Genomic DNA, 55118 nt, shown 5'->3' on the forward strand with positions numbered 1-55118 from the left:
GGGGTGGGGGGTGGTGGGGAGGGGAGTGGGGTGGGGGGTGGTGGGGAGGGGAGTGGGGTGGGGGGTGGTGGGGAGGGGAGTGGGGTGGGGGGTGGTGGGGAGGGGAGTGAGGTGGGAAGTGGGGTGGAGGGTGGTGGGGAGGGGGGTGGGGCTGGTTTGGCTGGTGGGGGTGCTCAGGTGGGTGTGGTGGTCGGCCACGGCCAGGAGGGCGGGGCGGTGGGCGATCAGGAGGACGGTGCGGGTGGGGTCCTCGGCGAGGGTGCGGACGGCGGCGACCACGGCGGCCTCGCTCTCGCCGTCCAGGTTGGCGGTGGGCTCGTCGAGCAGGACGAGGGGGCGGTCGGTGGCGAGCAGGGCGCGGGCCAGGGCGAGGCGCTGGCGCTGGCCCGCGGAGAGGCCGGTGCCGCCTTCGCCGAGGGGGGTGTGGATGCCCCGGGGGAGGCGGGTGGTGAAGTCCAGGGCGTGGGCGGCGGCCAGGGCGGTGCGGACGTCCTCGTCGGTGGCGGCCGGGGTGGTGAGGCGGACGTTGTCGGCGATGCTGCCGGCGAAGAGGTGGGGGCGCTGGGGGACCCAGGCGATCTGGCGGCGCCAGGTGGTGGGGTCCAGGTCGGCGAGCCGGTGGGCGGTCCCGTCCGGGGTGGTCACGGTGACGGTCCCGGCGTCCGGGGTGGTGAGGCCGAGCAGGACGGAGAGCAGGGTGCTCTTGCCGGCGCCGCTGGGGCCGGTCAGGGCGGTGGTGCTGCCCGGGGTGAGGGTGAGCGCGGCGTCCCGGAGGGCCGGTGCGGTGCGGCCCGGGTGGGTGACGGTGAGGCCGGTGACGGTGAGGGTGGCGCCCGCCAGTGCCGGGGCCGGGGTGGTGCCGGTGGCCGGCAGCGGGGTCTCCAGGACCTGGAAGATCTCGTCAGCGGCGGTCAGGCCCTCGATGCTGGAGTGGTAGAGGGCGCCGACCTGCCGGATCGGGAAGTAGACCTCCGGGGCGAGGATCAGGATCAGCAGGCCGGTCTCCAGGTCGAGCGTCCCGTCGACCAGCCGGAAGCCGATCGAGACGGCGACCAGCGCGACCGAGAGGGTGGAGAGCAGCTCCAGTGCGAAGGAGGAGATGAAGGCGATCCGCAGGGTGCGCAGGGTGGCCCGGCGGTACTCGGCGGTGATCCGCCCGATCGTCTCGGCCTGGGCCTTGGCCCGGTTGAAGACCTTGAGCGTCGGCAGGCCGGCCACCACGTCCAGGAAGTGGTGCGAGAGCCGGGACAGCCCGGCCCACTGACGGTCCATCCGAGCCTGGGTGGCCATCCCGATCAGGGCCATGAAGAGCGGGATCAGCGGGAGGGTCCCGGCGATGATCGCGGCGGAGGTCCAGTCGGCGCCGACGATCCGCAGCAGCACCACGACCGGGACGACCACGGCCAGCGCCAGCTGCGGCAGGTAGCGGGCGAAGTAGTCGTCCAGGGCGTCGACGCCCCGGGTCGCGAGGGTGGTGAGTTCGCCGGTGCGCCGGCCGGCGAGGTACGCCGGCCCGAGCGCGGTGGCGTGGTCGACCAGCCGGCGGCGCAGGGTGGACTTCACCCTGGCCACCGAGCGGTGCGCGGTCAGTTCGGTCAGCCAGGCGACCAGCGCCCGGCCGACGGCGGTGAGGGCGAGCAGCAGCAGCGGGCCGGTCAGCTCGTCGAGCCCGGCCCGCTGCTGGAAGCCGCGGACGACGATCTCGGCGATCAGCCCCGCCTGGGCCACCACCAGGGCCGCGCCCGCCCCGCCGAGGATCACCGATCCGGCGAGGAAGGCGCGGGTCGTGCGGGCGTGGCCCAGCAGCCGGGGGTCGACGGGCTTCACGACGGTTCTCCTTGGCGGTGCAACGGGAGAGGGGATGCGGGAGAGGGGACGCGGGAGAGGGGACGCGGACGGTGCTACGACCGGCCGGGGAGCGTTGGTGTCACGACTGGTCGAGCGCGGCGGCCGGGTCGTGCCCCGGGATGTGCTGGACGCCGATCCGCTTGCGGAACACCCAGTACGTCCAGGCCTGGTAGAGCAGCACGATCGGGGTGAAGATCGCGGCGACGATCGTCATCAGCTTGAGCGTGTACAGCGAGGACGAGGCGTTGCTGACGGTCAGGCTCCACTCCGGGTTCAGGGTGGAGGGCATCACGTCCGGGAACAGCGCCAGGAAGAGCATCGCGACCGCCGCCACGATGGTCAGCCCCGAGAGGCCGAACGCCCAGCCCTCGCGGGCCAGCTGGTTGGCCACCAGTGCCCCGACCAGCGCCAGCACCGCGACCACCAGGGCGGCCAGGCTCCAGCCGTCGCCGCTGTCGGCCTGCGTCCAGATCAGGAAGACCAGCGCGAGGACGGCCGTGGCCAGCCCCAGCTGGAGGGCCGTCGCCCGGGCCCGGCCCCGGATGTCGCCGACCGTCTTGAGGGCGGCGAACACCGCGCCGTGGAAGGTGAAGAGGAACAGCGTCACCAGCCCGCCCAGGAGGGCGTACGGGTTGAGCAGGTCCCACAGCGTGCCGGTGTAGTTCTTCTGCTGGTCGATGTCGACGCCCGCCACGATGTTGGCGAACGCGACGCCCCACAGGAAGGCCGGGATCAGCGACGTCCAGAAGATCGCGTGCTCCCAGTTGCGCTGCCAGCGCTCGCCGTCCCGCTTGTGCCGGTACTCGAAGGCCACGCCTCTGACGATCAGGCAGACCAGGATCACCAGCAGCGGGATGTAGAAGCCGCTGAACAGCGTCGCGTACCAGTCGGGGAAGGCCGCGAAGGTGGCACCGCCGGCCGTCAGCAGCCAGACCTCGTTGCCGTCCCAGACCGGCCCGATGGTGTTGATCAGGACCCGCCGCTCGGTGGTGCCGCGGGCCAGCAGCTTGGTGAGGATGCCGATGCCGAAGTCGAAGCCTTCGAGGAAGAAGTAGCCGATCCACAGGACGGCGATGAGGATGAACCAGACGTCGTGGAGTTCCATGGTCTCTCTGTCCTCAGTAGGCGAAGGCGAGTGGCTTGTCGGCGTCCTCGTCGGAGGACGGCCCGCCCAGCGTCGGGTCCTTGGCCGGGGGCCGCTCGGCGGTGTCCGGGCCGGCCTTGGCGTACTTGACCAGGAGCTTCACCTCGACCACGGCGAGGATCGCGTACAGCAGGGTGAAGGTGCTGAGCGCGATCACCTGCGTCGTCACGCTGACGTTCGGCGACACCGCGTCGGCCGTCTTCATCAGCCCGAACACGGCCCACGGCTGACGGCCCATCTCGGTGAAGATCCAGCCGAAGCTGTTGGCGATCAGCGGGAACCCGAGGGTGACGATGCCGATCCGCCAGCTCCACCGGGTGAGGAAAGGCCCGAGTTCGCGGTGCGGGGTGAGCATCAGCTTCGGCACCTCGTCGTCCGCGGTGCGGTGCTCGGGCGCCAGGAATCTTCTCTTCCGGGTCGTCCAGAGTCCGAGCAGGCCGACCACGAAGGAGGTCATCCCGAAGCCGATCATGAGGCGGAAGCCCCAGTACGTGACGAAGATGTTGGGGATGTAGTCCTTGGGGTCGCCGCCGTACTTCGCGGCCTCGGCGGCGGCGGTGTCGTTGATGCCCGGCACCGGCGAGCTGAAGTTGCTGTTGGCGAGGAAGGACAGTATCCCCGGGATCTCCAGCTCGACCGAGTTGTGCCCCTCGTTCACGTTGCCGACCGCGAAGATCGAGAACGGCGCGGGGTCCTGGGTCTCCCAGAGCGCTTCGGCCGCCGCCATCTTCATCGGCTGCTGCCTGAACATCACCTTGGCCAGCTCGTCGCCGCTGAGCGCGCTGCCGAGACCGAAGATCACCGCCAGGACGAGCCCGAGCCGTAGCGAGGTCCGCATCACGGCGGTCCTCTTCGGGTCGGCCGTCTCCGGCTTGCGCTTGGCCCGCCAGAGGTGGAAGGAGGAGATGCCGATCACGAACGCCGCGCCGGTGAGGAAGGCGGCGGTGAGGGTGTGCAGGACGACGACCACGGCGGTGTCCTGGAACAGCACCCGCGCGATGTCGTTGAGCTGGGCCTTCCCGGTGGCCGGGTTCACCTCGTAGCCGACCGGGTGCTGCATCCAGGAGTTCGCCGCCAGGATGAAGTACGCCGAGAGGGCGGTGCCGATGGCGACCATCCACATGCAGGCGGCGTGCAGCTTCTTCGGCAGCTTGTCCCAGCCGAAGATCCACAGCCCGATGAAGGTCGACTCGAAGAAGAAGGCGATCAGCGCCTCCATCGCCAGCGGGGCCCCGAACACGTCGCCGACGAAGCGCGAGTAGTCGGACCAGTTCATCCCGAACTGGAACTCCTGCACGATGCCGGTGACCACGCCCATGGCGATGTTGATCAGGAAGAGCTTGCCCCAGAACTTGGTGGCGTGGAAGTACTTGTCCTTGCCCGTCCGCACCCAGGCGGTCTCCAGCCCGGCCACGATCGAGGCCAGGCTGATCGTCAGCGGGACGAAGAGGTAGTGGTAGACGGTGGTGATGCCGAACTGCCACCGCGCAATGGTCTCGTGAGCGACTGCTAGGTCCACTTCGCCCTCTCTCCGGCAGGGATCCTTTTGATCACATAGCGGACAAACTTCATCTATAGCGACAGAGCATCACGTTGCCACGCAAGCTTGTCCGCTTGTGAACGTGAATACATTCACAAGGGCAGTATCCATCATACTTATGGAGCTGCCGCAAGGGGGGTGGGGGTAGCCGGTGAAGCACCCGACGGAGCACCCGACGGAGCACCCGGCGAAGCACCCGTGGGGCGGCCGGGACCCGGACGGTCGGGCGCGCGCGGGCCGGGACCGGGGCAGGCGCGCCCGGGTTCGCCGTCGCTGCTTCCCTGCCCCTGCCCTGCCGCTGTCCCGGCCAGTGTGCGCAGCGGCCTCCGCGCCCCACAATCAGCAGCCGGTCGGCCCCGGCGGACGTTTTGGACGATCAGGCGCTTGACACCGCCCGCCCGTCGCCAGGGCGGCACTCCCCCAGCAACCCCAGAACCGGCCGGACGGGAAGTGCGCGCCCCAGCGCCGGGCCGTACCCAGTGCCGCCCAGGCGGCCACCTGACGGTGGGGATCCGGCGGCAGCCGGCCGCAGAGATGGTGAGCCCGGCAGGACCACACCTCGGCCCCCAGCTCCAGGAGGAGGCCGGCCGCGGCGCTCGGCACGCAGAGCCCGACGCCCCCGGGACCCGCGGGACCGCCGAGGCCGCCCCGGTCAGACGTGCGGGCCATCGATCCATCGGGGCTCGACGTCCCATTCCACCCCGCCGGACACCGGCCGGAGGAAGACCGCGTTGCCGAGGCGCCCCATGAAGACCCCCGGCCGCCCGCTGAGCACGTCGCGGACGGTCTCGCCCACCCGGCGCGGAACGTACGGCACCGCCGGCGGCCGCACCCGGGCGGCGTCCACGGACCCGATCACCGGGTACGGGCTCACGAGTCTCAGCCCCGCCTCGGGCCGGCCGCCGCAGTCCATCGGGCAGCGGCACTCGGCCAGGTGCCGGTCGTTCAGCGGGTCCGGGGTCGAGTCGTCGGCCCCGGACTGAATGCTCGTCATGGTCGTTGCTCCTGGAAGTACTTGACGGTCATCACCGTCCGTACTCCAAGCGTCGCCCTGCGCAGCTACGCTGGGGAAGTCCGACCGTGTTCCACGACCGGACGGGGAACACGAAGGAGCCACCGGATGGTCTTCAAGGGACGTGACCTCCACCCGGAACGATCCGCCCGGGACCTCTACGGCGCCGAGATCCGCCGGCACCGCCTGAGAGCGGACGGGATGTCGCTGGCGAGACTGGCGGCGATTCTGAACTTCTCCAAGGCCCATCTGAGCCGGATCGAGACGGCCGAGTCCGCCCCGCCCCGGGGACTGTCCGAGAAGCTGGACGCCGTCTTCGGCACCGAGGGCCTGTTCATCGGGCTCTATCCGCTGGCACGGGCGCAGGAGTTCCCGGACAAGTACCGCCGGTTCATGGAGCTGGCTGCTCAGGCGCTGATCCACGAGAGCTGCACCATCACCGTGCCGGGCTTGCTGCAGACGCCCGACTTCGCCCGGGCGTCCTTGCGTTCCGGTGATCCGCATGCCACCGAACAGGAAATCGAGGACAAGCTCACCGCTCGCCTCAACCACCAGCGGCGAGTGCACGGCGACGCCCCCGCACGCTACTGGTTCATCCTGGACGAGGCCGCCCTGCGCCGCCCGGTCGGCGGACCCAGTACGACGGTCATGCAGCTCGCCGCCCTGCTCGACGCCGGACGTCCGTCTCATGTCACCATCCAGGTGCTGCCCTTCTCCGCCGGAGAACACGGCGAGATGGGCGGCTCGCTCACCTTGCTCACGCTGCCGACCCGGGCCACCGTGGCCTATCTGGAAGGCAGCCGCTCAGGGGTACTTGAGGACGACCCGGAGAAGGTGGCGAAGCTCCGGGAGTCATACGATCTGCTCAGGGCCCAGGCCCTGTCGCCCCGGGACTCGGCGGTGATGATCAGAGCGGCGATGGAGGAGCACGAACGCCATGCGACCTGACACCGAGCCCGCCCGCTGGCGCAAGAGCAGCCACAGCAACAACGACGGCGGCGACTGCATCGAGGTCGACGACGCCAACCCCGGCCGTGTCCGCGACTCCAAGGACCCGCACGGTCCGGTCCTGGCCTTCAGTCCCGTGGCGCTGAACGCCTTCGTACGGGCCGTGGCGGCCGGGGAGTTCGACGGGGTGTGACCCGCGGAAGCGTTTCCTGACCGAGTCTCACCTCACTCGCCGGGGCGGACGGGCGTCCCGCCCTTCCACCACCGGCCGACCCGATCGGCGGCCATGACCGTCTTCCGCTGCGCGCGCTGCGGTGCCCGGCTCTCCGAGGACCTGACGGCGTTGGCCGCCGTGCCGGCGAAGCCCGCTCACCGGCACGTCGGCGGCGAGGCGCGGCGGGCGCCGTCCACCGTGCCGCGCGGGCACTACGCGGTCGACCCGGATCCGTGGGGAGCGCCCTACCTCCCGCTCGGCGGGCGGGAGGGTGCGCGGCCGGCCGGGAGGCAGGGGCTCCTGGTGGGCGGCGGGTCGCTGACCTCGGCGGGTCCCCGGAACACCGTCCTCGTCCACCCCGAGGACGTGATGGGGCTGGAGCCGCTGCCCGGCGGCGAGAACGGCGGCGGGTGCTGCGGACCGACCGGGACGGAGGGCCCCAACCGGGCCTGTTCCTGCGGCGTCCGCCTCGCCACCCTCTCGGCGGACTGTCTCGGCCCGTACGAGCTGCACCTGGATCCGGTCCGGGTGTACGCCGTCGGAGGGGCGGGGCCGCCCCCGGCCGACGTGGCGTGACATCACCCGGCGCGGATTGGCGCAGGACTGGTGCCACGTGGTGCCACATGGCACCACAGAAGGCCCGCGGGGCACCACCGACACGCATGGTGCCACATTCAGCCGACTAGGCGCCAGCCTGTTTCCGCAGGCCAGAGGCGTAACCGTCGAATCCGTGGCGATGATGCCACCTCGGGGCTTGCGTGTGGCACCACTGTGGTGCCACTATGGCGTCATGGACCTCACCCCGTATGTCGACACCCTTCGCCGTGAACTCGCGGTGGCCGCCGAGGCCGGCGGCGACGAAGCCCGTGAGCTGGCCGAGAGGCTCACCGCTCCGCTGGAGTCGGCAACCCGGTTGACCATGCTCAACGTGCTCTCCGCCGCCATGGACGAGATCACCCGGGAGCTGGCCCCCGGCTCGGTGGACGTCCGGCTGCGAGGGCTCGACCCGGACTTCGTGGTGACGCTGCCGCCCACCGAGGGCGGTGTCCCGGCGGGGCCGGCCGCACCCGTCGAGCCGCTCCGGGCGCAGGCGCCCGCCGAGGGCGACGAGAGCGGCACCGCCCGGGTCAACCTGCGCCTGCCGGCCCATCTCAAGGCGCGCGCGGAGGAGGCCGCCGGCCACGAGGGCCTGTCGGTCAACGCCTGGCTGGTGCGGGCCGTGGCGACCGCGGTCGAGGGCGGCGCCCGGCCGCGCACGACGGAGAAGAGCCAGCAGCTCGGACAGAGCTTCACGGGCTGGGTGCGCTGACCGCAGCCCCGCCCGCCCCCTTCACCCTTCACCACGTCCCACCAGCGGGGACGCCCCACGGACTCATGAGGACGGTACTGCCATGCCTTCTTTCGACACTCCAGACCCGATCTCGGCCATCGCGCACGTGGAGGCCGGCTCCATCCAGTTCACCGCGGGCGACCGCGCCGACACCGTCGTCGAGGTGCGGGCGCGCGACCCGAAGCGGGACCAGGACGTCCGGGCGGCCGACCAGACCGAGGTCACGTACTCGGGCGGCACCCTGACCGTCCGGACGCCCAAGCAGCGCTACCTGTTCGGCCGGACCGGCACCGTCGACGTGACGGTCGAGCTGCCCACCGGCTCACGCGTCGACGTGTCGGGCTCCTGGGCCCAGGTGCTCGGCGAGGGGCGGCTCGGCGAGGTCCGGGTGAAGACCTCGTCCGGTGACGTTCGCCTCGACACGACCGGTCCGCTGAAGCTGACCGCCTCGCACGGCTCCATCACGGTGGACCGGATCGAGGGCGCGGCCGAGATCACCACCAGCTCCGGCAGCCTGCGGGTCGGGCTCGTCGAGGGTTCCGCCGTCCTGAAGAACTCGCACGGCTCCACCACCGTGGGTGCCGCGGTCGGGGAGCTGCGGGTGAGCGGCGCCAACGGCGACATCAGCATCACCCGCGCCGAGGGCTCGGTCGTCGCCACCACCGCGCACGGCACCCTGCGGGTGGGCGAGGTGGCCCGCGGCACCGTCCAGCTGGAGACCTCCTACGGCGCCATCGAGGTCGGCATCCGCAAGGGCACGGCCGCCTGGCTCGACGTCAGCTCCGGCTCCGGCCAGGTGCGCAACACGCTCAGCGCGTCCGAGAGCCCGGAGGAGAGCGAGGACACCGTCCGGGTCCGCGCCCGCACCCGGCACGGCAACATCGACATCCTGCGCACCAAGGCCTGACCCCGGCAGCTCCGGCTCCGGATCGCCCGCTCCCCCCAGCCGCCCCAGCCTTCGAAAAGGGAGGGCCACATGCCTTCTTCTGTCATGCCCACGCCCAGGACGACGGACGCACAGCTGCCGCCCGCCGCCGTGTCCGCCGTCGGCCTGCGCAAGTCCTACGGCGACAAGACCGTGCTCGACGGGATCGACCTGCGCATCCCGGCCGGATCCGTGTTCGCCCTGCTCGGCCCGAACGGCGCCGGCAAGACCACCGCCGTCAAGATCCTCTCCACCCTGATCACCGCCGACGGCGGCCAGGCCCAGGTCGCGGGCCACGACCTCGCCGCCGCTCCCCAGGCGGTGCGCGCCGCGATCGGCGTCACCGGCCAGTTCTCCGCCGTCGACGGCCTGATCACCGGCGAGGAGAACATGCTCCTGATGGCCGACCTGCACCACCTGCCCAAGGCCGAGGGGCGGCGGGTCGCCGCCGGCCTGCTGGAGCGCTTCGGCCTCACCGACGCGGCGAAGAAGCCCGCCTCCACCTACTCCGGCGGCATGAAGCGCCGCCTGGACATCGCCATGACCCTGGTCGGCGACCCGCGGATCATCTTCCTGGACGAGCCGACCACCGGCCTGGACCCCCGCAGCCGCCACACCATGTGGCAGATCATCCGCGACCTGGTCGCGGGCGGCGTCACCGTCTTCCTCACCACCCAGTACCTGGAGGAGGCCGACGAACTCGCCGACCGCATCGCGGTGCTGAACGACGGCAGGATCGCCGCCGAGGGCACCGCCGACGAACTGAAGCGGCTGATCCCCGGCGGCCACGTCCGCCTGCGCTTCACCGACCCCGCCGGCTACCGCACCGCGGCCCTCGCCCTGGGCGGAGCGACCCGCGACGACGAGTCGCTGACGCTGCAGATCCCGAGCGACGGCAGCCAGCGCGACCTGCGCACCGTGCTCGACCGGCTGGACTCCGCCGGCGTCGAGGCCGACGAACTCACCGTCCACACCCCCGACCTCGACGACGTGTTCTTCGCCCTGACCGGAGGCGCCGCCGCGCCGGGCCCGACCGACCAGCCCAAGGAGAACGTCCGATGAGCTCCCTCCCCCTCGCCGTCCGCGACTCGTCCACGATGCTGCGCCGGAACCTCCTGCACGCGCGCCGCTACCCGTCGCTTACCCTGAACCTGCTGCTCACCCCGATCGTCCTGCTGCTGCTGTTCGTCTACGTCTTCGGCGACGTGATGAGCGCGGGCATCGGCGGCGGCGGCGCCGACCGCTCGGAGTACATCGCCTACCTCGTCCCGGGCATCCTGCTGATGACCATCGGCGGCACCCTGGTCGGCACCGCGGTGTCGGTCTCCAACGACATGACCGAGGGCATCATCGCCCGCTTCCGCACGATGGCGATCCACCGCGGCTCGGTGCTCGTCGGGCACGTGGTCGGCAGCGTGCTGCAGGCGCTCGTCAGCGTGGTGCTGGTCGGCGCCGTCGGCGTGGCCATCGGGTTCCGGTCCACCGACGCCGGCGTCCTGGAGTGGGTCGCCGCGTTCGGGCTGCTCGCCCTGTTCGCCCTGGCGTTCACCTGGATCGCGGTCGGGATGGGCATGGTCAGCCCGAGCGCCGAGGCCGCCAGCAACAACGCGCTGCCGCTGATCTTCCTGCCGCTGATCTCCAGCGCCTTCGTGCCGGTCGACGCGATGCCGGGCTGGTTCCAGCCCGTCGCCCGGTACCAGCCGTTCACCCCCGCCATCGAGACCCTCCGCGGCCTGCTGCTCGGCACCCCGATCGGCAACAACTGGTGGATCACCGTCCTCTGGTGCCTCGGCCTGGCGGCGCTCGGCTACCGCTGGTCGAAGTCGGTCTTCGACCGCGACCCGAAGTGACCGCGGGCGCTGCCTCCCGCGACTCGCCCCGCCCCCGGGCGGCGTACCCCGGCACCCGCCGGCGGACGCCGCCCGTCGGCGTGCTCCGCCGCCCGTCAGCCGGCCCGGTGGTAGCTGCTGCCGTCCCTGGTGCGCACGAGCAGGTGGGCCTCCACCAGGTAGCGGCGCAGGGCGGAGTGGTCGTCGTGGACGGTGAGCAGGGCCTCGTTCACCTCGCGCTCGGTGTAGTCCCGGCCGGGCTCGAAGAGGGTCCGGGCGAGGTGCGTGAGGAGTTGGTCGCGGCGGGCCGCCTTGCGGGGGATCGTGGTCAGCCGGCCCTGGCTGAAGAGGCTCTCCACCCCGCGTGAGCTGCTGTTCTCATGGTCGGACATGGTGGCAGCCTCCCCTGCCGGCCGGTCGGGGGCAAGGAGATTTCGGGCGGCGCCGGTCTCAGCGGGGGCCGCCGGTGACGTCGGGGCCGATCACGAATCCCTTGGCGGGCCCCTCCGGGACGATCGCCTCCTCGCCGTACGGGGTGCGCACCGAACTCGCTTGACCTCCTCACCGCCCTAGAGTGCGGTGATTCCCTCCACGCTGCGCACGGATGGCGCGGCGCTCAGGCGGGTTCCTGCTTCACTGCGCGGTGCCGGGACGAGTCCCGGTCCTACCTGCGCTCCACAGGCTGAGACCGCAAGTCCTGCGGCCTTGGCGACGTTGACCGCCGCGTTGATGTCCCGGTCGAGCCGGACGCCGCATGCCTGGCACTGCCAGACGCGGACGTCCAGGGGCTTGGGTCCGCCCTTGACGCCGCAGTTCGAGCAGACCTGCGAGGTCGGCTCGAAGCGGCCGATGCGCAGGAAGGTGCGCCCGTACCGGGCAGCCTTGTACTCCAGCATGGTGACGAACGCGGACCATCCGGCATCGTGGACGGACTTGGCCAGGCTGGTGCGGGCGAGTGCCTTGACCGCCAGGTCCTCAACGGCGACCGCTTGGTTCTCGCGGATCACCTTCGTCGAGAGCTGGTGGTGGAAATCGCGCCGCGCGTCGGTGACCTTGGCGTGTGCCTTGGCGACCTTGAGCCGGGCCTTGCCCCGGTTGTTGCTGCCCTTGGCCTTGCGGCTCAGGGACTGCTGCGCGCGCTTCAACTTCTTCTCGGCCCGGCGCAGGAACTTCGGGCTGTCGATCTTCGTGCCGTCGGACAGGATCGCGAAGTGCGTCAGGCCCAGGTCGATCCCGACCACCGCGTCCGTGTCGGGCATGCGGGTCAGGTCGGTGGCCGGGTCGCTCTCCACCACGAACGAGCAGAAGTACCGCCCGGCGGCGTCCTTGACCACGGTCACCGTGGACGGCTGCGACGGCAGCACGCGGGACCACTTCACCCGCACGTCGCCGACCTTCGGCAACGACAGGTCACCGCCCGACGTGATCTTCCATCGGGCATTGGCGGTGAACCTGACGGCCTGCCGATTGTCCTTGCGGCTCTTGAAGCGGGGCGCGCCCATACGCGGGCGCTTGCCCTTCAACCCGTCGAAGAAGTTCCGGTACGCGGTGTCCAGGTCCCGCAGCGACTGCTGCAGGACCACGGCGGACACCTCCCCGAGCCATTCGCGATCGGGGGTCTTCTTCGCCTCGGTGATCAGCGCCTTCGACAGGTCACCGGTCCTCGGGAACGGCAACCCGTCCTCACGGGCGCTCTCACGAGCCCGCAAGGCGTCGTTGTACACCACCCGCGCACACCCGAACGCACGGGTCAGCGCAGAACGCTGAGACCCGTTCGGGTAGAGGCGGAAGGAGTACCGAAGCTGCATGGCGATCACCGTACCCGTGTTGGTTTATGGCTGATTATCAGAAAAGGCAGGCACTGCACGTTCGTTCTCCACGCGCACTTGGTCTTCGTGACGAAGTACCGGCACAAGGTGTCGGCCTGCCTAGCTGAGGTCCACGCCGCGAGAGGGTGCTCCGACCCCGCTCAGAGCACCACCCAGAATCGCTTCACCACCGGGCTGAAGCCCGGCGCACTGCGATTGGATCCGGTAGCCGCCCCTGGCGGGGTCGGGGCCGGAGAGCACGGTGACCGAGCCGCCGTCGAAATCGTCGATGATCACGTACACCGGGGTGCCCGCCGTGGCGTACGCGCGGTGCTTGCGGACCAGGTCGCGCTTGCGGCTCTCGCTGCCGGGCGACACTGTTTCCACGACCACGCCACGCCCGAGGCCAGGACGCCGAAACCGTCGGGTTGCTCGACCTCCTCCAGGTCCTCGGGGGAGACGAAGACATATTGACGGTGAAGTGCCGCATCCCGCCGGCAGGTGACATCTCGATGGCCCTCTCGATGATCTCCGCCCGGAAGCCCTGCGGAACGTCCATGGCCTTCCACACCTGCCACAGCGCCTGGTCCAGGTCTCCTCAACTGCGAGCGCGATCATTGAGACACCCCTCTTCCGGTCCAGTGTGAGCAGGCGGCCCGATGTGACACAAGCCGTGGCCGTACCGTCGCACACGATCACCGGCCGACGGGTGCCGTCCGGGCCCGTTCACCCTCCCGGGTGGTCACCGCTGGCGCGGGATCTCCATCCGGAAGACCGCGCCGTCGCCCGGGGCGCTGTGCAGGGTGAGGGTGCCGCCGTGGGCGTGGGTGAGGGCGGTGGCGATGGCGAGGCCGAGGCCCGCGCCGCCGCCGTCGTTGCGACTGCGGGAGGCGTCGACCCGGTAGAACCGGTCGAAGACGCGTTCGGCCTGGTCGCGGGTGAGGCCCGGGCCGGAGTCGGCGACCTCCAGCAGGCAGTCGCCGTGGGCGGTGCCGACGCCGATCCGGACGGGGGTGCCGGGCGGGGTGTGCTTCACGGCGTTGCCGACCAGGTTGGTGACCACCTGCCGCAGCCGGGCCTCGTCGCCGAGGACGGGCGCGGCCCCGGGGGCGCCGTGGCCGGCCGGGCCGGTGAGCGCCACCGGGCGGGAGGGGTCGAGGGCGGTCAGGTCGTGCAGGGCGTCGGCGGCGAGCGTGCGCAGGTCCATCGGGGCCAGGTCGAGCGGGCGCTCCTCGTCGAGGCGGGCGAGCACCAGGAGGTCCTCGACCAGGGTGCCCATCCGGACGGCCTCGCTCTCGATCCGGCTCATGGTGCGGGTGACGTCGGCGGGGGTGGGCAGGGCGCCCATCCGGTACAGCTCGGCGAAGCCCCGGATGCCGGCCAGCGGCGTGCGCAGCTCGTGCGAGGCGTCGGCGACGAAGCGCCGCATCCGGGCCTCCGACTCGGCGCGGGCCGCGAAGGCCGCCTCGATCTGGGTGAGCATCCCGTTCAGGGCGGCCGAGAGCCGGCCGACCTCGGTCCGGGTGGAGAGTTCGGGCATCCGGTGCGACAGCTCGCCGGAGGCGATCCGGGCGGCGCCCTTCTCGATCCCGCGCAGCTGGCGCAGGCCGGCCCGGACGGCGAAGAAGCCGAGGGCGGCGATCAGCAGCAGGACGACCCCGCCGATCGCGAGGAAGGAGCCGCGCAGCTTGCCGACGGTGGCGTCGACCTCCTCGCGGGAGACCGCGACCAGCAGGTACGAGGCGTTCGGCGCGGCGAACTCGCTGCCGGCGGCCGACCGCTGCAACGGCAGGACGACGGCCCGCCAGGAACCGCGCCCCCGGGTGTCGGGCAGGTCGAAGGCGGCCTGCGGGGTGGTGGTCGCGGGATCGAGGCGGCCCAGCTCAGGGGCCGGGTCGGACTCGCTGACCGGCTGGCGGACGACCTGCTGCACCTTGCCCTCGGCGGACAGGTACAACACGGTGTACTGGCTGGGCAGCGCGGCCAGCAGCGGTTGCGCGCGCTTCCCGGCCATGGCCGGCGGCTGGCCCTTGTCCGCCCAGGTCTGGCGTCCGGCGGCGCGGTGCGAGAGCGGCTCGGCGACCCGCTGGAGCTGCTCGTCCAGGCGCTGCTCCAGCTGGTGCCGGACGGTGCCGAGGACCACGGTGTCGCTGACCGCGAGACCGGTGGTGACCAGCAGCAGCGCGAGCACCAGCAGCCGGGCCCGGAGCGAGAGCCGGGCCGTCAGGGAGCCGGGCCGCGGCAGCCGGAGCCGGCCCGGCAGGCGGGGGCGGAGCAGGGCGGGCCGGGGCATCCGGGCGGTCAGTTCTGCGGCGGCCGGCGCAGGGCGTAGCCGATGCCCCGGACGGTGTGGATCAGCTTGGGCCCGTGCACCGGCCCGGAGTCGAGCTTGCGGCGCAGGTAGGAGATGTACGACTCGACGATGGAGAGGTCGCCGCCGAAGTCGTACGCCCAGACGTGGTCCAGGATCTGCGCCTTGGAGACCACCCGGCCGACGTTGGCCATCAGGTAGTGCAGCAGCTTGAACTCGGTCGGCGAGAGCGACACCGGGGTGCCGGCCCGGGTGACCTCGTGGGCCACCGGGTCGAGGGTGAGGTCGGCGACGACCAGGCGGCCGTCCTCGGCGGGGCCGCCGGCCCGGCGCAGGATGGCGCGGATCCGGGCGATCAGCTCCTCCAGGCTGAAGGGCTTGGTGACGTAGTCGTCCGCGCCGACGGCGAGGCCCTGGACCTTGTCGCCGACGCCGTCCTTGGCGGTGAGGAAGAGCACCGGCAGGTGGTCGCCGGCGTGCGCGGGCCCGGCTATCCGGTCGCGTCCGGTCTGCTCGCGCAGCCGCTCGACGACGGTGAAGCCGTCGAGGTCGGGCAGCATCACGTCCAGGACGACCAGGTCGGGGCGCTCGGCGGCGACGGCCGCGAGCGCCTCCTCGCCGGTCGCGGCGGAGGAGACCCGGAAGCCGGAGAACCGCAGCGAGGCCGAGAGCAGCTCGCGGATGTTCGGTTCGTCGTCGACGACCAGGAGGAAGGCTTCACCCGAGGTACCGGCGGCGGCCGCGATCCCTGATGTCGACACGGTCCCTTGCACGACTGTTCCGCCTCCCGGTCGGACGATGACACTCATCGGACGATAGCCCTGGGAGGCTATGCGTGGTTGATGAATGTTGGATTAACCAGCTTAACCGGGGGGGGATTTCCCGGGACAAGGGCCCTTCGCCCTCGAACACCCTTCCGGCGCCCCCGGGCGCCCCGCCCCCCGAACGGAAGCGGCCCGGCCGGCGGGGCGCCGGCCGGGCCGTGGTCCGGAGGCCGCGGGGTCAGCCGCCGGACGGTGTGCGGGCGCCGCCGAAGCCGCCGAAGCCGCCGGCCGCCGCGCCCTCGACCAGTTGGGTGGCCGCGTAGCCGCCGGAGGCGTCCGGGGTGCCGACCACGGTGACGCTCTGGCCGGGCTGCAGGTCGCCGACCTTGCCCTCCTTGTTGAGCTGCACCTTGGTCGAGTCGCCGGTCGTCACCTTGACGGTGTTGCCGTTCGCGTCGGTCAGGTAGACGGTGGTGCCGTCCACGACCTTCACGGTGCCGCGGGTGAAGCCGCCCGCGCCGCCCTGCGCCCCGGTGCCGCCGGGCGCGCCCGCACCGCCGGCCGCGCCGGTGCCGCCCGTCTGGCCGTTGCGGCGGCCGGTGCCCTGACCGGCCGCCCCCTGGCCCGCCGCGCCCTGGCCGCCGAAGCCGCCCGGGGCCGCGGCCCGCTGCTGGCCGCCACCGCCCGCCGCGGTCTTCGTGGTGCCGTGGTTCTGCTGGTACCAGACGCCACCGCTGAACGCGGCCGCGGCGAGCACCCCGCCCGCCAGGGCGAGCGTCACCCAGGGCAGCCGACGGCGCGGCGGAGCGGCCAGCTCGGCGGTGATGTCACGGGCGTCCGGCGCACTGGAGAGCAGCTCGACCTGGGCGATCGGGCTGTTGTCGTCCTCGCGCGGCACCAGCGAGTGGTTGTCGTTGCTCATGATGGTCAGGGCTCCTTGTCACTCGTGCCGGAGGGCGTCGATGGGCCGCAGCGAAGCGGCCCGGTTGGCCGGGTAGCTGCCGAAGAACAGGCCGATGGCGACCGCGATGCCGAACGCGGCCAGCACCGACTCCGGGATCACCACCGGTTTGATGCCGACGATGCTGAAGTGCGAACCGATCAGGCCCGCCAGCACCCCGAGGCCGGCGCCGAGCACCGACAGCAGGGTCGACTCGGTCAGGAACTGCCCGAGGATGACGCCCTTCGGCGCACCGAGCGCCTTGCGGATGCCGATCTCCCTGGTCCGCTCGGTGACGGTGACCAGCATGATGTTGGTGATCCCGATCCCGCCGACCAGCAGCGAGATCGCCGCCACCGCGCCCAGCAGCACCGTGAAGGTCTTGCCGGTGCTCTCGCGCGCCGTCAGCAGCGACGCCTGGTTGCTGATCCGGAAGTCCAGCTTGGTGGCGTCCGCCAGGGCGTGGGTGCCCATCAGGATCTGGGTGATCTCGGCCTGCGCGGCGGTGGTGGTCTCCGCCGAGGTCGCCTGCACCAGGATCTGGTTGACCGAACCGAAGCCGGTGAAGGCGTTCTGGACGGTCGGCAGCGGGGCGATCACCAGGTCGTCCGGGTCGTTGAACCCGGTGCTGCCCTTGGTCTTCAGCACGCCGGACACCGTGAACGGCGTGCCGCCGATGGTGATCTGCTTGCCCACCGGGTCCTCGGTGTCGAACAGCTGCTTGGCCGTGGTCGAGCCGAGCACCGCGACCTTGCGGGCGTTCAGCACGTCGTCGTTGCTGAAGTAGTCGCCCTTCTCGACCTTCTGGTTCGAGGTCTCGAAGTACGCCGGGTAGGTGCCGACGATCGAGCCCGGCGTGTACGAGATGTCCCCGTACAGCGCGGCGCCCGTGGTGGTGACCACCGGCGCCACGGACTTGATGTCCGGCGCCTGCGCCGAGGAGGCCAGCGCCTTGGCGTCGTCCACCGTGAGCTTCTTCGCGGTGGACGCGCCACGGGCCCCGCCGAAGGAGGACCCGGCCGACACCGTCAGCGAGTTGGTCCCGAGCGCGGTGATCGAGTCCTTCACCGCGACCGAGGAGCCGTTGCCGACCGCGAGCAGCAGGATCACCGAGGCGACCCCGATCAGCACGCCCAGCATGGTCAGGGCGGAACGCACCTTGTTGGCGGCCAGGCCGCCGAAGGCGAAGCGGAGCATCTGCCAGAGGATCATGACCGGCCTCCCACCAGCTCGGGGCGGATCGCCGGCGGCGGTCCGGCCACCGGGCCCTGCCGGACGTCCGACACGATCGCGCCGTCCACCAGCCGGATCACCCGCTTGGCGTGCCGGGCGACCTCGTCCTCGTGGGTGATCAGCACGACGGTGCGGCCGATCGCGTTCAGCCCGTCGATGATCCCCAGGACCTCCTCCGTGGAGCGGCTGTCCAGGTTGCCGGTCGGCTCGTCGGCGAGCAGCATCGCGGGGGCGGTGACCAGTGCCCGGGCCACCGCCACCCGCTGCTGCTGGCCGCCGGACAGCTCGTTGGGCTTGTGCCCGGAGCGGTCGGCCAGGCCGACCAGCGAGAGCGCCGCCAGCGCCCGGCGCCGCCGCTCGGCCGACCGCGCGCCGGCGTAGGCCAGCGGGAGTTCGACCTGGGCGAGGGCCGTGGTGCGGGGCACCAGGTTGAAGGACTGGAAGATGAAGCCGATCTTGCGGTTGCGGACCAGCGAGAGCTGCCCCTCGTCCAGGTGACCGACGTCGGTGCCGTCCAGCAGGTAGCGGCCCCCGGTGGGGACGTCCAGGCAGCCGAGGATGTTCATCAGGGTCGACTTGCCCGAGCCCGAACTGCCCATCACCGCGACGAAGTCGCCCTGCTCGATGTCCAGGGTGACGCCGAGCGGCTCCCCGGTCACCGGGTCCGAGGGGCCGCGCAGCGCGTGCACGGTGGCGTCGCCGAGGCCGTAGGACTTGGTGACCCGGCGGATCTGGATCACCGGCGGGGGGCCGGCGTCGCCCCGGGTGGCGTCGCCCGCGCGGACGGCCGGGCCGGTGTGCCGCCCGCCGCCCCGCGAACCGGAGTTGGTGCGGCCCATCAGCGGTTGCCGCCCCGCGCGCCGGTCCCGGCGCCGCCGGGGATCGCCGCGCCCTGGCCGCCGGCCGCGCCGCCGAGCCCCGGGAAGTTCCCGCTCGGGAACCCGTTGCTCGATCCGGAGGTGGTGGAGGCCAGTTCGACCTTGTCCCCCTCCTTCAGGCCCTCGGTCACCTCGACCGTGGAGTCGCCGACCACGCCGACCGTCACCGTCACCCGGGAGGTGCTGCCGTCCTCCGCGACCAGGGTCGCGGTCCGGCTGGCGCCGGTGCCGGCCAGTGCGGCGGCGGGCAGCGAGAGGGCGTTGTCCGCCTCGCCGGTGACCACCGAGACGGTGGCGCTCAGGCCGGTCCGCAGCTTGCTGGTGTCACCGGTGATCTGCAGCGTCGCGCCGTACTGCACCGCGCCGCCGCTCCCGCTGCTGGTCGGCAGCGAACTCACCGACAGGACGGTGGCGTTGAGCTTGGTGTCGGACTGCGCGTTGAGCGTGACGGTGGCCGCCTCGCCCTTCTTCAGCTTGAGCGAGTCCAGCTCCGAGAAGGCCGCGGTGACCTGCATCCCGGTCGGGTTGGTCAGCACGATGAAGCCGCTCGGCGTGGTGGAGCCCGAAGTGCCCGTCGTCCCGGTCGACTTGCTGCTGGTGGAGCCGGTCGAGCCGGTGGTACCGCCCGAGACGGTGTCGCCGGCCTTGCCGCCGACCGAGGCGACGGTGCCGTCCACGGAGGCGGTCAGCGTCGTACCGGCCAGCGTGGCCTGGGCGTTGGTGAGATTGGTCTGTGCCGTGTCGACCTGCTGCTGGGCCTGGGCGACCGCCGCGTCGTCCACCTTGGTGGTGGTGATCGTGGTGGTCTGCGGCGTCGGAGCGGCGCTCGCGGTGGCGGTCGCGCCGGCGCTCCGGCCGCCACCGGCGGACGAGCCGGCGCCGCCGCCCGAGGAGCCCGAGCCGGAGGAGGCGGGCAGCTGGGAGGTGGTCGTGGTGGTGACGCCGGCCTCGGCCTTGGTCAGGTTGGCCTTGGCCGCGGTGAGCGCCGACTGGGCGGCGGCCACCTGCTGCTGGGCGGCCGTGGTGTCCACGGTCGCGAGCACCTGGCCCTTGGTCACCGTGTCGCCGACCGCGACCTTGACCGCGGTCAGCTTTCCACCGGTGACGAAGTCCTGCCCGGCGTCGGTCGGCGAGGCAAGGGTGCCGGTTCCGGACACGGTGGCCAGGACCGTGCCCTTGGCCACCGTCGCCGTTCGTACCTGGGCCTTGCCGGCCGCCACGCTGGTACCGCTGTCCAAGGTGGTGTACACCAGGGCGGCGCCCCCCAGGAGGGCCACGCCGAGTGCGGAGTTGACGAGGACGGCACCACGCCGTCGCGGGAACACCTTCATGGGGGCAAGCCTCACCCCGGGCTCTTGCGGAGTCCTGGGGCGCAACTGGGAGGTCCCTGAGCCCGGAAAACCGGACATTGCTGAACTTTCCGGTGCACCTTTGGCCCATCCGCACCGGCACCCTCATCAGCGGTTGACCGAACTCCCAGGGAGTTCCCAGCCATCCACAGTGATCCCGCAGTCCGGGCCGGCCGCGACCGCCGGGGCAGCGGCCGCGGCGCCGGCCAGCAGCCGCAGGGCCGCCTCGTCGGCCGACCCCGGCGCGGCGCTGTACAGCAGCATCCGGTGCCCGCCGCCCTCCGGCAGCGGCATCGCCTCGAAGGCCAGGTCCAGCCGGCCGACCACCGGGTGGTGCAGCGCCTTGCTGCCGAAGAGGCAGTCGTTGACCGGATGCCTGGCCCAGAGCGCCGCGAACTCCGGGCTGTTCATCGACAGTTCGCCGACCAGCGCGGCCAGCTCGCGGTCGTCCGGGTGCCGGCCCGCCGACAGCCGCAGGTAGGCGACGTTCGCCCGCGCCTCCTCCTCCCAGCCGCGGTAGAGCTCCCGGGTGTGCGGGTCGAGGAAGAGCATCCGGGACAGGTTCGGCCGCTCCCCCCGGTGGTCCGGGGCGGCCGGGTCGAGATGCCCGGCCAGCAGCGCGTGCCCCAGCGGGTTCCAGGCCAGCACCTCGTTGCGGTGCCCCACCACCACGGCGGGCACCTCCCGCATCGCCGCGATCAGCTGCCGGGTACCGGCCCTGGCCCGCTCGAAGCGGTCCGCCGGACGCGGCCGGGCCCGGCCCGGGCGGGCGATGTTGCGCAGGTGGGCGTGCTCGTCCGGGCTCAGCCGCAGCGCGCGGGCCAGCGCGTCCAGCACCTCGTCCGAGGCGTTGAGGCTCTGCCCCTGCTCCAGCCGGGTGTAGTAGGTGACGCTCACCCCCGCCAGCTGGGCCAGCTCCTCCCGGCGCAGCCCCGGTACCCGGCGGCGCGCGCCGTACGCGACGAGGCCGACCTCCTCGGGCTGCAGCCGGGCCCTGCGGGTCCGCAGGAAGTCGCTCAACTCCACCGGTTTCTCCATGAGTCCAGTGAACACCCGGCCGGCCGGCCGAGCCTGCCCCTGCCGGTGCTACCCACGGCAGGGGACTGGGTCCGCGCCCCGGACGGGCGGAGGCTGCTGCCGTACACACTCAGCAGCCCGATCCGGAGGAAGCCCGCCATGACCGTGCTCGACCAGACCCCTCTGCCGCCGGCGGCGCCGAAGGCGGCCGCCGGCATGACCGGACGCCAACGCGTCGTCCTGGTCGTCCTGCTGGCCGCCCAGTTCATGCTGGCCGTGGACTTCTCGATCCTGAACGTCGCGCTGCCGGTGATCGGCCGCGGCCTCGGCTTCCCGCTCGGCGGGCTGCAGTGGATCGTCACCGCCTTCGCGCTCGGCGCCGCCGGGTTCAGCCTGCTGTTCGGCCGGGTCGCCGACCTGTTCGGCCGCCGCCGGGTGTTCCTGCTCGGACTCGCCGTCCTCGCCGTCTCCTCGCTGGTCGGCGGCCTGGCGACGACCCCCTGGGTACTGCTCGCCGCCCGGGTCGCGCAGGGCCTGGCCACCGCCGCCGTCACCCCCGCCGGCCTCGCCCTGCTCACCACCGCGTTCCCCGAAGGGCCGCTGCGGGAGCGGGCGCTGGGGTTGAACGGCGCGCTGATTTCGGCGGGCTTCACCTCCGGGGCGATCCTCGGCGGGCTGCTGACCGACCTGCTCAGCTGGCGCTGGGCGTTCTTCGTCAACGTCCCGGTGGCGCTGGCCGTCCTGCTGGTGGCGCCGCGCCTCGTCCCCGAGTCCGCCGAGGGCCGGGCCGGCACCGCGCGGCCCCGGATCGACCTGCCCGGCGCGGCCACCGTCACCGGCGGCCTGCTCGCCCTGGTGTACGGCCTGACCCTGGCCGGCGAGCACGGCTGGGGCGACCCGGCGGCGCTCGGCGCGCTGGCCGTCGGCGGGCTGCTGCTGGTGGCGTTCTGGTTCGTCGAGCGGGCCGCCGTCCACCCGCTGGTGCCCGTCCGGGTGCTGCGGCGCCGCACGGTGGTCTGGGGCAACCTCGCCGGGCTGATCGCCTTCGCCACCGAGACCTCGCTGGTGTTCCTGATGACGCTCTACCTCCAGCGGGTGCTGGGCTACTCCGCCCTCGCCACCGGCCTGGCCTTCGGCGTGCTCGGGGCCGGTACGGTCCTCGGCGGGATCCACGCACCCCGGGTGATCCGCCGGCTCGGGACGAGGGGTTCGCTGGTCACCGGCCTGCTGGTGCAGGCCGCCGCCACCGCCGCGCTGCTGCTGCTCGGCACCGGCCACGGCTGGCTCGCCCTGCTGCTGGCCGCCACCTTCGTCGGCGGCGTGGGCAACATGCTGGCGATCGTCGGCTTCATGGTGACCGCCACCTCGGGCCTGCCCGACCACGAACAGGGCCTGGCCACCGGCGTCGCCACGATGACCCAGCAGGTCGGCATCGCGCTCGGCACCCCGGTGATGAGCGCCGTGGTCACCGCCCGGATGACCGCCCTCGGGGGCGGCACGGCCGCCGGCACGGTGCTGGGCGGCGTCGGGCTCGCGCTCCTGGTCAACACCGCGCTGGTGGTGGCCGGCGGGCTGGCCTCGGCGGTGTTCCTGCGCCGGCGGAGCGGGTGAGGGCGCCGGGACGGGAGCGCCGGCGGACGTGAGGCGGCCGGACGTGAGGCGGCGGGCCGGGCGGGAAACCGCCCGGCCCGCCGGCGTCCTGGCCGGCTTCCGGAGGGGCCGGCTGCCGGAGGGCTCAGCCGCCGTGCGGTGCACCGAACCGGGCCAGGCGGTGCCAGACCTTCTTCAGCGCCTGCGGGTCGTACCGGCCCGTGCCGGCGGCCGCCCCGAGGTTCAGCGGGTCGAGCCGGCCGTCCACCGCGATCTCGGCCCCGGAATCGGTCGGTTCGGCTCGCCGAGGCTGTTGCCGCTCGCAGGCTCCGCGGCGCCGCCTCACAGGCTCCGCAGCGCCGCCTCGCAGTCGCGGCAGCGCCGGGTCCGGTGCAGCGGCGGGTACCAGGGCTGCCCCGGCCCGGACGGCCGGTACGGCTCGTACTCCAGCGGCGCGGTGTCGAGGCCGCAGAACGTCCGCGGCGCCGGGTCGTCCGGCACGTCCGGGTCGCCCGGCGCGGCGTGCACCCAGCGCACCCGGGCGCCGACGTCCACCTCACCGGCGTCGAGCACCTCGGTGGACGGCTCCAGCTCCAGCAGCACGATGATCGAGGCCATACCCCGACCCTGCACCGCCCGGCCGCCCGCCGCATCCGGGCCGCGGCCGGGTGGCGGCGGGCCGGGGCCACGGCGGCGCCGGGCCGGGGCCCGGCCGCTTTGGTGGGCCCCGGCCTCAGTGCGGGATGGTGTCGATCAGCTCCCGCGCGCCCTGGCGCAGCAGCGCGACCGCGACCGAGGTGCCCAGGGTGGCGGGGTCGAGCGGCCCGGCCCACTCGTGGGCGTCCAGCACGGTCTTGCCGTCGGGGGAGAAGACCCGGGCCCGCAGCGAGAGGCGGCCGTCCCGCTCGGCCTTGGCGTAGCCCGCGATCGGGCTGTTGCAGTGGCCCTGGAGCACGTGCAGGAACATCCGCTCGGCGGTGGTCTCGCGCCAGGCGTCGGCGTCGCCGAGCCCGGAGACGAGGTCGATGGTGCGGGTGTCGTCCTCGCGGCACTGCAGGCCGAGCACGCCGGCGCCGATCGGCGGGCACATCGTCTCGACCGGCAGGATCTCGGTGATCAGGCCGGGCCGTCCGATCCGCTCCAGGCCCGAGACGGCCAGCAGCAGGGCGTCGGCCTCGCCGGCCGCGAGCTTCTCCAGCCGGCGGTTGGCGTTGCCGCGCATCGGCACGCACTCCAGGTGCGGGTGCGAGACGGCCAGCTGGGCCCGCCGGCGCACCGAGGAGGTGCCGATCCGGGCCCCGGCGGGGAGTTCGTCGAGGGTGCGGCCGGCCGGGTGGACCAGGGCGTCCCTGATGTCGTCCCGCTTGAGGAACCCGGCGAAGACCGTCCCGGCGGGGAGCGGCCGGTCGGCGGGCACGTCCTTCACGCAGTGCACCGCGAGGTCGGCCTCGCCGGCGAGCAGCGCGGCGTCGACCTCCTTGGTGAAGGCGCCCTTCCCGCCGAGCTGCGCGAGATCCCCCATCCAGCGGTCACCCGAGGTGGTGACCGGGACGACCTCCGTCCTGATCCCGGGGTGCAGCGCGGCCAGTTCGGCGCGGACCCGTTCCACCTGGGCGAGGGCCATGGGGGAGGAGCGGGAGACGATGCGGATCAGTTCGGCGGAGGACATACCGAAAACGATAGACCGTCAGATTCCCCCGGCCGCAACATCCCTGGTGGCGTCCGCGCCGAGGTCGGCACGGACACCCGAATGCGCGTCCGGCGGCAGGAGGGGGGCAGCGCGAAGGGGCGCACCGCCGGAGCGGTGCGCCCCTTCGTCGGGCCACGACGGGCCCGGCGCCGACCCGGGCAGGGCCTCGGGCCCGGGACGGCCGGGGCCCGGGACTTCCGGGGCCCGGGCGGCTACAGCGCCTTGCGGAAGCTCTCGGCGGTCGCGAGGAAGATGTCGTTGCCGGCCGGCTCGCCGATGGTGACCCGGACGCCCTCGCCCGGGAACGGGCGGACGATCACACCGGCCGCGGCGCAGGCGGCGGCGAAGTCCAGGGTGCGCTCGCCGAGCCGGAGCCAGACGAAGTTGGCCTGCGAGTCGGTGACCGTCCAGCCCTGCCCGGTGAGGGCGGCGAGCACCCGGGCCCGCTCCTCGACCAGGGCCTCGACCCGGACCAGCAGGGCGTCCTCGGCGCGCAGCGAGGCGACCGCCGCGTCCTGGGCGAGCCGGCTGACCCCGAACGGGACGGCGGTCTTGCGCAGCGCGGTGGCGACCGGCTCGTGGGCGACCGCGAAGCCGACCCGCAGGCCGGCCAGGCCGTACGCCTTGGAGAAGGTGCGCAGGACGCAGACGTTGGGGCGGTCGCGGTAGAGCTCGATGCCGTTGGGCACCTCCGCGTCGCGGATGAACTCGATGTAGGCCTCGTCGACGACCACCAGGACGTCGGCCGGGACGGCGTCCAGGAACCGCTCCAGCTCGGCGCGGTGGATCGCGTTGCCGGTGGGGTTGTTCGGGTTGCAGACGAAGATCAGCCTGGTCCGCTCGGTGATCGCGGCGAGCATCGCGTCGAGGTCGTGGTCCTCGGTGGCGGTGAGCGGCACCGGGACGGGGGTCGCGCCGGCGACCTGGGTGATGATCGGGTAGGCCTCGAAGGAGCGCCAGGCGAAGATCACCTCGTCGCCGGGGCCCGCCGTGGCGAGGATCAGCGACTGGGCGACGCCGACCGAGCCGGTGCCGGTCGCGATGTGCTCGGCCGGGACGCCGAAGCGCGCCGCGAGCTCCTCCGTCAGCTCCGAGACCGCCATGTCGGGGTACCGGTTGAACGAGCCGGCCGCCGCCACCGCCGCTTCGAGCACGCCGGGCAGCGGCTCGTACGGGTTCTCGTTGGAGGACAGCTTGTAGGCGTCGGCTCCGGCGGGCTTGCCGGGCTTGTAGGTGGGGATGCCGTCCAGGGTCGGCCTCAGCCGGGGGCCCTGCGCTGCCGTACCGCTCACGCTCGTCTCCTTCTGTGCTCTGCTGCCGCGCGGCCTGTTTGCAGGTGCGCAGTGCTGATCATGTCCGCCGCGTGACGGGATCGCCGTACGCGGGGTACCGGGGTGCGCACCCGCCCCGGCCGGGTCCGTTGAACGATACCGACCGCGCTCACCCGTAGGAGTGACATGCCCGGCGGGCCGAGGGGTGCAGATCAGCCATTCTGCCGGGTTCCAATGGCACATGTCAGAGGTAAGACGGCTGATTTCCGCCGGGTATCGAAGGGACCGCAACCGCCTCGTTCATGGAGAAACGTATCTTCTCCGCTTCCGGGCGCCCCGGTCACAGGGAGCCGTCATGAGCCATACGATCGGTCCGCCATGACAGCAGCAGCCAACCAGAGCGGTCGGCGACCCACCACCTCACGACGTCTGGAGCGGGCCGGCATCCGGGATGTGGCAGCAGCCGCCGGAGTGTCGATCACCACGGTCTCCGACGCGCTGAACGGTAAGGGGCGCCTGCCCGACGAGACCAGAAGCCGGGTCCGCGAGGTCGCCGAGCGCCTCGGCTACCGCCCCTCGGCCGCCGCCCGTACCCTGCGCACCGGCAGGTCGGGCCTGATCGGCCTGACCGTCACCACCTACGGCGAGGAGCCGTTCACCTTCACCGAGTTCGCCTACTTCGCCGAGATGGCCAGGGCCGCCACCAGCGCCGCGCTCGGCCGCGGCTACGCCCTGGTGGTCCTGCCCGCCTCCTCCCGGCACGACGTCTGGGGCAACATCGCCCTGGACGGCACCGTGGTGATCGACCCGCCCGACCAGGACCCGCTGGTCAGCGAGCTCTACCGGTCCGGCGTCCCGGTGGTCAGCGACGGCAAGCCCGGCAACTGCCCGGTCACCGCCTGGGTCGACAACGACCACGAGGCCGCCGTCCTGGGCATCCTCGACCACCTCACCGAGTCCGGCGCCCGCCGGATCGGCCTGCTCACCGGCACCAGCACCGACACCTACACCCGGCTCTCCACCGACGCCTACCTCGGCTGGTGCGACCGGGTCGGCCAGGAGCCCGTGTACGAGACCTACCCCGCCCACGACCCGGCGGCCGGCGCGGTCGCGGCCGACCGGCTGCTCGCGCGCCCGGACCGCCCGGACGCCGTCTACGGCCTCTTCGACCCGAACGGCACCGACCTGCTGGCCGCCGCCCGCCGGTACGGCCTGCGGGTGCCCGACGACCTGCTGCTGGTCTGCTGCAGCGAGAGCGACGTCTACGCCGGCACCGAGCCGCCGATCACCACCCTCTCGCTCAAGCCGCGCCGGATCGGCACCACGGTGGTCAACCTGCTGATCGACGCGATCGAGGGCGTCGACTCGGGCACCGGGGTGGACGTCGGACGGCTCTTCCCGCCCCGCTTCAGGAGTGCCGGGACGGGACCGCCACCCGGCACCCTGATGCCCACCGAGCTGATCGTCCGGGCCTCCTCCCAGCGCCGCAGCACCCGAACCACCGTCAGCCCGCCCCGCTCCCCCGGCGAGGTCTAGTCCACTCAGTCCGGGACAAAACGGACCTCACGGACCGCCCGGCTGACGCTCCGGAGAATTGGATACCCACCAGGTGAGGACGGCGGGAGAGTGCTCTTCCTATGATGGGCGGATGACACCCGAGGACCGCTTCCCCGGGCCTGAACAGCCGGACTCAGGCCCCCGCCATCACCCGGACCTCGACGTGCTGCCCTACGGCTCCTACTTCGAGCCCGCGGAACCCACCGGCTACACCGACGGCTACTCCGAGACGTACAGCGCCTACGGCGGCGCCCGGTACCTCGAACAGCACTGGCCCTCCGCCCCGCAGCAGAGCGCGCCGCACCACGAGGAGCAGCACCAGCCGCTCTTCCAGGAGCAGGCCTTCCAGGAGCCCGGCTTCCAGGACGCGGGCTTCCACGAGCCCGGCTTCCAGGACCCCTCCTACCAGGCGCAGGTCCCGCACGAGCCCACCCTGCACGACCGTGCCGCGCAGCCGGCGCCCCCGCGCGAGGACCCGCCGACCATCGAGCTGGGCCCGCCGCTCACCGAGGACGGCCTGCCCTACTCCACCCCGTACCCCGCGCCCGACCCCAGCGAGCCCCCCGGCCCGCTGTACGTCGTCGGCGACGTCCACGGCTACCTCGACGAGCTGGTCGCCGAGCTGCGCCACCAGGGCCTGATCGACGCCGACGGCCACTGGTCGGCCGGCCGCTCCCGGATCTGGTTCCTCGGCGACTTCACCGACCGCGGGCCCGACGGCATCGGCGTGATCGACCTGGTCATGCAGCTCGCCGCCGAGGCCGCCGCGGCCGGCGGCTACTGCCGCGCCCTGATGGGCAATCACGAACTGCTCTTCCTCGGCGCCCACCGCTACGGCGACGAGCCCGTGCAGTCCACCGCCGGCACCGCCTCCTTCCTCGCCGCGTGGCGGCTCAACGGCGGCCAGCAGCACGACCTCGACCGGCTGGAGTCGCACCACATCAGCTGGCTGTCCCGGCTGCCCGCGATGGCGCTGGAGGACGACCACCTGCTGCTGCACTCCGACACCACCGCCTACCTGGAGTACGGCGAGTCGATCGCCGAGGTCAACGACGCCGTCCACGACCTGCTCGCCGACGAGGGCGCCGACGAGTGGTGGGACGCCTTCCGCCGCTTCACCAAGCGGTTCGCCTTCCGCGGCAACGCCGGCCCCACCGCCGTCCACGAGCTGCTCGACGCCTACGGCGGCCGGCGCGTCGTGCACGGCCACAGCCCCATCCCGTACCTCACCGGCGCGGCCCACGCCGACGACGGCGCGCCCCCGCACATCCCCGGCCCGTACGTCTACGCGGACGACCTGGCGATCGCCATGGACGGCGGCGTCACCATGGAGGGCCGCCTGCTGATCGCCCGACTGCCCGTCAACTGACCCGGACCGGAACGGATGCCCGGGGCAATTCGCACGCCCCCGGCGCTGAAATTCCGGAAACCGACTGTCAGCGTGCCCCCACCCGCCCCTACCATCGAGGCACACCGCACCAGGCCGCCCCGGCCCCACCCTCCGAAGGCGTGTCCCCGGTGCGGAAATCCACCTCCGTGACGGAGCGAACGGGGTCCGCATGAACAACGCCCCGCACCTGCTGGCCGAGGACCGCCCGGACTTCGAGCGCCTCCTCGACGAAGCACTGCGCGACGGAACCATCCTGGCGGCACTGCGCGAGCGCGAACCGGGCACCGGTGCGGGCAGCACCGGTACCGGCAACACCGCCCGCCTCACCTCCGAGCAGCTGCGCACCAAGGCGCTGCTCGCCGCGAGCGCCATCGCCTCCGGCGCCGCCGTCGAGTACGAGCACTACACCCGGCTGCGCGACAACCTGCGCGCCGAGTCCGGGCGGCCGCGGCCCGCCCCGGTCCACGAGTCCAGCCCGCGCAGCACCGGCCCGCGGAACATCGGCGAACTCGCCGCCCAGCTCAGCTCCGAGGACGGCGCGGGCCTCTTCCCCGTGCTCACCGTCCTGGCGCCGATCCTGGCCGGCGCCGCCGGGCTGGTCTTCCTGCTGCTCGGGTACGTGCTGAGCACCGCCGCCCCCGAGCTGGTGCTGGGCCGCTCGCTGCTCACCGCGGGCTGGCTCGCGCTGGCCATCGGCACCGGCGCGATGGTCATCGGCATCGTCGGACTCGTCCTGACCGCGCTGCGCGACGGCGCCGGGCCGCCGGACGACACCGACCCCGAACTGCGCGCCGAGGTGGCCGACGCCCGCCGGGCCTGGCAGCTCGCGCTGCGCGACCGCGCCCTGCTCCCGTACCTGCGGGCCAACCTGGACTCGGAGCCGGCGCTGCCGCCGTTCACCCCGGCGCCCCGGGCCGCGCCGGCCGCCGAGAGCACCGGCGAGCACCGTGACCCGCCCACCCCGCCGGACTTCAGCAGCCCCGGCTACACCGGTGCGGGTTTCAGCAGCCCCGGCTTCTCCAGCCCCGGCGTCGAGGGCGTCACCGACCCCGAGGGCCGCACCCCGCGCCCGGCCGAGTTCAGCAGCCCGGGCTACAGCCCGCCCGCCTTCACCAGCCCCGACGACGTCTGACCCGGCCGGGGAGCGGGCCGGGGCGGAGCGGCACGGACGGCACCGACGGCGAACGCCGTCCCGGTGGGCGGACGGGCCCTCCGGGACGGCGTTCGAGCGTCATCGCTCCGATCTGCCGGGGCAGCTGCCCCGGCCGGCCGGCTCAGCCTGCCTGGTTGCCCGGGGCCGGCTGCTGCGCGGGCGCGGGCTGGGCGGCCCCGTCCGGCTGGAAGGGCTGGGCGGGCACGTCGGCCTGGGCCGGCTGGAAGGGCTGCGGCGCCGGCGTGTTGCCGCGGCTGGCCAGCGAGCGGACGAAGTTGAAGATCAGCACGCCGGGCAGGATGAACGCCTTGAAGAACAGCAGGTACTCGCCGCCCTCGAAGATGAATCCGAGGTAGATGCCGTACCCGAGGAAGCCGACGCCGGCGACCGCGTTGAAAATGCGCCAGCCGATGCTGAGAGCACCGAAATTGACGGCACCGATGGCGACCATCGCGATACCGCTGATGCACAGCAGCACGACGTACCAGGAGAAGAGGGGCTCGGCGCTGAAGTCGAGATTCAAGAGAATTCCTGTGGGTATATCGGACAAGCAGTCGACGGGGACGACGGCGTACGCTACTGGACCGCGACGGTCCGCGTCTCCTCCGATATTTATCCGTGACTTCACGCGTCCACAGATGTCCTGACAAATCGTTTCGCCTGCGACTCCCGGACGCTTCGCCGGCCCCCGCCGGAGCCCCTGCCAGGGGCCCCGCCGGCTCCCCTGCCCGCGCCGGCCCGGCGTCCGGTCAGGCGTCCGGTCAGGCCGAGAAGGTGATCACCCGGCTCGGGGTCACCCGGACCGCCAGCCGGACCACCTCGTCCCCCTCGGCCGGCGGGTCCACCCCGAGGTACTTGTGGGACAGCACCCTGGGCAGCTCCCGCCGCGGGTCCTCCCGCAGCTCGGCGACGCCCCGGATCTCGACCGTCGCGTACGGGTTCGCGCTGTCGAAGAGGGTCAGACTGACCCGCGGGTCCTTCAGCAGGTTGCGCGCCTTCTGCCGCCCCGCCGTGGTGGAGAGCACCACCGTGTCGCCGTCCCGCATCACCCAGACCACCGAGGTCTGCGGCCCGCCGTCCGGGTTGAGGGTCGCCAGCGTCGCGACGTTCCTGCCGTCCAGCAATCGCCGGGTGGCCTCGTCCAGGGCCACCGCCGCCACCCGTGCCCGTGCCTCTGCCACCGTCCGGCCCGCCCCGCGCTCACGACCCACCGCGGGGCCCGCCCGCCGGCGCGGCCCTCGGCGGCCGCTCGGTCATCTGACACGGAACGCTACGTGCCGGAATCAGTTGACGGACCGTCCGCACCGCTTTCTCCCCCGATCAGGTGAACCGGTGGGCACCGGTCACCCCGGCCCGCCGGCCGGGCCGGCGCCGGCCGCCCGCCCGGGGGCCGGCGGCGCACCCGCGGCGTCGGCCGCGGCCCGGACGAACTCGCGGACCCGCGCGGTGGTGTTCCCCTCCAGCCAGACCGGGCCGCGCTCGATCGGCGGCGCGTCCCGGATCGGCACGTAGGCGACGTCCGGGCGCGGGTAGTACTGCCGGGAGTGCGCGCCGACCGGGAGGACGCCCCGGCCCATGGCGACCAGCGTGAGCATCTCGGAGAAGGTCCCGCCGGCCGGCCCCTTCGGCACCGGGCGGCCGGACGGGGTCCGCTCGGGCGTCCGGTCCCGCTTGAACCCCGCGGAGGTCACCGCCGGGTACTGGACCACCGGGTGCTCCGCCAGCACCTCGACGGACACCGACTCCTCGCCCGCCAGCGGATGCCCGGCGGCCACCGCCAGCACCCTGGGCTCCGTCAGCAGCACCGGTCCGCGGGCCATGCCGTCGAACGGGTACGAGGCGATCAGCACGTCGACCGAGCCGTCCAGCAGGCTCGCCCGGGAGTTGGACAGCTGCACCTCGCGCACGTCCACCCGGCAGTCGGGGTGACGCTCGGCGAACAGCGCGACCGCCCTGAGCAGCACCGGCGCCGTCCACTCGCCGAGGAAGGCCACCCGCAGCTCCCCCGTGACGCCCCGGGCGGCGTCGGCGGCCCGCCGCAGGGCCTGCTCCATCCCGGCCACCAAGGGGGTCAGGTCGTCCGCCAGCTGCCGGCCGACCGCGCTCAGCCGGACGCTGCGGCTGGTCCGCTCGAACAGGGTCCCGCCGATCCGGCGTTCCAGCTTCCCGATCACCTGGCTGACCCGGCCGGTGGTGATCCCCAGCCGGTCGGCGGTCCGGCCGAAGTGCAGCTCCTCGGCCAGGGTCAGGAAGATCTCGGTCTCCAGCCGCTCCAGCACGTCACGCCCCCGTCGTTGAATCCTGCTCAACGATCGTATTCCGATCATGCCTTGATGCCGGATTCCGGCGGGCGAATCATGGAACTCAGCAGGCCGGACACCCCGTCCGCCGCGACCCACCCCCTTGGAGCACCGATGCCTGCCCTGCGCGTGAAGGCCTTCGACCACCTCGTCCTCAACGTCCAGGACACCGAACGGGCCCTCGGCTTCTACCTCGGCCCGCTCGGCCTGGAGCCCGTCCGGGTGGACGAGTGGCGCGCCGGCTGGGCGCCGTTCCCCTCGGTCAGGATCACCCCGGAGACCATCATCGATCTGGTGGACGGCCCCCGGGGCGGGTCCAACGTCGACCACATCTGCCTCACCGTGGAGCCCCTGGACTGGCAGGAGGTGATCGACTCGGGCGTCTTCACCGTCCTCGAAGGGCCGGTCGGCCGCTTCGGCGCCCGGGGCAGCGCCACCTCGGTCTACGTCCAGGACCCGGACGGCAACACCGTCGAACTCCGCTGGTACCCGCAGGACGCCGCGGCCGCCTGACCGCCGGCTCCCGCCGCCGCCCGGCGGCCGGGCACCGCCCGCCGCAGCGCCGCCCGTGCCGGGTGGCGGACCTCAGGCCGGGTAGGGAACCGCCGCCCGTGCCGCCCGGAGCGCGTCCGCCCACCAGGCCAGCTGGTCGAGCAGGGTCTTGGCGTACCCCGCGGCCTCCGGGTCGAGCGGGCGGCCGTCCTGCCAGGCCGTGAAGTAGTTCGGGAAGGCCAGACCGTCCCGGATCGTCACCGCGTGCAGTTCGGTCAGCACGTTCTCCAGGTGCAGGACGGCGTGCCGGCCACCGGCCGCGCCGCCGTAGCTGACGAAGCCGACCGGCTTGGCCGTCCACTGGGTGAAGTGCCAGTCCACCGCCGCCTTCAAGGACGCCGGATAGCTGTGGTTGTACTCCGGTGTGACCACCAGGAACGCGTCGGCGCCCGCCAGCGCCGAGGTCAGCGGCGCCATCCCGGCCGGCCGGGGGTACGCCTCACCCGCGTACTTCGGCGACTGCGCCGGCAGCGCCAACGGGATGTCGATCCCGGCCAGATCGACCACCTCCACCTCGAACCCGCCATGGGTCCGCGCCTGCTCGGCCACCCATGAGGCGACGACCGGGCCGAACCGGCCCTCCCGGACACTTCCGACGATGATCACCAGCTTGCTCTTCTTCTCCATGCCCACCACGATCGGCCCGGCCGGCGACGGCAACCAGACCGTGCCCAGGCTGGCCCCCGCAGGGCCACCCTGAGCACTCCACGGCCCACCGGGCCGCCGCTAACCTCGAAGTATGGGAACGCCGTTGGGGGACTTCATCCGGGCCAAGCGCGACCGCATCCAGCCGGAGTCCCTCGGGGTGCCGGATCACGGGCGGCGCAGGTCACCCGGTCTGCGCCGGTCGGACCTGGCGACCCGGGCCGGCATCAGCGTCGAGTACCTGACCCGGCTGGAGCAGGGCCGGGACCGCAACCCCTCGGTCGCGGTGGTGAACGCGCTGGCCGACGCCCTCAGCCTGGACCCGTCCGAGCGCACCCACCTGCGCTACCTCACGAAGATCACCGGCGGTGAGTGCACCGCGCACCCCCGCCCGGAGCCGCCGCGCCGCGAGGTCCGGCCCGCCGTCCGGGAGACCCTGCGCCTGCTGGAGCCGGGGATCGCCGTCCTGACCAACCGGCTGGGCGACGTCCTCGCCCGGACCAGCGGCTACGAGCTGCTGATGGACGGCGGCGGACTGCTCGACGCCGACACCCCGAACCTCACCCGCTACGTCTTCACCGACCCCCGGGCCAGGACCTTCTTCGCCGACTGGGACGACGTCGCGGACGAGCAGGCCTTCGACCTCTGGCTCGGCCCCTCCGTCGAGAACACCGAGTGGCTCACCGCGGAACTCGCCCCCACCGCCGGCCCCGAGTTCACCCGGCGGCTCAACCGCCACCTGGTGCCGGCCCGGGGCGTCCTGCGGATCGACCACCCGTCGGGGCACGCGCTCCGGCTCCTGCGCGAGACCCTCGAACTCCCCTCCGACGCCCAGCAACTGGTCGTCCTCCTCCCGGCCGACGACGCCACGGCCCAGGCCCTCGACCGGCTCCGCCGGCGGACCCCCGGCCGACTGCGGGCCATCTCGTGAGACACCCCCCGGCCGCCGCAGTGGTGACCGTCGAAGGGGGCCCTGGTGGGTGGCCGCGGACGTCGCCGCGGTGCTCCAGATCGCCCGCGGGCACAGTGCCGTACGCGGGCTCGACGACGACGAAAGGGTGCGGATACTGTCCGCACCCCTGGCGGTGACCAGCAGGTTTCCATCATCAGCGAGTCCGGGCTGTACTCGCTGATCATTCGCTCCAGGAAGCCCGATGCCAAGCGGTTCCGCCTCGCGGCGCGACTCCGGCACGGCCCGCGGCGCGGCATGCGGCCGGCGAGGAGACCGGCCGGCCGACGCTTGCGCACACCACCTGGCCGGCCACCGTGCCGAGTTCCGGCCCGCGCATTCCCCTGCGAGGCGCGGGCCGGGACTCGGCGGCCGGAAGCGGTCCGGTCCCTCAGGAGATGCCCGTCCCTGCGTGGCGAGGACGACGACACCGGAGGCGCCGCGCCGGGAAGCCCCCTCCTGCCTCCCGGTGCGGCGCCTCGGCGAGACGTGCCGTCAGTCCGCCAGCGGCAGGTACACCCGGTTGCCCTTGGCCGCGAACTCGGCGGACATCGCGGCCATGCCGGCCTCCGCCTCGCCGTCCAGGGCCGAGGCGACGGCGGTGGACCCGTCGCCGTGCTCGTCGCGGATCTTCTGACTGATCTTCATCGAACAGAACTTCGGACCGCACATGGAGCAGAAGTGGGCCGTCTTGGCGGGCTCCGCCGGCAGCGTCTCGTCGTGGAAGGCGCGGGCCGTCTCCGGGTCGAGGGCCAGGTTGAACTGGTCCTCCCAGCGGAACTCGAACCGGGCGTCCGAGAGCGCGTCGTCCCAGTCACTGGCGCCGGGGTGGCCCTTGGCGAGGTCGGCGGCGTGCGCGGCGATCTTGTAGGTGATCACGCCGGTCTTCACGTCGTCCCGGTTCGGCAGGCCCAGGTGCTCCTTGGGCGTGACGTAGCAGAGCATCGCCGTGCCCCACCAGGCGATCATCGCCGCGCCGATGCCCGAGGTGATGTGGTCGTAGCCGGGGGCGACGTCGGTGGTGAGCGGGCCGAGGGTGTAGAACGGCGCCTCGTCGCAGATCTCCTTCTGGAGATCCATGTTCTCCTTGATCTTGTTCATCGCGACGTGGCCGGGGCCCTCGATCATCACCTGGACGTCCCGGTCGCGGGCGATCCGGCCGAGCTCGCCGAGGGTCTGCAGTTCGGCGAACTGCGCCTGGTCGTTGGCGTCCGCGGTGGAGCCGGGGCGCAGGCCGTCACCGAGCGAGAAGGTGACGTCGTAGCTCGCGAGGATGTCGCAGAGCTCCTCGAAGTTGGTGTAGAGGAAGTTCTCCCGGTGGTGGGCCAGGCACCAGGCCGCCATGATCGAGCCGCCGCGCGAGACGATGCCGGTCTTGCGCCGGGCGGTCATCGGCACGTACCGCAGCAGCACGCCGGCGTGCACGGTCATGTAGTCGACGCCCTGCTCGCACTGCTCGATCACGGTGTCGCGGTAGACGTCCCAGCTCAGCTCCTCGGCCTTGCCGTCGACCTTCTCCAGCGCCTGGTACAGCGGCACGGTGCCGATCGGGACGGGCGAGTTGCGCAGGATCCACTCACGGGTGGTGTGGATGTTGCGGCCGGTGGACAGGTCCATCACGGTGTCGGCGCCCCAGCGGGTCGCCCAGGTCATCTTCTCCACCTCCTCCTCGATCGAGGAGGTGACCGCGGAGTTGCCGATGTTGGCGTTGATCTTCACCAGGAAGTTGGTGCCGATGATGGCCGGCTCGACCTCCGGGTGGTTCACGTTCAACGGGATCACCGCCCGGCCGCGGGCCACCTCGGAGCGGACGAACTCCGCCTCCAGGCCCTCCCGCAGGGCGATGAACTCCATCTCCGGGGTGACGGTCCCGCGCTTCGCGTAGGCGAGCTGGGTGACGGCCGCGCCGTCGCGGCCGCGCAGCGGGCGGCGCGGGCGGCCGGGGAAGACGGCGTCGAGGTTGCGCAGGTCCCCGCCGCGCGGCGAGGTGTGCTTGATCCCGTCGTCCTCCGGTCGGGCCTCGCGGCCGTCGTACTCCTCGACGTCGCCGCGCTGGCGGATCCAGGAGTCCCGCAGGGCCGGCAGGCCGCGCCGGACGTCCGCCTCGTACGAGGGGTCGGTGTACGGGCCGGAGGTGTCGTACAGCGGGACGCTCCCGCCGTTGGTGAGGATCACCTCGCGGTACGGGACCCGCAGGTCGGGGCGGGATCCCTCGCGGTAGGCCTTGCGCCAGGCGGGGGTCGGGTAGCCGCTGCCCGCGCTGCTGACCGGGCTGCCGGCCGCACCGCTCGCCGGGCTCTGGGCAGACTTCTCCGGTGTTTCGAACATGGTCATCTGACCTTCTACTCCCTACGCCGGCATTACCCGGTCCAGGTTCCTGCGGTCGGCGCAGCGGTCGGTACGCGTGGTGGCGTACCGTTCAGCGCCCTCTCAGCCCGGTGCTCCGAGCTCCCGTGTCCACGGACGGTTTTGTCCGCAACAAGACCTCAACACCGTAGCGGGCACCGCGGGCGGCGGTCCAGAGGGGGTCCGGGGAGCGGCCGCGCGGCAGACTGGGACCGGACGGAGAGGGGGCCGCGGTGGTCGGCAGCACGGGACGGGTGACGGGGACGGTCGGCGAGGGCCTGGTCGGCGAGGTGATGCTGCACGTACCCGCCCGGCAGGGGTCGGAGGCTTTCCTCGCCCATCCGGCGTTCCCGGGCGAGCGGCTGGCGGTGGGCAGCAGGGTGGTCGTGGTCGAGTACCAGCCGCCACGGACCGTGTACGTAGCACCGGCCTGACCGGCTGATACAGAATCAGGACATCAACCGCTTCCCAAGTGATCGGAACAGGCGCAGAATCCTGCTGCCACCGCGTTCCGCGCCATCCTGCACAACAGAGCGCAGCCACGGGACCGGTGTGCCCTGAAGGGGGAATCAGCCGATGCTCATCGGCATCGCAGGGGCGGCCGTCGCCTCGATCGTCATCCTGATCGTGCTCTTCAAGCTCATGTGGCGGGTCGCCGAGCCCAACGAGGCACTGATCATCTCCGGGTCCAAGCACCGCGCCGAGGGAGTCGGCGAGGGGCTGGGGTTCCGGGTCGTCACCGGACGCGGGACGCTCGTCACCCCGGGCGTCCAGGTCGTCCGCAAGCTGTCGCTGGACCTCAACGAGGCCGACCTCGACGTCGAGTGCGTGACCTCGCAGGGGATCCCGGTGCACGTCAAGGGCGTTGTGATCTTCAAGGTCGGCGACGACACGGTGTCGATCGCCAACGCCGCCCGCCGCTTCCTGGACCAGCAGGCGATGATGGGCCACCGCGTCCACAACGTCTTCGCCGGCCATCTGCGCTCCATCGTCGGCGGGCTGACCGTCGAGGACATGATCCGCGACCGCGAGCGGCTCACCGGGGAGACCCGGGCCGCCTCCGGCACGGAGATGGAGAAGCTGGGCCTGATCATCGACTCCTTGCAGATCCAGGAGATCCTGGACCCGACCGGGTACATCCAGAACCTCGCCGCCCCGCACGCCGCGCGGGTCATGCGGGACGCCCGGATCGCCCAGGCCGAGGCCGACCGCCAGGCCACCGAGGCCGAGCAGGAGGCGTTCGCCCGCAAGGCCGAGGCGACCCGCAACAGCGGCATCCAGCAGGCCGGCTACCAGGCCGAGATGGAGACCGCGACGGCCCGCGCCATGCAGGCCGGACCGCTCGCCCAGGCCGCCGCCCGCCAGGAGGTCGTGGTCCAGGAGACCAAGGTCGCCGAGCTGGAGGCGCACCGCAAGGAGCAGCAGCTGCAGGCGGACGTCCGCAAGCCCGCCGACGCCCGCGCCTACGAAACGCGCACCAAGGCCGACGCCGACCGCGACGCCCGGATCTCGGCCGCCCAGGCGCAGGCCAAGGAGACCGAGCTGAAGGCCGGCGCCGAGGCGAACCGGGTGAAGATCGCGGCACTCGCCGAGGCCGAGGCCACCAAGGCCAGGGGCCTGGCCTCCGCGGAGGCGACCCGGGCCACCGGCCAGGCGGAGGCCGCCTCGGCCGAGGCCAAGGGCCTGGCGGCCGCGGAGGCCGCCCGGGCGCTCGGCCTGGCCGAGGCCGAGGCGATCAAGGCCCGCGCGGCCGCCCTGGCGGAGAACCAGGAGGCCGTGGTCGCCCAGCAACTCGCCGAGAACTGGCCAGAGATCGTCCGCGCCGGGGCCGAGGCCTTCGGCAACGTCGAGCACATGGTGCTGCTCAACGGCGCCGAGGGGATGGGCGAGATGTTCGCCAAGGCCCTGACCATGGGCGGGACGGGCCTCGGCCTGGCCCGCCAGCTGCTGGGGACGATGAACGGGGCCGCGAGCGGCGCCGGCGCCGAACTCCCCGCGCAGCCGGGCGCCGAGCGCCCCCGGGTGCAGTCCGTCCCGGTCCAGGACGCCTGACCGGACCGTCCCGCGGGGCCCGTGCCGACCGGGCACGGGCCCCGCGCACGTCCGGACGGAGCGCCACCCGGGCTGCCCCGCGGACCCGTTGGCCCCCGCCGGCCGCCCGCTCCGGCACCGCCGGCCGCCGCCGGCCCGGCGCACCCGCCCGGCCCTCGGGTGACCACCGGGCCGATCTGAGTACCCGTACTCAGGCCCTCGGAGCACCGCTGCCGCCACCATGGAGGGCATGGACCTCCCGATACCGCGGGTCGGCATCACGGCCGTCGGCTCGTACCTGCCCGCCCGACAGTTGACCTCCCAGCAGCTCCAGGACGAGGTGACGGCCGGACTCCGGCTGCCGGAGCGGATGTTCGAGAAGGCGACCGGGATCGTCACCCGGTACTTCGCCGCCGAGGGCGAGTACGCCTCCACCCTCGCGCTGGGCGCGGCCCGCCGGGCCCTGGACGCCCGGGGGATCGACCCGCTCGACATCGACCTGCTGCTCTACGCCTCGGCCACCCGCGACGTCTGCGAGCCCGCCACCGCCCACCTGGTGCAGGCCGAACTCGGTTCGCGGGCCCACGCGCTGGACGTCAGCAACGCCTGCAACAGCTTCCTCAACGGGATCGACCTGGCCCGCGCCATGATCCTGGCCGGCCGGGCCCGCCGCGCCCTGGTGGTGACCGGCGAGACGCCCAGCCGGGCCATGCGGCGCGACCCCGGCGGCCTCGCGGACTTCCGGGAGGGGTTCGCCGGCTACACCTTCGGGGACGCCGGCGCCGCCGTGGTCGTCGAGCCGGTGGAGCGCGGCGGCATCCTCGACGTCGAGACCGAGACGGCCTCCGAGCACTGGGCGGTCGGCGGCATCCCCGGCGGCGGCTCCCGGCACCCGCGCGGCGACGAGTACAGCTACTTCCGGGGCGGCGGCAAGGAGTTGCGCGGCGTCTTCGAGAAGATCGGCGGCGACATCCTGACCCGGGTCGCGGCCAGGACCGGCCTCGGCTGGGACGCCTACGCCCGCGTCCTGGTCCACCAGGTGACCGTGCCCTACCTGGAGCGCTTCGTCGAACTCACCGGCGTGCCCGCCGAGAAGCTGGTGCTCACGGTGCCCGACCTCGGGAACATCGCCAGCGCCACGCTCGGGGTGCAACTCGACCGGGTCAAGGACGCGCTGAACCCCGGCGACCGGGTCCTGCTGGTCGGCCTGGGCGGCGGCGTGAGCCTGATGACCATGGTCTGGGAGGTGTCATGAGCGCCGGCGCCGCCGCCGGCCGGGACCCGCTCTGGGTGATCGTCCCGGCGTACCAGGAGGAGGCCAGGATCGGCGACACCCTGACCGCCCTCGCCCGCCAGCACGACCGGGACTTCACCCTGCTGGTGGTGGACAACGGCTCCACCGACCGGACGGCCGACCTGGCCCGCGCCTTCGCCGCCTCCGCGCCGTTCCCGGTCCAGGTGCTGGTCGAGCCGGAGAAGGGCGTGGGCTGCGCGGTCGACACCGGGTTCCGGCACGCCGTCGCCCGGGGCGCGCGGCTGCTCGCCCGCACGGACGCCGACTGCGTGCCGCAGCCCACCTGGACGGCCGCCGCCCGGATCGCGCTGACCGAGACCCCCGGCCTGGTCTGCGGCCGCATCCTCGCCCGCCGCGACGAGCACGGCCCGCTCGGCCGGGCGGGCTTCCGCCTCCTGGTCGCCACCGCCGCCGCGTTCGGACGGATCCGGCCGGCCCACCACCGGCGGCACGGCTTCCTGGCGCCGTACCGGATGCACGCGGGCAACAACATGGCGGTCACCGCCGAGCTGTACCTCGCCGTGGGCGGCATGCCCCGGCGCCCGTCGCCGACCGACCGCGCCTTCCTCAACCGGGTCCGCCGGCGGACCACCGCGATCACCCGCTGCCGGGCGATGGTGGTGCACAACTCCACCCGCCGGCTGACCGCGTACGGCGTGCTGACCACGGCCCGCTGGTACCTGGACCGAGGCAGCGGCCGGCACTCCACCGACCCGCGCTGAAGCCGCTCCGGCGCCGAGGCTCCCGGGCCGAACCTCCGGGGCCGCACCACCCGTACCGCCCGCACCACCCGTACTGCCCGCACCACCTGCACCACCTGCACCCCCGCCGTCCGCACAGAAAGGTCCTCCCGTGCTGGAAACCCTCGTCCCGGCGCTGCGCGCCGCCGGCACCCGCCCCGCCGTCCTGCACCGGACCAGGACCGGCGCGGTGCGGACCCGGATCCGCGCGGCCGACCTCGCGGACCTCGCCGAGGCCTACGCCGCCGCCCTGCACCGGCGCGGCCTGGCCCCCGGGGACACCCTCGGCGTGGCCGTCCGCCCCGGCCCGCGCGCACTCGCCGTCATGCTCGCCGCGCACCACCTCGGGGTGCGGATCGCGGTGCTGGACCCGTCCGCCGGGCCCGACGTGCTGCGGGCCCGGCTGTCGCTGGCCCGGCCCACGCTGATCCTGGCGGACGCCGCCGCGCAGGCGGTGGCCGGCTGGGCCCGCCCGCTGGCCCGCCGGGCCCAGCTCGCGCTGCCGCCGCTCGCAGCCCTCGGCCCGGTCGCCACCCTCGGCCCGCGGCTGCCCGGCTGCGCACCGCGGCTCCGGCCCGCGGGCAGCGGCCCGCCGCCCGCCGCCGACCCGGGCCCCGACGCGGACGCCGTGATCGTCTTCACCTCCGGCACCACCTCCAGCCCGCGCGCCGTCGTGCACAGCCGGGCCGGGCTGGCGGCGGGCCTGCGGACGGTCGCCGGGCTGGTCCGCCCGCAGCCGGGTTCGACCGTCCTCGGCGGCACCTTCTTCGTCCTCGTCCCGGCGCTCGCGGCCGGCGCCACCGTCGCCCTGCCGGCCCGCTCGCCCGAGGGCCTGGCCGGCCAACTCCGGCGGCTGGCCCCCTCGGACACCTATCTGACGCCACCGCAGCTGCGCGCCGCGCTGGCGGCCGGGGCACGCTTCTCCGGCCGGGTCTGGACGGGCTCGGCCCCGGCCGGCGCCGACCTGCTCGGCCGGGTCAAGCGGGCCGGCGCCGCGGAGGCCTGGAGCGTCTACGCGCTGACCGAGCTCTTCCCCGCCGCGGCCGTCGAGGAGGCCGAGAAGGCCGCCTGGACGGGGGACGGCGACCTGGTCGGCCACCCCCTGCCCGGCGTCCGGGCCGGACTCTCGGCGGCCGGCGAACTGCTGCTCACCGGGCCCGGCGCCCGCCACCGCTACCTCGGCGAGGAGCCCGACCCCTGGGTCCGCACCGGGGACCGCGCGAGCCTGGCCCCGGACGGCCGGATCGCGCTGGCGGGCCGCTGCAAGGACATGGTGCTGCGCCGCGCCGAGAACATCTACCCGGGCCTGTACGAGCCGGCCCTGCACCTGCCCGGGGTCGAACTGGCCGTGCTGGTCGGGGTCCCCGACGGCGACGGCGACGAGCGGCTGGTGGCACTCGTCCAGCCGCGCTCCGGGACGGACGAGCGACGGCTGCGCTCCGCCCTGGAGGCACCGCTGGCCCGGATGGGCAGCGCCCGGCCGGACGCCGTCCTGTTCGCCGAGGTCCCGCTGGCCGGGCGCTCGCGCAAGCCGGACCGCGGCGCCGCGTCCCGGTTCTGCGCCGCGGAGCTGGCCCGGTGACCGCGCCGCTGGTCGGCCCCTACGCCACCCCGCGCAGGGCGCAGCGCACCGCCCGCCGCCGCGACCGGCGGGTCTACCTGCGCAGCCACCCGGTGCTGTTCGCGCTGCTCGCCGCGACCCGCCGCCGCCCGGTGGTCCGGATCGGCCGGACCGTCCTGGTGCACGGCACCGAGGCCTACCGCGAGGTGCTGACCCGGGTCCCGCTGGACCGCACCGCCGAGGGCACCACCGGCGGCGCCGCCGCCCGGCTCACCGACGGCGGCCTGCTCTTCGACCAGGACGGCGCCGGGCACCGGGCGGCCCGCCGCGCGCTCTCCGCCGACCTGGGCAGCGGCGCCGTGGCGCGGCTGCGGCCGCTCTGGCAGGGCGTCCTCGACGAGCGGCTGGCCGTGCTGGACCCGGCCGGCCCCACGCCGGACGGCCGGCCCCGGGACGGCCGGGCCACCGTCGACCTGCCCACCGTCGACCTGGTCGAGCTGGCCAGGGAGCTGGCCGGCGTCACCACCGCCGCGCTGACCGCCTGCGCCGCCGACCCGCTCCTGCTCGCCCGGGCCGCCGCCGACGCGGCCGCCGCCACCGCCCGGGACCACCTGCCCGGCCCGCGCCGTCCCGGCAGCGCCGACGCCGCCGCCCGGGCCGCCGCCGGCCTCACCGCGCTGCTCCCCGACAGCCTGGACGCGATGCTCGCCGTCGCCGCCGTGAACACCACGGTGGCCGCCCTCCCGCGGGCCGCCGCCTGGTGCGCCGACGCCGGACTCTGGGCGGGCCTCACCCCCGCCACCGCACCCGCCCTGGCCGCCGAACTGCTCCGGCTGACCGCGCCCTCGCCGGTCCTCCCCCGGGTCGCGGCGGCCGACGCCACCGTCGCCGGCTGCCCCGTCGCCCGCGGCGACCGGCTGGTCCTGGTCGCCCGGCACGCCGCCCGGGCCCAGGACGACACCCCGGCCGACCCGGCCGCCGCCACCCAGGCCGTGTTCGGCGCCGGGCCGCACGCCTGCCCGGGTGCCGGACTGGCCCGGGCCCAGCTCGCCGACCTCCTGCTGGCGCTGGCGCCGTACCGGCCCGTCGTGGTGCGCGCCCGGGTGGACCGCCGCTCCGCCCTGCCCGGCTACGCGGAACTGCGGGTGCGGGCCGGGCTGCCGGCGGGGGCCGGTCCGCCGTCCGGACCGGCGCGGCCCTCCGGGAGCGGCCTGCCGTCCGGAATCGGGCTGCCGTCGGGACCCGCGCGGCCACCGGGCACGGAGGCGCCGTGATGCGGATAGCCGTCACCGGCGCCAGCGGCTTCTGCGGCTCGCAGGTGGCCCGCGCGGCCGCCGCGCAGGGCGCCGAGGTGCTCTGCCTGGGCCGCAGCCCGGGCCCGGTCGGCCGGCACGTCCCCTGGGACGCCACCGCCGGCCGCCCGGACCTGGCCGGCGCCCACCTGGTGGTGCACTGCGCCGCGGCGGTCGGCGACCCGGCCCCCGGCTCCCCGGACGAGGCCCGGCAGTACGCCGTGAACGTCGAGGGCACCGCCCGGCTGCTCGAAGCGGCGGCCGGCCGGCCGGTGGTCTGGGTGAGCAGCGCCAGCGTCTACGACCCGAGGCCGGACCGGTCCCTGGTCGGCGAGGACCACCCCACCACGGGCGGGCACCTGAACGCGTACGGCCGGAGCAAGGCGGCGGGCGAACGGCTCGCGCTGGCCGCCGGCGCGGTGGTGCTGCGCCCGCGCGCGGTGTACGGCCTGGGGGACCCGCACCTGGTGCCACGGCTGCTGGAGCGGATCCGCCGGGGGCGGTTGCTGCTGCCCGGGCCGGATGTCGCGCTCAGCCTGACCGCCGTGCAGAACCTCGCCGACGCCTGCCTCGCCGCCGCGGACTGGGCGCCCGGCGCGTACAACATCGCCGACGCCCGGCCGTACCGGCGCGACGAGGCCGTCCGCCGGGTGCTGCGCGCCCACGACCGGGAGGCGCGGATCGGCCACCTGCCCGTCCGGCTGGCCGAGTTCGCGGCCCGCACCGGACGGGTGCCGGGCCTGACCCCGTACGCGGTCGACCAGTTGGCCCGCAGTGTGGTGCTGGACATCACCCGCGCCCGCGCCACCGGGTGGCGCCCCCGCTGGGACCTCGACGCCGTCCTGCTGCGCGAGCGGCGGGACCGGCCCGGGCGGCCGGGCGCCTGAAGTCCGGGCGGGCCGGCCGGAGTCCGGAGGCGTCAGGTGAGGTCCGGGCCGCGCCGAACCGGGGAACGGCGGAGCGCCCGCACCCCGGGCAGGGGTGCGGGCGCTCCGGCTCGATGTCAGCTCTTGGCGGCCTTCTTCACCAGGATCACCACGGCCGCGGCGATGCCGACCACCACCAGGGCCTTGACCAGCAGTCCGATCAGCGCGCCCACCACGCCCACCACGAACCACAGGATGTTCCAGGCCAGCACCAGCACGATGATCGGGACGACGATGTTCCGCACCCACGAGGGCAGCGACTTCCAGAGCTCAGCCATGTCGGTTCCTTACTCTCCCCTCGGGCCGGCTGCCTTCTGGTGCCGCATCCCGTCTGCTTCGGTACTTCGATCGTACGGGTGCCGGTACACCGGAACGAGGGGCTGCGGCCCCGAGAGAACCCGGAGATCACCCCGAGCCCCAACCCCTACGCCGGACCCCGAGAACGAGCCCCCGACCGGCCCCGGCCGCACCCCGACCGCGCCCGGCGCCGACGGCGGGCCGGGGCCCGGAACGGCTCAGACCGGCCAGGTCTCGCCGCGCCAGGCGGCGTCCCAGAACATCCACTCGTAGCGCGAGGTGGTGGTGAAGTGCTCCACCACCCGCCGCCGTTCGGCGGGGGAGATCTCCTCGCCGAGCCGGTCGGTCAGCGCCAGCACCCGGCGGACCACCGCCTGGAACGCCTCGTCGCCGTAGGTGGCGATCCACTTGGCGTACAGCGGGTCCGGCGAGGACTTGGCGAGCAGTTCCTGGCCGACCCGGGCGTAGATCCAGTAGCAGGGCAGCACCGCCGCCACCGCCTCGGCGAAGGAGCCGCCGTAGACGGTCGCCAGCAGGTAGCTGGTGTAGGCCCGGGTGGTGGGCAGCACGGGCTCGGCAGCGGCCTGCTCGGCGCTGTCGCCGAAGGCGTCCATGAACTCGGCGTGCATGCCCTGCTCGGCGGCGAGCGCGCCCACCGCGTCGTCGGCGAAGGCCCGCACGTCCTCCTCGCCGGGCGCCTTGGCGGCGCAGACGGCCAGGGCGCGGGCGTAGTCGCGCAGGTAGTGCGAGTCCTGGACGACGAAATGCCGGAAGGCGGCCCGCGGCAGGGTCCCGTCGGTCAGCCCGCCGAGGAACGGGTGGTCGAGGATCTTCGCGTAGACCGGCTCGATCGAGGCCCACAGTTCGTCGGTCAGGCTGAGGCCGGTGCGGCTCGGGGTCATGCTGCTCCCTCCCTGTCCCGGACGGGGTGCTCCCCTGTCACGGCCAGGTTCTGGCGGTCGACGCGGCCGCCGGCACCCGGCGGCACCGCCGCCCGTACCGTCCAGCGCCCTCTCAGCCCGCTGCCACGGGCTCCCGCGGTGATCACGGAATGGTCGGGCCCGACCCTACCCGCAGCGGCCGCTCAGTCCTCCGGCGGGGAGAACACCACCAGCACCCGCAGCTCCTCGGTGATGTGGTGGAAGCGGTGCGGCACCCCCGCCGGCACGTACGCCACGGTGCCCCGGCCGACGGTGGTGGTCTCGTCGCCCACGGTGAGCTCGGCCCGGCCGCTGACCACCTGGTAGATCTCGTCCTGGGCGTGCGCGGTCTGCGGGTCGGTGTCGCCGGGGGAGAGCGCGTAGAGGCCGGCCGACATCCGGCGCTCCTTCAGGAAGCGCAGGTAGGCGCCCTCGTTCGCGGCCCGCTCCGCGTCGAGCTGGTCGAGCCGGAACACCTTCATGCCCGGTCCGCGGCGGACTCGGCGGGGGAGGGCACGGCGGCCGGACGGACCGTGCCGGACGGGTCGGGAGTCATGGGAGAAGCTCCTTCCGAGCCTCGCGGATCAGCGCCGGGAACACGGTCTCGGACAACGCCTCCACCTGCGGGCGATCGTACTCTGCCGCCCCCGCCCGGCCCGGCCGGCACGGGAGTTGTCCGCCGGGCCCGAGGCTCCGGCCGTCCCGCTCCCGGGCCGGGGGCAAGCCTGCTGCTCAGGGCGCTCCGAGGGGCCGGGGCGGCTCCGGAAACCGGGCGGCTCCGGGCCTAGGTTCAGGGCCCCCTGGTCGGGCATCGTATGTACCAAGCTTCGGCCACCAGACGGGATACGTGTGCAACCGTGAAATCTTTCGCCATCAAGACACTCATCAACGCGGCGGCCATCTGGGTCGCCGCCTGGATCGTCACGGGCATCACCCTGTCGGGGCAGGCCGGCTGGGGGCAGCAGACCTTCACCGTGATCGCCGTGGCGCTGATCTTCGGCGTGGTGAACTGGCTGATCAAGCCGGTGGTGAAGCTGTTCTCCCTGCCGCTGTTCGTCCTCACCCTGGGCCTGATCACATTCGTGATCAACGCCCTGATGCTGCTGCTGACCTCGTGGGCCTCGGACAAGCTCGACCTGGACTTCCACGTGGACGGCTTCTGGGCCGCCCTGTTCGGCGCACTGATCATCAGCCTGGTCTCCTGGGGCCTCAGCCTGGCCCTCGACAACGACTGACCGCCGCCGGACGGGCCTGAGCGGCCCGGTCGGCGAAGGGAGGGCCCCGCACGGGTGTGCGGGGCCCTCCGTCCGTTCCCGACCATGACCGTGACTGCGGCCGTGACCTTGGCCCTGACCTTGGCGACCTTGGCCGTGGCCTTGGCTGTTGAGGTGACTGCGGCCGGGACCGGGACCGCCGGTGCCCGGGGCCCGCCGCGAACAGGGCCGTGCCGGCCCGGTCAGCCGGCGTTCTCACACCCCTTGAGGATGTCGGCGAGCTCGGCCTCCAGCTCGCCGCCGGTCAGCTCCTCGCCCATCGGCACCAGCCGGTCCGCGCGGGTCAGGAAGGCGATCAGGGGCGGCGCCGAGGCCCGTAGCAGCGCGTCGCCCTCGGGGGAGTGCAGGACGATGCAGACGTCGGAGAGTTCCTCCCCGCCGACCGGGTGGATGTGCACATCACCCTCGCCCGTCGGGCGGCTGATCCCGTCGAGCAGCAGCTCCCGGGCGAACACCCAGGTGACCGGCGCGTCGCCGGGCAGGTGGAAGGTGAAGCGGACCGCGTAAGGGTCGCTGGGGTCGTATTCGAGATCGACCACGATGCGGAAGGAGAGCTCGTTCGAGACCACGAGGTTCATGACCACGTGGCCCTGGACTGTGCTGTGCATGCGCCAGTACCTCTCGTTCTGCCCGGCCGTGCGTGCTGAATGGTTGGTCCACCGATGGCCGGACACTGCAGTTCGCTGTGTAGGAACGGTGCCCCGGGTGGGCGCTCCGCCCGCCGGTGAGGGCGGGATTTCCCCAAGCCCTGGACCTGGAGTGGGAGTGCGGCTCGCGACTGTGAAAAGTCCTGCCAATTCTGTACTTTCGCCCCGATTCCCCGTTCAAACCTCATCGTCCACGTTTGGGGAGGTAGTGGACAAGGTGTGCTTTTTCAAATGGTGAACGAGGCGGACGCCGTGCCGGCCCCTTCGCGGCACTGTGCCGTCAGAGGACGAACGAGGGCGACATCGCGCCGACCTTGACCCGGAGCTGCTCGGCCGCGGACGCCAGCCGTCCCGCCTGCTCCAGCGGGAGCGACAGGGCCATGGTGGCCACCAGCGAACCGACCGTGATCGGCACCGCGGCGCACACCGTGCCGAGCGCGTACTGCTGCCGCTCGGTCACCGGCACCGTGGGCGTGATGGCGTCGAGCACCCGCAGGACGGCGGACTCCCGCGCCGGGGTCGACGGCGTGAGCCCGACCGGCGGGTGGCGCGAGAGGTGGTCCCGCCTGGCCTCCTCGGGCAGCTGGCCGAGCAGGCACTGCCCGATGGCGTGCGCGTGCGCGGTGGCCCGGAGGTCGGCCCAGACCTCGACGGCCGGCTGGTTCGGGCCGGACGCCACGTCCACCACTTGAACCTCGCCCTCCTCGTAGACCGCGAGATAAACAGCCGCCCCCAGTTCGTCCCTGAGCCGTTCCATCCGGGTGCGCAGTTCGGTGCGGCCGGCCTGCCGGCCGTCGGCCCGGCCGATGTCCTCCACGGACTGGCCGTAGAAGAACTTGCCGTCGGCCCGGCGGAGGTAGCCCTCGTGGGTGAGGGTGCGCAGCAGGTGGTAGGTGGTGCCCAGCGGGAGGCCGGCGGCGCGCGCGAGCTGCTTGGCCGTGGCGCCCTGGAGGAAGCCCCCGACCGCCTCCAGCAGGCGCAGCGCCCGCTGGACGGAGGCGATCAGGGTGGGCTGGCGGTCCTTCTTCCCCGCGGGCCGGGTCGTGGACGCCCTGGCCGGCCGCCCCCTCCGGACGGCGTTCGACGTCTCTGCGATCCGGTCCATGACCACACCAAGCCCCCAGCCCCAGTCAGTGCACAGGAGGGCATACGGAGGGGATTGCTCCGATTTGCCCAGCGGTCGCTCATTGCAGCACAGGGCGGGTCGCGTCGCAATCACAGTCGTACGTATCACCGGCGAATGACCTTCGATTCCAAGCCATGCATCGCTCCTTGTCAGCGAATGGCGAAAGACGGCGGGGAGATGTCCTTGACATTCAAGATCCATTGGGCCTGCTCCCCCGCTGCCCGAACGGACGCACCCGGGCATGGCCGCGTTTGGCCGCGCCCCGCCTGCGGCAGACTCCCGCACAACGCTCCAGCCCCGGAGGTGGCCATGGCCAACCCGCCGCGTCCCGTCGTCAAGCGCACCGCGCGGGCGATCCTGCTGGAACTCGACCCGGACGACGCGCACGGCCAGGCCTCCATCGTGCTGATCAAGCGCACCCGGCCCGGCAGCCACCCGTACTGGATCACCCCCGGCGGCGGCGTGGAGCCCGAGGACCGCACGGTCGTCGAGGCGCTCCACCGCGAGGTGGACGAGGAGCTCGGCGGCAAGGTCGTGGACGTGGTCCCGGTCTTCGTCGACACCATCAGCCACCCCCACCCGCACGCCCCGGGCGGGAACTCCCCCGCCGACGCCGCCGCCCTCGCCCACCCGCACGGCGTCAAGGTGCAGCACTTCTTCGTCTGCCGGCTGGCCGCCATGGACCCGTCCCGCCGGCACGGGCCCGAGGTGGACGAGCCGCAGGGCGAGTACGAGATCGTCCGGCTGCCCTTCACCCGCGAGGGCGTCACCTCGGTGAACGTCGTGCCGCCGAGCCTGCGCGCCTTCCTCGCCGCCAACATCGAGGGCGTCCGCGCGATGCTCGCGCCCGACCTCGGCTGAGCCGCCGGCACCGGTCTCCGCGCGCACCGGCGCCGGCCAGGCTCCGGACAGGCCCGGCGTACGGGTGCGGGCCGGCCCGGGCCGGCGTACGGGCGGGCGCACCGGCCTAGGCCGCCGCCAGGTCCCCGACCAGGTCGTGCCGGATCCGGCCCGGCGCCACCCCGGCCCGCAGCAGCACCCCGACCGACCGCCGCACCATCGCGGGCGGCCCGCTGAGGTACGCCTCCCGGCCGGACCACGGACCGAACCGGGCCACCACCTCCGGCAGCTCGCCGGTGAGCGGCGCGTCCGGCCCCGCCATCCCGCCGGGCCCCGACAGCACCGGCCGCACGGACAGCCACGGGTGCTGCCGGGCCAGCCCGCGCAGTGCCTCCAGCCCGTACAGCTCGGCCTCCCGGCGGGCACCGTAGAACACCTCGGCCGAACGCCCGGCGGCGCCGTGCTCGGCGATCTCCTCCACCAGTGCGCAGATCGGGGCGATGCCGGTCCCGCCGCCCAGGCAGAGCAGGTCGGCGCCGGACGCGTGGTCCAGCACCATCGAGCCGGCCGGCGGCCCGAGCCGGAGCACGTCGCCCGGGGCCGCCCGGCGGACCAGCGCGTTGCTGACCCAGCCCGCCTGCACCGCCTTGACGTGGAAGACCAGCAGGCCGTCCGGCCGGGGCGCCGAGGCGAACGAGAAGTGCCGCCAGACCCGCGGCCACCAGGGGGTCTCCAGGGTGGTGTACTGCCCCGCCCGGTACGGATAGGCCTGATCGGGGCGGACGGTGATCACCGCGATGTCGCGGGTGGCCTGCTGGTGCGAGACCACCTCCGCCTGCCACCAGGCCGGGGAGGTCCGGGCGGCGCCCTCGGCCGCGTCGATCATGATGCCGGAGATCAGCCGGTAGGCCCGGCGCCAGGCCAGCTCGGTCTCGGCGTCCCAGCGGCTGCCCGCGTACCGGGCCAGCGCCGCCAGCAGGCACTCGCCCACCGGGCCGTAGTGGCCGCTCAGCGTGCCGTACTTGCGGTGGCCCCGGCCCAGCCCGGTCAGGTACTCGGTGAGGCCGGCCGGGTCGCCGGCGCTGCGGGCGGCCTGCAGCAGGGCGCGGAACAGCCGGTCGCGCTGGACGTCCATGGCCGCCGGGAAGAGCGCGCGGACCTCGGGGTGGTGCAGGAAGATCAACGCGTAGAAGTGCGCGGTGGCACGGTCCGCGACCGGCTCGACCACCGCGAGGGTGTCCCGGATCAGCCCGATGTCCCGTTCCGTCGGCGGCAGTTCGTCCGGTCCGGCCGCCGGTCCGCCCGCCGCACCCGCCGGCTCACCGGCCACGGGGACGGCCTCCGCCCGGGCCTCCGGCACGGGGGCCGGGGCGGGCGCGGGGAGGTCACCGGGGCCGGGATCGGGATCGGGATCGTCCAGGGTGCGGATCGCCCAGGCCCGGCTCCAGCTGTCGCCCGGACCGGCCCAGTTGAGGCCCGGCGCGGCCGCGAGCAGCGGCGCGACGGCCGGGCCGGCCCCGACGGGGGGTGCGCCCGGGAGCGGCGACGCAGTCGGGACCGGCAAGGCGCCCGGAGCCGGGGGGAGTGCGCGGGGCGCCCCGGGGATCCTCGGGGGCACGGTCGGCATCGCCGGAACGGCCGGCACCGCCCGGACCGGCCCATGCGCGGAGGCGGGATCCGGGCCCGGGCCCGCCGGGGCGGCCGGCTCCCCCCGGCCGGCGCCGGGGCTCCCGTCGGCGCCAGGCCCGGCGACCGATTCGGTGACCGGCTCGGTGACCGGCTCGGGCCCGCTCCGCGGCACCGGCGGCAGGCCCGGCACGGCCGAGGCCGTGGCCGATCCGTGCCCGGCCCGGACCAGGAGCGCTCTGGGTTTCTTCACCGCAACTTGACGAGTACTCAAGAGAATCGTTTCGCCTCCGGCCGACCCTGCAACCACCCGGCTTGTCCCTGCTGAAGCCTTCGGTAGCGTGGCACGCCCGCACAGCTCATCCGACAAATCACGCGAAGCCCGGACACACAGCCCGTCCGCACGCTACGCTCCCCCGACCTATGGCCGTCGCCCTGGGTGCCGGAACCGGCGCCCAGGGCGACGGCCGGCCGGGCCGGGCCGCTCTCAGAGCTGGCGCATCAGCATGCCCGGCTGCTCGACGCAGTCCGCCACGAAGCGCAGGAAGCCGCCCGCGGTACCGCCGTCGCAGACCCGGTGGTCGAAGGTGAAGGACAGCTGGGTCACCTGCCGGACCGCCAGCTCCCCCCGGTGCACCCAGGGCTTGGCGACGATCCGGCCGACCCCGAGCATCGCCGCCTCGGGGTGGTTGATCAGCGGGGTCGAACCGTCCACACCGAACACGCCGTAGTTGTTGAGCGTGAACGTCCCGCCGGTCAGCTCGGCCGGGGTGAGCGAGCCGGCTCGTGCCGACTCCGTCAGCCTGGCCAGTTCGGCGCCCAGTTGGACGGTGTTCAGCAGATGCGCGTCGCGCACCACCGGGACCACCAGACCGCGTTCGCTCTGCGCCGCGAACCCCAGGTGCACGGCGGTGTGCCGCCGCAGGGCCACCGGTGCGCCGGCGGCGTCGCACTCCACGCTCGCGTTCAGCTCCGGGAACCGGGCCAGCGCGGCCGTGGAGATCCGGGCGAGCAGCGCCAGCAGGCCGATCCTCGGGCCACCCGCGCCGTTCAACTGCTCACGCAGTGACAGGAGTTCCGTGGCGTCGGCATCCACCCAGCAGGTCGCGGCCGGGATCTCCCGGTGGCTGACGGTCAGCTTCTCGGCGATCGTCCGGCGCAGACCGCGCAGCGGGACGGCGCCCTCGGCGCCGGCCGCCGCGGGCCGCACCGCACCGTTCGCCGGGCCGGCCGCCGCGGCGGCCACCGCGCGGTCCACGTCCGCACGCAGGATCAGCCCGTCGGGGCCGCTGCCGGTCAGTGCGGCCAGGTCGATGCCGTGCTCACGGGCGCTGCGGCGGACCAGCGGCGAGATCACCGCGACGACCGCCGGAGCAGCCGGAACCGCCCGGGCCGGCGGAGCCGACGGGCGCACCGGCGCCGGAGCGGGCGCCGCGGCCACGGCCGTGACGGCGCCGGCAGGTGCGGCGGCCCCGCCCGGCCGGACCCGGCCGCGCCGGGCCCCCTTGCCGCCCTCCACCGTGCCGTAGCCCACCAGCACGTTGCCCGACCCGCGGGCCGGCGCCTCGGGGTCCGGACCGGACGAGTCGCCCGACGGGGACACCGCGACCGTCACCAGCGCCGCGCCGACCGGCACCTCCTCCCCCGGCTCGCCGAACCGGGCGGTGACCACCCCGCCGTACGGGCAGGGCACCTCGACCACGGCCTTCGCCGTCTCCACCTCGACCACCGGCTGGTCGACCGCGATCACCTCGCCGACCTCGACCATCCAGCGGACCACCTCCGCCCCGGTGAGCCCCTCACCGAGGTCGGGCAGCGTGAACTCGCGTACGACGGGCATCATCCTCAGTCCTCCCACTGGAGCCGGGCGACCGCGTCCAGGATCCGGTCCACCCCGGGGAGGTGGTGGTGCTCCAGCATCGGCGGCGGGTACGGGATGTCGAAGCCGGTCACCCGCAGGACCGGGGCGGCCAGGTGGTGGAAGCAGCGCTCGGTGACCCGGGCGGCGATCTCCGCGCCCGTGCCGCCGAAGCCGCTCGCCTCGTGCACGACGACCGCCCGGCCGAGCGAGCGCACCACCCGGCAGACCGTCTCGTCGTCGAAGGGCACCAGGGTGCGCAGGTCCAGCACCGCCAGGTCCCACCCCTCGGCCTTCGCCGCCTCGGCCGCCTCCAGGCAGACCGGCAGCGAGGGCCCGTAGGTGATCAGGACGGCGGAGCTGCCGGTCCGCCGCAGCACCGCCCGGCCGATCGGCTCGACCGGAGCGGCCGGGTCCAGGCTGTCCTTGCCCCAGTAGAGCCGCTTGGGCTCCAGGAAGACCACCGGGTCGTCCGAGGCGATCGAGGCCCGCAGCAGGCCGTAGGCGTCGCCGACGGTGGCGGGCGTGACCACGTGCAGGCCGGGGGTCTGGGCGTAGTACGCCTCGGAGGAGTCGCTGTGGTGCTCGACCCCGCCGATGCCGCCGCCGTACGGGATCCGGATGGTGATCGGCAGCGGCAGCTTGCCGGCCGTGCGGTTGCGCATCTTCGCGACGTGCGAGACGAGCTGCTCCATCGCCGGGTACGCGAACGCGTCGAACTGCATCTCGACCACCGGGCGCAGCCCGTACATGGCCATGCCGATCGCGGTGCCGAGGATGCCGGCCTCCGCGAGCGGGGTGTCCAGGCAGCGGTCCCGGCCGAACTCGGCGGTCAGCCCGTCGGTGATCCGGAAGACGCCGCCGAGCGCGCCGACGTCCTCGCCGAGCACGTGGACGCTCCGGTCCTCGCGCATGGCGTCGCGCAGCGCCGCGTTCAGCGCCTGCGCCATGGTGCTGGTCCGCACCGGTGTGGCTGTGCTCATCAGTGCTGCACCTCGGCCTCGGCGGCCAGCTCGGCGGCGAGTTCGGCGGCCAGCTGGGCCGCCTGCTCCCGCAGTTGCGGGGTGGGCTCGGCGTAGACGTGGGCGAACAGCGACATCGGGTCCAGCTCGGCGTCGCTGTGGAACTCCGCGCGCATCCGGGCGGCCAGCGCCTCGGCCTCCTCGGACGCCTGCCGGACGAGCAGGTCGTCCAGCAGACCGGCCCCGCGCAGGTGACGCTCCATCAGCAGGACCGGGTCGTGCTCGCGCCAGGCGGCGACCTCCTCGTCCTCCCGGTAGCGGGTGGCGTCGTCGGCGTTGGTGTGCGCCTCCAGCCGGTAGGTGAGCGCCTCGACCAGGGTCGGGCCGCCGCCGCAGCGGGCCCGTTCGACGGCTTCGCCGAGCACCGCGTGGACGGCGGGCGCGTCGTTGCCGTCCACCAGCCGGCCCGGCATGCCGTAGCCGACGGCCTTGTGGGCCAGGCTGGGCGCGGCGGACTGCTGGGTGAGCGGCACCGAGATCGCGTACCCGTTGTTCTGCACCAGGAAGACCACCGGGGCCTGCAGCACCGCGGCGAAGTTCAGCGCCTCGTGGAAGTCCCCCTCGCTGGTGCCGCCGTCGCCGAGCATCGCCAGCGCGACGACCGGCTCGGCGCTCAGCCGGGCGGCGTGCGCCAGGCCCACGGCGTGCGGGGCCTGGGTGGCCAGCGGCGTGCAGAGCGGCGCGGTGCGGGTCGCCCGCGGGTCGTAGCCGGTGTGCGCGTTGCCGCGCAGCAGGGTGAGCGCCTCCAGCGGGTCCACCCCGCGGGAGACCACGGCCAGGGTGTCGCGGTAGCTCGGGAACAGCCAGTCGCCGGCGCCCAGCACCATCGCCGCCGCGACCTGGCAGGCCTCCTGGCCGGTCGAGGCCGGGTAGACGGCCAGCCGGCCCTGCTTGGTGAGCACGGTGGCCTGCTGGTTGTAGCGGCGGCCGACGACCAGCCGGCGGTACAGCTCGCGCAGCAGGGCCGGGTCGTACTTCTCCAGCGCCGGGGTGCCGAGCACCCGTACGGGGGAGGCGTCCGGCAGCAGCGGCGCCGGGTCGGTCCGCGGAGCGGTGGCCCCGGGCCGCCAGCCCGGCACGGACGTGTGGTGTCTGTGATCGAGAACGGTCATCTCGGGCACCTCCAAGGGG

At 73.7% G+C, this 55118-nt stretch carries 54 protein-coding genes and 1 pseudogene; 23 read left to right on the forward strand and 32 right to left on the reverse strand.

Annotated elements, in window-relative coordinates:
* From cydD to IE329_RS15515, 4 genes are all read right to left on the reverse strand, one after another.
* Positions 1-1827: thiol reductant ABC exporter subunit CydD (gene cydD, locus IE329_RS15500; RefSeq protein WP_190211457.1), on the reverse strand; the 1827-nt coding region annotated here is incomplete at its 3' end.
* A 100-nt stretch (positions 1828-1927) separates the two neighbouring features.
* Positions 1928-2953: a cytochrome d ubiquinol oxidase subunit II gene (cydB, locus tag IE329_RS15505; protein WP_190211458.1), complete on the reverse strand. Its 1026-nt coding sequence runs from the start codon at positions 2951-2953 to the stop codon at positions 1928-1930.
* Positions 2954-2966: 13 nt separating this feature from the next.
* A complete protein-coding gene (locus IE329_RS15510) occupies positions 2967-4511 on the reverse strand; it encodes a cytochrome ubiquinol oxidase subunit I (protein ID WP_190211459.1) in 1545 nt (514 codons plus the stop codon).
* Between the two features lie 673 nt (positions 4512-5184).
* The gene (locus tag IE329_RS15515) at positions 5185-5526 is read right to left on the reverse strand and encodes a hypothetical protein (RefSeq protein WP_190211587.1); all 342 of its coding nucleotides are present in this window, start codon (positions 5524-5526) and stop codon (positions 5185-5187) included.
* Positions 5527-5652: 126 nt separating this feature from the next.
* On the opposite strand from IE329_RS15515, the gene IE329_RS15520 reads away from it, so the two are divergent.
* From IE329_RS15520 to IE329_RS15550, 7 genes are all read left to right on the forward strand, one after another.
* Positions 5653-6492: a helix-turn-helix domain-containing protein gene (locus tag IE329_RS15520; RefSeq protein WP_190211460.1), complete on the forward strand. Its 840-nt coding sequence runs from the start codon at positions 5653-5655 to the stop codon at positions 6490-6492.
* Entirely contained in the window at positions 6482-6685 is a 204-nt protein-coding gene (locus tag IE329_RS15525) for a DUF397 domain-containing protein (RefSeq protein WP_190211461.1), read from the forward strand. Before IE329_RS15520 ends, IE329_RS15525 begins: the two co-directional genes overlap by 11 nt.
* Before the next feature lie 93 nt (positions 6686-6778).
* The gene (locus IE329_RS15530) at positions 6779-7282 is read left to right on the forward strand and encodes a hypothetical protein (protein WP_190211462.1); all 504 of its coding nucleotides are present in this window, start codon (positions 6779-6781) and stop codon (positions 7280-7282) included.
* 214 nt (positions 7283-7496) lie between these two features.
* Positions 7497-8015, forward strand: a complete 519-nt coding sequence (locus IE329_RS15535) for a toxin-antitoxin system HicB family antitoxin (RefSeq protein WP_190211463.1) — start codon at positions 7497-7499, stop codon at positions 8013-8015.
* Positions 8016-8097: 82 nt separating this feature from the next.
* Positions 8098-8943, forward strand: coding sequence for a DUF4097 family beta strand repeat-containing protein (locus tag IE329_RS15540; RefSeq protein ID WP_190211464.1), 846 nt, complete (start codon positions 8098-8100; stop codon positions 8941-8943).
* Between the two features lie 69 nt (positions 8944-9012).
* Entirely contained in the window at positions 9013-10023 is a 1011-nt protein-coding gene (locus IE329_RS15545) for an ATP-binding cassette domain-containing protein (protein WP_190211465.1), read from the forward strand.
* Positions 10020-10811 (forward strand): ABC transporter permease, encoded by a 792-nt coding sequence (locus IE329_RS15550; RefSeq protein ID WP_190211466.1) that lies wholly within the window; start codon positions 10020-10022, stop codon positions 10809-10811. Before IE329_RS15545 ends, IE329_RS15550 begins: the two co-directional genes overlap by 4 nt.
* Before the next feature lie 95 nt (positions 10812-10906).
* Here the strand turns inward: IE329_RS15550 and IE329_RS15555 are convergent, their stop codons facing one another.
* The 10 genes from IE329_RS15555 to IE329_RS15600 form a co-directional block, all read right to left on the reverse strand.
* The gene (locus IE329_RS15555) at positions 10907-11182 is read right to left on the reverse strand and encodes a DUF2087 domain-containing protein (protein WP_190211467.1); all 276 of its coding nucleotides are present in this window, start codon (positions 11180-11182) and stop codon (positions 10907-10909) included.
* Positions 11183-11359: 177 nt separating this feature from the next.
* The gene (locus IE329_RS15560) at positions 11360-12598 is read right to left on the reverse strand and encodes an RNA-guided endonuclease InsQ/TnpB family protein (protein ID WP_190211564.1); all 1239 of its coding nucleotides are present in this window, start codon (positions 12596-12598) and stop codon (positions 11360-11362) included.
* Positions 12599-12718: 120 nt separating this feature from the next.
* A complete protein-coding gene (locus tag IE329_RS42040; RefSeq protein WP_190211468.1) occupies positions 12719-13216 on the reverse strand; it encodes a Uma2 family endonuclease in 498 nt (165 codons plus the stop codon).
* 124 nt (positions 13217-13340) lie between these two features.
* Positions 13341-14891: a sensor histidine kinase gene (locus IE329_RS15570; protein WP_190211469.1), complete on the reverse strand. Its 1551-nt coding sequence runs from the start codon at positions 14889-14891 to the stop codon at positions 13341-13343.
* 8 nt (positions 14892-14899) lie between these two features.
* Entirely contained in the window at positions 14900-15670 is a 771-nt protein-coding gene (locus IE329_RS15575; RefSeq protein WP_229927466.1) for a response regulator transcription factor, read from the reverse strand.
* Positions 15671-15911: 241 nt separating this feature from the next.
* A complete protein-coding gene (locus tag IE329_RS15580; protein WP_190211470.1) occupies positions 15912-16595 on the reverse strand; it encodes a hypothetical protein in 684 nt (227 codons plus the stop codon).
* A gap of 18 nt (positions 16596-16613) precedes the next feature.
* Entirely contained in the window at positions 16614-17825 is a 1212-nt protein-coding gene (locus IE329_RS15585; RefSeq protein WP_190211471.1) for an ABC transporter permease, read from the reverse strand.
* Positions 17822-18685, reverse strand: coding sequence for an ABC transporter ATP-binding protein (locus tag IE329_RS15590; protein WP_229927467.1), 864 nt, complete (start codon positions 18683-18685; stop codon positions 17822-17824). The genes IE329_RS15585 and IE329_RS15590 overlap by 4 nt, the downstream gene beginning before the upstream one ends.
* Positions 18685-20055: an efflux RND transporter periplasmic adaptor subunit gene (locus IE329_RS15595; RefSeq protein ID WP_190211472.1), complete on the reverse strand. Its 1371-nt coding sequence runs from the start codon at positions 20053-20055 to the stop codon at positions 18685-18687. Before IE329_RS15595 ends, IE329_RS15590 begins: the two co-directional genes overlap by 1 nt.
* A 126-nt stretch (positions 20056-20181) precedes the next feature.
* A complete protein-coding gene (locus IE329_RS15600) occupies positions 20182-21111 on the reverse strand; it encodes a helix-turn-helix domain-containing protein (RefSeq protein ID WP_190211473.1) in 930 nt (309 codons plus the stop codon).
* 138 nt (positions 21112-21249) lie between these two features.
* Here IE329_RS15600 and IE329_RS15605 point away from each other — a divergent pair, with 138 nt between their 5' ends.
* A complete protein-coding gene (locus IE329_RS15605; RefSeq protein ID WP_190211474.1) occupies positions 21250-22701 on the forward strand; it encodes an MFS transporter in 1452 nt (483 codons plus the stop codon).
* Between the two features lie 124 nt (positions 22702-22825).
* On the opposite strand, the gene IE329_RS15610 is transcribed toward IE329_RS15605, so the two are convergent.
* From IE329_RS15610 to hisC, 4 genes are all read right to left on the reverse strand, one after another.
* Positions 22826-22948: a hypothetical protein gene (locus IE329_RS15610; RefSeq protein ID WP_373311199.1), complete on the reverse strand. Its 123-nt coding sequence runs from the start codon at positions 22946-22948 to the stop codon at positions 22826-22828.
* Between the two features lie 74 nt (positions 22949-23022).
* Complete coding sequence (locus tag IE329_RS15615) at positions 23023-23298, reverse strand: hypothetical protein (protein ID WP_190211475.1); 276 nt, start codon at positions 23296-23298, stop codon at positions 23023-23025.
* 115 nt (positions 23299-23413) lie between these two features.
* Positions 23414-24349 carry a hydroxymethylbilane synthase gene (gene hemC, locus IE329_RS15620; RefSeq protein WP_190211476.1) on the reverse strand — a complete coding sequence of 312 codons (936 nt, stop codon included), beginning with the start codon at positions 24347-24349 and terminating at the stop codon, positions 23414-23416.
* Positions 24350-24582: 233 nt separating this feature from the next.
* The gene (gene hisC, locus IE329_RS15625; RefSeq protein ID WP_190211477.1) at positions 24583-25662 is read right to left on the reverse strand and encodes a histidinol-phosphate transaminase; all 1080 of its coding nucleotides are present in this window, start codon (positions 25660-25662) and stop codon (positions 24583-24585) included.
* Positions 25663-26019: 357 nt separating this feature from the next.
* Here hisC and IE329_RS15630 point away from each other — a divergent pair, with 357 nt between their 5' ends.
* The 3 genes from IE329_RS15630 to IE329_RS15640 all read left to right on the forward strand — a co-directional run bounded on the left by IE329_RS15630 (position 26020) and on the right by IE329_RS15640 (position 29720).
* Positions 26020-27177, forward strand: coding sequence for a LacI family DNA-binding transcriptional regulator (locus IE329_RS15630; protein WP_190211478.1), 1158 nt, complete (start codon positions 26020-26022; stop codon positions 27175-27177).
* 112 nt (positions 27178-27289) lie between these two features.
* On the forward strand, positions 27290-28567 hold the full coding sequence (locus IE329_RS41855; protein WP_190211479.1) for a metallophosphoesterase: 1278 nt from the start codon (positions 27290-27292) through the stop codon (positions 28565-28567).
* Between the two features lie 190 nt (positions 28568-28757).
* Entirely contained in the window at positions 28758-29720 is a 963-nt protein-coding gene (locus IE329_RS15640; protein WP_190211480.1) for a phage holin family protein, read from the forward strand.
* A gap of 142 nt (positions 29721-29862) precedes the next feature.
* Here the strand turns inward: IE329_RS15640 and IE329_RS15645 are convergent, their stop codons facing one another.
* The 3 genes from IE329_RS15645 to IE329_RS15655 form a co-directional block, all read right to left on the reverse strand.
* Positions 29863-30264, reverse strand: a complete 402-nt coding sequence (locus IE329_RS15645; protein ID WP_190211481.1) for a hypothetical protein — start codon at positions 30262-30264, stop codon at positions 29863-29865.
* A 238-nt stretch (positions 30265-30502) separates the two neighbouring features.
* Positions 30503-30922 carry a PPOX class F420-dependent oxidoreductase gene (locus tag IE329_RS15650; protein WP_229927468.1) on the reverse strand — a complete coding sequence of 140 codons (420 nt, stop codon included), beginning with the start codon at positions 30920-30922 and terminating at the stop codon, positions 30503-30505.
* A 162-nt stretch (positions 30923-31084) separates the two neighbouring features.
* Complete coding sequence (locus IE329_RS15655; RefSeq protein WP_229927469.1) at positions 31085-32050, reverse strand: LysR family transcriptional regulator; 966 nt, start codon at positions 32048-32050, stop codon at positions 31085-31087.
* Positions 32051-32155: 105 nt separating this feature from the next.
* Between IE329_RS15655 and IE329_RS15660 the strand changes: the two genes are divergently transcribed.
* Complete coding sequence (locus IE329_RS15660) at positions 32156-32554, forward strand: VOC family protein (protein WP_190211482.1); 399 nt, start codon at positions 32156-32158, stop codon at positions 32552-32554.
* 72 nt (positions 32555-32626) lie between these two features.
* On the opposite strand, the gene IE329_RS15665 is transcribed toward IE329_RS15660, so the two are convergent.
* Positions 32627-33220: an NADPH-dependent FMN reductase gene (locus IE329_RS15665; protein WP_190211483.1), complete on the reverse strand. Its 594-nt coding sequence runs from the start codon at positions 33218-33220 to the stop codon at positions 32627-32629.
* A gap of 112 nt (positions 33221-33332) precedes the next feature.
* Between IE329_RS15665 and IE329_RS15670 the strand changes: the two genes are divergently transcribed.
* Positions 33333-34169, forward strand: a complete 837-nt coding sequence (locus IE329_RS15670) for a helix-turn-helix domain-containing protein (RefSeq protein ID WP_190211484.1) — start codon at positions 33333-33335, stop codon at positions 34167-34169.
* Positions 34170-34214: 45 nt separating this feature from the next.
* Positions 34215-34397: pseudogene (locus IE329_RS42045) on the forward strand (BRO family protein); the annotation flags it as partial.
* Positions 34398-34682: 285 nt separating this feature from the next.
* On the opposite strand, the gene thiC reads toward IE329_RS42045, so the two are convergent.
* Positions 34683-36521 (reverse strand): phosphomethylpyrimidine synthase ThiC, encoded by a 1839-nt coding sequence (gene thiC, locus IE329_RS15680; protein ID WP_190211485.1) that lies wholly within the window; start codon positions 36519-36521, stop codon positions 34683-34685.
* 245 nt (positions 36522-36766) lie between these two features.
* Here thiC and IE329_RS15685 point away from each other — a divergent pair, with 245 nt between their 5' ends.
* The 7 genes from IE329_RS15685 to IE329_RS15715 all read left to right on the forward strand — a co-directional run bounded on the left by IE329_RS15685 (position 36767) and on the right by IE329_RS15715 (position 44338).
* Positions 36767-36967: a hypothetical protein gene (locus IE329_RS15685; protein ID WP_190211486.1), complete on the forward strand. Its 201-nt coding sequence runs from the start codon at positions 36767-36769 to the stop codon at positions 36965-36967.
* A gap of 142 nt (positions 36968-37109) precedes the next feature.
* The gene (locus tag IE329_RS15690; RefSeq protein WP_190211487.1) at positions 37110-38585 is read left to right on the forward strand and encodes a flotillin family protein; all 1476 of its coding nucleotides are present in this window, start codon (positions 37110-37112) and stop codon (positions 38583-38585) included.
* Between the two features lie 229 nt (positions 38586-38814).
* Positions 38815-39819, forward strand: coding sequence for a 3-oxoacyl-ACP synthase III family protein (locus IE329_RS15695; protein WP_190211488.1), 1005 nt, complete (start codon positions 38815-38817; stop codon positions 39817-39819).
* Entirely contained in the window at positions 39816-40580 is a 765-nt protein-coding gene (locus IE329_RS15700; protein ID WP_190211489.1) for a glycosyltransferase family A protein, read from the forward strand. Before IE329_RS15695 ends, IE329_RS15700 begins: the two co-directional genes overlap by 4 nt.
* Before the next feature lie 130 nt (positions 40581-40710).
* A complete protein-coding gene (locus IE329_RS15705) occupies positions 40711-42180 on the forward strand; it encodes an AMP-binding protein (RefSeq protein ID WP_229927470.1) in 1470 nt (489 codons plus the stop codon).
* Positions 42177-43433 carry a cytochrome P450 gene (locus IE329_RS15710; RefSeq protein WP_229927471.1) on the forward strand — a complete coding sequence of 419 codons (1257 nt, stop codon included), beginning with the start codon at positions 42177-42179 and terminating at the stop codon, positions 43431-43433. The genes IE329_RS15705 and IE329_RS15710 overlap by 4 nt, the downstream gene beginning before the upstream one ends.
* Positions 43433-44338, forward strand: coding sequence for an NAD-dependent epimerase/dehydratase family protein (locus IE329_RS15715; RefSeq protein WP_190211490.1), 906 nt, complete (start codon positions 43433-43435; stop codon positions 44336-44338). The genes IE329_RS15710 and IE329_RS15715 overlap by 1 nt, the downstream gene beginning before the upstream one ends.
* Positions 44339-44454: 116 nt before the next feature.
* Here the strand turns inward: IE329_RS15715 and IE329_RS15720 are convergent, their stop codons facing one another.
* From IE329_RS15720 to IE329_RS15730, 3 genes are all read right to left on the reverse strand, one after another.
* Positions 44455-44655 (reverse strand): DUF5326 family protein, encoded by a 201-nt coding sequence (locus IE329_RS15720; RefSeq protein WP_190211491.1) that lies wholly within the window; start codon positions 44653-44655, stop codon positions 44455-44457.
* 237 nt (positions 44656-44892) lie between these two features.
* Entirely contained in the window at positions 44893-45576 is a 684-nt protein-coding gene (tenA, locus tag IE329_RS15725) for a thiaminase II (RefSeq protein ID WP_190211492.1), read from the reverse strand.
* A gap of 182 nt (positions 45577-45758) precedes the next feature.
* Entirely contained in the window at positions 45759-46076 is a 318-nt protein-coding gene (locus IE329_RS15730; protein ID WP_190211493.1) for a cupin domain-containing protein, read from the reverse strand.
* A gap of 375 nt (positions 46077-46451) precedes the next feature.
* Here IE329_RS15730 and IE329_RS15735 point away from each other — a divergent pair, with 375 nt between their 5' ends.
* Positions 46452-46829: a phage holin family protein gene (locus IE329_RS15735; RefSeq protein ID WP_190211494.1), complete on the forward strand. Its 378-nt coding sequence runs from the start codon at positions 46452-46454 to the stop codon at positions 46827-46829.
* A gap of 221 nt (positions 46830-47050) precedes the next feature.
* On the opposite strand, the gene IE329_RS15740 is transcribed toward IE329_RS15735, so the two are convergent.
* Positions 47051-47476, reverse strand: coding sequence for an SsgA family sporulation/cell division regulator (locus IE329_RS15740; RefSeq protein WP_190211495.1), 426 nt, complete (start codon positions 47474-47476; stop codon positions 47051-47053).
* A 319-nt stretch (positions 47477-47795) separates the two neighbouring features.
* Positions 47796-48620 (reverse strand): IclR family transcriptional regulator, encoded by an 825-nt coding sequence (locus IE329_RS15745; RefSeq protein ID WP_190211496.1) that lies wholly within the window; start codon positions 48618-48620, stop codon positions 47796-47798.
* 330 nt (positions 48621-48950) lie between these two features.
* Between IE329_RS15745 and IE329_RS15750 the strand changes: the two genes are divergently transcribed.
* Entirely contained in the window at positions 48951-49502 is a 552-nt protein-coding gene (locus IE329_RS15750; RefSeq protein ID WP_190211497.1) for an NUDIX domain-containing protein, read from the forward strand.
* A 106-nt stretch (positions 49503-49608) separates the two neighbouring features.
* Here the strand turns inward: IE329_RS15750 and IE329_RS15755 are convergent, their stop codons facing one another.
* The 4 genes from IE329_RS15755 to IE329_RS15770 all read right to left on the reverse strand — a co-directional run bounded on the left by IE329_RS15755 (position 49609) and on the right by IE329_RS15770 (position 55099).
* Complete coding sequence (locus IE329_RS15755) at positions 49609-51045, reverse strand: globin domain-containing protein (protein ID WP_229927481.1); 1437 nt, start codon at positions 51043-51045, stop codon at positions 49609-49611.
* 549 nt (positions 51046-51594) lie between these two features.
* Positions 51595-52947, reverse strand: a complete 1353-nt coding sequence (locus tag IE329_RS15760; RefSeq protein ID WP_190211569.1) for a dihydrolipoamide acetyltransferase family protein — start codon at positions 52945-52947, stop codon at positions 51595-51597.
* Between the two features lie 5 nt (positions 52948-52952).
* Entirely contained in the window at positions 52953-53948 is a 996-nt protein-coding gene (locus IE329_RS15765; protein ID WP_190211499.1) for an alpha-ketoacid dehydrogenase subunit beta, read from the reverse strand.
* Positions 53948-55099, reverse strand: coding sequence for a thiamine pyrophosphate-dependent dehydrogenase E1 component subunit alpha (locus IE329_RS15770; protein WP_190211500.1), 1152 nt, complete (start codon positions 55097-55099; stop codon positions 53948-53950). The genes IE329_RS15765 and IE329_RS15770 overlap by 1 nt, the downstream gene beginning before the upstream one ends.
* Positions 55100-55118 lie beyond the last annotated feature (19 nt).

This window comes from Kitasatospora indigofera, assembly GCF_014655955.1.
In the GTDB taxonomy this organism is placed as follows: domain Bacteria; phylum Actinomycetota; class Actinomycetes; order Streptomycetales; family Streptomycetaceae; genus Kitasatospora; species Kitasatospora indigofera.

Excerpts from the sequence above, each read along its gene's own strand:
- cydB (WP_190211458.1), bottom strand. The coding sequence starts at position 2,953 with ATGGAACTCCACGACGTCTGGTTCATCCTCATCGCCGTCCTGTGGATC.
- IE329_RS15515 (WP_190211587.1), bottom strand. The coding sequence starts at position 5,526 with ATGACGAGCATTCAGTCCGGGGCCGACGACTCGACCCCGGACCCGCTG.
- IE329_RS15520 (WP_190211460.1), top strand. The coding sequence starts at position 5,653 with ATGGTCTTCAAGGGACGTGACCTCCACCCGGAACGATCCGCCCGGGAC.
- IE329_RS15525 (WP_190211461.1), top strand. The coding sequence starts at position 6,482 with ATGCGACCTGACACCGAGCCCGCCCGCTGGCGCAAGAGCAGCCACAGC.
- IE329_RS15530 (WP_190211462.1), top strand. The coding sequence starts at position 6,779 with ATGACCGTCTTCCGCTGCGCGCGCTGCGGTGCCCGGCTCTCCGAGGAC.
- IE329_RS15535 (WP_190211463.1), top strand. The coding sequence starts at position 7,497 with ATGGACCTCACCCCGTATGTCGACACCCTTCGCCGTGAACTCGCGGTG.
- IE329_RS15540 (WP_190211464.1), top strand. The coding sequence starts at position 8,098 with ATGCCTTCTTTCGACACTCCAGACCCGATCTCGGCCATCGCGCACGTG.
- IE329_RS15545 (WP_190211465.1), top strand. The coding sequence starts at position 9,013 with ATGCCTTCTTCTGTCATGCCCACGCCCAGGACGACGGACGCACAGCTG.
- IE329_RS15550 (WP_190211466.1), top strand. The coding sequence starts at position 10,020 with ATGAGCTCCCTCCCCCTCGCCGTCCGCGACTCGTCCACGATGCTGCGC.
- IE329_RS15555 (WP_190211467.1), bottom strand. The coding sequence starts at position 11,182 with ATGTCCGACCATGAGAACAGCAGCTCACGCGGGGTGGAGAGCCTCTTC.
- IE329_RS15560 (WP_190211564.1), bottom strand. The coding sequence starts at position 12,598 with ATGCAGCTTCGGTACTCCTTCCGCCTCTACCCGAACGGGTCTCAGCGT.
- IE329_RS42040 (WP_190211468.1), bottom strand. The coding sequence starts at position 13,216 with ATGATCGCGCTCGCAGTTGAGGAGACCTGGACCAGGCGCTGTGGCAGG.
- IE329_RS15570 (WP_190211469.1), bottom strand. The coding sequence starts at position 14,891 with ATGCCCCGGCCCGCCCTGCTCCGCCCCCGCCTGCCGGGCCGGCTCCGG.
- IE329_RS15580 (WP_190211470.1), bottom strand. The coding sequence starts at position 16,595 with ATGAGCAACGACAACCACTCGCTGGTGCCGCGCGAGGACGACAACAGC.
- IE329_RS15585 (WP_190211471.1), bottom strand. The coding sequence starts at position 17,825 with ATGATCCTCTGGCAGATGCTCCGCTTCGCCTTCGGCGGCCTGGCCGCC.
- IE329_RS15590 (WP_229927467.1), bottom strand. The coding sequence starts at position 18,685 with ATGGGCCGCACCAACTCCGGTTCGCGGGGCGGCGGGCGGCACACCGGC.
- IE329_RS15595 (WP_190211472.1), bottom strand. The coding sequence starts at position 20,055 with ATGAAGGTGTTCCCGCGACGGCGTGGTGCCGTCCTCGTCAACTCCGCA.
- IE329_RS15600 (WP_190211473.1), bottom strand. The coding sequence starts at position 21,111 with ATGGAGAAACCGGTGGAGTTGAGCGACTTCCTGCGGACCCGCAGGGCC.
- IE329_RS15605 (WP_190211474.1), top strand. The coding sequence starts at position 21,250 with ATGACCGTGCTCGACCAGACCCCTCTGCCGCCGGCGGCGCCGAAGGCG.
- IE329_RS15615 (WP_190211475.1), bottom strand. The coding sequence starts at position 23,298 with ATGGCCTCGATCATCGTGCTGCTGGAGCTGGAGCCGTCCACCGAGGTG.
- hemC (WP_190211476.1), bottom strand. The coding sequence starts at position 24,349 with ATGTCCTCCGCCGAACTGATCCGCATCGTCTCCCGCTCCTCCCCCATG.
- IE329_RS15630 (WP_190211478.1), top strand. The coding sequence starts at position 26,020 with ATGACAGCAGCAGCCAACCAGAGCGGTCGGCGACCCACCACCTCACGA.
- IE329_RS41855 (WP_190211479.1), top strand. The coding sequence starts at position 27,290 with ATGACACCCGAGGACCGCTTCCCCGGGCCTGAACAGCCGGACTCAGGC.
- IE329_RS15640 (WP_190211480.1), top strand. The coding sequence starts at position 28,758 with ATGAACAACGCCCCGCACCTGCTGGCCGAGGACCGCCCGGACTTCGAG.
- IE329_RS15660 (WP_190211482.1), top strand. The coding sequence starts at position 32,156 with ATGCCTGCCCTGCGCGTGAAGGCCTTCGACCACCTCGTCCTCAACGTC.
- IE329_RS15665 (WP_190211483.1), bottom strand. The coding sequence starts at position 33,220 with ATGGAGAAGAAGAGCAAGCTGGTGATCATCGTCGGAAGTGTCCGGGAG.
- IE329_RS15670 (WP_190211484.1), top strand. The coding sequence starts at position 33,333 with ATGGGAACGCCGTTGGGGGACTTCATCCGGGCCAAGCGCGACCGCATC.
- thiC (WP_190211485.1), bottom strand. The coding sequence starts at position 36,521 with ATGACCATGTTCGAAACACCGGAGAAGTCTGCCCAGAGCCCGGCGAGC.
- IE329_RS15690 (WP_190211487.1), top strand. The coding sequence starts at position 37,110 with ATGCTCATCGGCATCGCAGGGGCGGCCGTCGCCTCGATCGTCATCCTG.
- IE329_RS15695 (WP_190211488.1), top strand. The coding sequence starts at position 38,815 with ATGGACCTCCCGATACCGCGGGTCGGCATCACGGCCGTCGGCTCGTAC.
- IE329_RS15700 (WP_190211489.1), top strand. The coding sequence starts at position 39,816 with ATGAGCGCCGGCGCCGCCGCCGGCCGGGACCCGCTCTGGGTGATCGTC.
- IE329_RS15715 (WP_190211490.1), top strand. The coding sequence starts at position 43,433 with ATGCGGATAGCCGTCACCGGCGCCAGCGGCTTCTGCGGCTCGCAGGTG.
- IE329_RS15720 (WP_190211491.1), bottom strand. The coding sequence starts at position 44,655 with ATGGCTGAGCTCTGGAAGTCGCTGCCCTCGTGGGTGCGGAACATCGTC.
- tenA (WP_190211492.1), bottom strand. The coding sequence starts at position 45,576 with ATGACCCCGAGCCGCACCGGCCTCAGCCTGACCGACGAACTGTGGGCC.
- IE329_RS15730 (WP_190211493.1), bottom strand. The coding sequence starts at position 46,076 with ATGAAGGTGTTCCGGCTCGACCAGCTCGACGCGGAGCGGGCCGCGAAC.
- IE329_RS15740 (WP_190211495.1), bottom strand. The coding sequence starts at position 47,476 with ATGCACAGCACAGTCCAGGGCCACGTGGTCATGAACCTCGTGGTCTCG.
- IE329_RS15745 (WP_190211496.1), bottom strand. The coding sequence starts at position 48,620 with ATGGACCGGATCGCAGAGACGTCGAACGCCGTCCGGAGGGGGCGGCCG.
- IE329_RS15750 (WP_190211497.1), top strand. The coding sequence starts at position 48,951 with ATGGCCAACCCGCCGCGTCCCGTCGTCAAGCGCACCGCGCGGGCGATC.
- IE329_RS15760 (WP_190211569.1), bottom strand. The coding sequence starts at position 52,947 with ATGCCCGTCGTACGCGAGTTCACGCTGCCCGACCTCGGTGAGGGGCTC.
- IE329_RS15765 (WP_190211499.1), bottom strand. The coding sequence starts at position 53,948 with ATGAGCACAGCCACACCGGTGCGGACCAGCACCATGGCGCAGGCGCTG.
- IE329_RS15770 (WP_190211500.1), bottom strand. The coding sequence starts at position 55,099 with ATGACCGTTCTCGATCACAGACACCACACGTCCGTGCCGGGCTGGCGG.